The sequence below is a fragment of the Peptococcus niger genome, assembly GCF_900101835.1.
GTDB classification, from domain to species: Bacteria; Bacillota; Peptococcia; order Peptococcales; family Peptococcaceae; genus Peptococcus; species Peptococcus niger.
This window is the reverse complement of sequence record NZ_FNAF01000006.1, coordinates 1-57671: the sequence shown is the minus strand read 5'-3', so window position 1 is coordinate 57671 and position 57671 is coordinate 1. Positions and strand designations below refer to the sequence as shown.

Annotated in this window: 49 protein-coding genes, 6 tRNA genes, 1 rRNA gene and 1 riboswitch (1 of these 57 running past the window's edge); of the genes, 48 read left to right on the top strand and 8 right to left on the bottom strand. The window is 49.6% G+C overall.

The features are described from left to right. The 3 genes in view from speB to BLQ16_RS05985 are tightly spaced (at most 37 nt apart) and all read left to right on the top strand, a layout consistent with a single transcriptional unit that may run on beyond the window. Nucleotides 1–337: the 3' end of an agmatinase gene (speB, locus tag BLQ16_RS05995; protein ID WP_091791840.1), read on the top strand. 605 nt of this gene lie to the left of the window's left edge; only the last 337 of its 942 coding nucleotides appear in the window; its start codon lies off the left edge, out of view; the stop codon is at nucleotides 335–337. 13 nt (nucleotides 338–350) lie between these two features. Beyond that, a complete protein-coding gene (locus BLQ16_RS05990; RefSeq protein ID WP_091791839.1) occupies nucleotides 351–1742 on the top strand; it encodes a sodium:solute symporter family transporter in 1392 nt (463 codons plus the stop codon). A gap of 37 nt (nucleotides 1743–1779) precedes the next feature. Beyond that, nucleotides 1780–2685 carry a LysR family transcriptional regulator gene (locus BLQ16_RS05985; RefSeq protein ID WP_091791838.1) on the top strand — a complete coding sequence of 302 codons (906 nt, stop codon included), beginning with the start codon at nucleotides 1780–1782 and terminating at the stop codon, nucleotides 2683–2685. 76 nt (nucleotides 2686–2761) lie between these two features. On the opposite strand, the gene BLQ16_RS05980 is transcribed toward BLQ16_RS05985, so the two are convergent. Then, entirely contained in the window at nucleotides 2762–3103 is a 342-nt protein-coding gene (locus BLQ16_RS05980; protein ID WP_091791837.1) for a phage holin family protein, read from the bottom strand. A gap of 27 nt (nucleotides 3104–3130) precedes the next feature. Next, complete coding sequence (uvrC, locus tag BLQ16_RS05975) at nucleotides 3131–5005, bottom strand: excinuclease ABC subunit UvrC (protein WP_159428009.1); 1875 nt, start codon at nucleotides 5003–5005, stop codon at nucleotides 3131–3133. A gap of 318 nt (nucleotides 5006–5323) precedes the next feature. Here uvrC and BLQ16_RS05970 point away from each other — a divergent pair, with 318 nt between their 5' ends. The 17 genes from BLQ16_RS05970 (at nucleotide 5324) to BLQ16_RS05890 (ending at nucleotide 24584) form a co-directional block, all read left to right on the top strand. Further along, complete coding sequence (locus BLQ16_RS05970) at nucleotides 5324–5812, top strand: CtsR family transcriptional regulator (protein ID WP_159428008.1); 489 nt, start codon at nucleotides 5324–5326, stop codon at nucleotides 5810–5812. A 5-nt stretch (nucleotides 5813–5817) separates the two neighbouring features. Further along, entirely contained in the window at nucleotides 5818–6423 is a 606-nt protein-coding gene (locus BLQ16_RS05965) for a UvrB/UvrC motif-containing protein (protein WP_091791834.1), read from the top strand. Then, a complete protein-coding gene (locus BLQ16_RS05960; protein ID WP_159428007.1) occupies nucleotides 6359–7489 on the top strand; it encodes a protein arginine kinase in 1131 nt (376 codons plus the stop codon). The genes BLQ16_RS05965 and BLQ16_RS05960 overlap by 65 nt, the downstream gene beginning before the upstream one ends. Before the next feature lie 4 nt (nucleotides 7490–7493). Then, nucleotides 7494–9944: an ATP-dependent Clp protease ATP-binding subunit gene (locus BLQ16_RS05955; RefSeq protein ID WP_091791832.1), complete on the top strand. Its 2451-nt coding sequence runs from the start codon at nucleotides 7494–7496 to the stop codon at nucleotides 9942–9944. Between the two features lie 291 nt (nucleotides 9945–10235). Beyond that, entirely contained in the window at nucleotides 10236–10712 is a 477-nt protein-coding gene (gene greA / locus BLQ16_RS05950; RefSeq protein WP_091791831.1) for a transcription elongation factor GreA, read from the top strand. Between the two features lie 8 nt (nucleotides 10713–10720). Next, a complete protein-coding gene (lysS, locus tag BLQ16_RS05945) occupies nucleotides 10721–12634 on the top strand; it encodes a lysine--tRNA ligase (RefSeq protein ID WP_091791830.1) in 1914 nt (637 codons plus the stop codon). A gap of 431 nt (nucleotides 12635–13065) precedes the next feature. After that, nucleotides 13066–13566 (top strand): Csac_0668 family 2Fe-2S cluster-binding (seleno)protein, encoded by a 501-nt coding sequence (locus BLQ16_RS05940; protein WP_200781890.1) that lies wholly within the window; start codon nucleotides 13066–13068, stop codon nucleotides 13564–13566. Nucleotides 13567–13706: 140 nt separating this feature from the next. After that, the gene (locus BLQ16_RS05935; protein ID WP_091791829.1) at nucleotides 13707–14084 is read left to right on the top strand and encodes a DUF3801 domain-containing protein; all 378 of its coding nucleotides are present in this window, start codon (nucleotides 13707–13709) and stop codon (nucleotides 14082–14084) included. An 11-nt stretch (nucleotides 14085–14095) separates the two neighbouring features. Further along, nucleotides 14096–15016, top strand: coding sequence for a toll/interleukin-1 receptor domain-containing protein (locus BLQ16_RS05930; protein WP_091791828.1), 921 nt, complete (start codon nucleotides 14096–14098; stop codon nucleotides 15014–15016). A gap of 65 nt (nucleotides 15017–15081) precedes the next feature. Beyond that, a complete protein-coding gene (locus BLQ16_RS05925) occupies nucleotides 15082–15372 on the top strand; it encodes a DUF3847 domain-containing protein (protein ID WP_091791827.1) in 291 nt (96 codons plus the stop codon). Between the two features lie 460 nt (nucleotides 15373–15832). After that, nucleotides 15833–16282 carry a methionine--tRNA ligase gene (locus tag BLQ16_RS05920; RefSeq protein WP_091791826.1) on the top strand — a complete coding sequence of 150 codons (450 nt, stop codon included), beginning with the start codon at nucleotides 15833–15835 and terminating at the stop codon, nucleotides 16280–16282. Between the two features lie 208 nt (nucleotides 16283–16490). After that, a complete protein-coding gene (locus BLQ16_RS05915) occupies nucleotides 16491–17216 on the top strand; it encodes a MerR family transcriptional regulator (protein ID WP_091791825.1) in 726 nt (241 codons plus the stop codon). Between the two features lie 370 nt (nucleotides 17217–17586). Beyond that, nucleotides 17587–19458, top strand: a complete 1872-nt coding sequence (locus BLQ16_RS05910; RefSeq protein WP_091791824.1) for an aryl-sulfate sulfotransferase — start codon at nucleotides 17587–17589, stop codon at nucleotides 19456–19458. 395 nt (nucleotides 19459–19853) lie between these two features. Further along, a complete protein-coding gene (pheS, locus tag BLQ16_RS05905) occupies nucleotides 19854–20891 on the top strand; it encodes a phenylalanine--tRNA ligase subunit alpha (RefSeq protein WP_091791823.1) in 1038 nt (345 codons plus the stop codon). Further along, nucleotides 20885–23314, top strand: a complete 2430-nt coding sequence (pheT, locus tag BLQ16_RS05900; RefSeq protein WP_091791822.1) for a phenylalanine--tRNA ligase subunit beta — start codon at nucleotides 20885–20887, stop codon at nucleotides 23312–23314. The genes pheS and pheT overlap by 7 nt, the downstream gene beginning before the upstream one ends. A 102-nt stretch (nucleotides 23315–23416) precedes the next feature. Next, nucleotides 23417–24208, top strand: coding sequence for a prolipoprotein diacylglyceryl transferase (lgt, locus tag BLQ16_RS05895; RefSeq protein WP_091791821.1), 792 nt, complete (start codon nucleotides 23417–23419; stop codon nucleotides 24206–24208). After that, a complete protein-coding gene (locus BLQ16_RS05890; protein WP_091791820.1) occupies nucleotides 24192–24584 on the top strand; it encodes a metal-dependent transcriptional regulator in 393 nt (130 codons plus the stop codon). The genes lgt and BLQ16_RS05890 overlap by 17 nt, the downstream gene beginning before the upstream one ends. Nucleotides 24585–24705: 121 nt before the next feature. Here the strand turns inward: BLQ16_RS05890 and BLQ16_RS05885 are convergent, their stop codons facing one another. Further along, nucleotides 24706–26925, bottom strand: a complete 2220-nt coding sequence (locus tag BLQ16_RS05885; protein ID WP_091791819.1) for a YhgE/Pip domain-containing protein — start codon at nucleotides 26923–26925, stop codon at nucleotides 24706–24708. A gap of 411 nt (nucleotides 26926–27336) precedes the next feature. Between BLQ16_RS05885 and BLQ16_RS05880 the strand changes: the two genes are divergently transcribed. From BLQ16_RS05880 to phaC, 16 genes are all read left to right on the top strand, one after another. Continuing rightward, nucleotides 27337–28482, top strand: coding sequence for a cytochrome c biogenesis ResB family protein (locus BLQ16_RS05880; RefSeq protein ID WP_091791818.1), 1146 nt, complete (start codon nucleotides 27337–27339; stop codon nucleotides 28480–28482). Then, nucleotides 28475–29248, top strand: coding sequence for a cytochrome c biogenesis protein CcsA (gene ccsA / locus BLQ16_RS05875; RefSeq protein WP_091791817.1), 774 nt, complete (start codon nucleotides 28475–28477; stop codon nucleotides 29246–29248). The genes BLQ16_RS05880 and ccsA overlap by 8 nt, the downstream gene beginning before the upstream one ends. 15 nt (nucleotides 29249–29263) lie before the next feature. After that, on the top strand, nucleotides 29264–29890 hold the full coding sequence (locus BLQ16_RS05870; RefSeq protein ID WP_091791816.1) for an RsbRD N-terminal domain-containing protein: 627 nt from the start codon (nucleotides 29264–29266) through the stop codon (nucleotides 29888–29890). A gap of 4 nt (nucleotides 29891–29894) precedes the next feature. Next, nucleotides 29895–31520 carry a sulfate reduction electron transfer complex DsrMKJOP subunit DsrK gene (gene dsrK / locus BLQ16_RS05865; RefSeq protein WP_091791815.1) on the top strand — a complete coding sequence of 542 codons (1626 nt, stop codon included), beginning with the start codon at nucleotides 29895–29897 and terminating at the stop codon, nucleotides 31518–31520. Beyond that, nucleotides 31513–31956 (top strand): sulfate reduction electron transfer complex DsrMKJOP subunit DsrJ, encoded by a 444-nt coding sequence (gene dsrJ / locus BLQ16_RS05860; RefSeq protein WP_091791814.1) that lies wholly within the window; start codon nucleotides 31513–31515, stop codon nucleotides 31954–31956. The genes dsrK and dsrJ overlap by 8 nt, the downstream gene beginning before the upstream one ends. Next, nucleotides 31956–32750: a sulfate reduction electron transfer complex DsrMKJOP subunit DsrO gene (dsrO, locus tag BLQ16_RS05855; RefSeq protein WP_091791813.1), complete on the top strand. Its 795-nt coding sequence runs from the start codon at nucleotides 31956–31958 to the stop codon at nucleotides 32748–32750. The genes dsrJ and dsrO overlap by 1 nt, the downstream gene beginning before the upstream one ends. Further along, nucleotides 32747–34057 carry a sulfate reduction electron transfer complex DsrMKJOP subunit DsrP gene (dsrP, locus tag BLQ16_RS05850; protein WP_091791812.1) on the top strand — a complete coding sequence of 437 codons (1311 nt, stop codon included), beginning with the start codon at nucleotides 32747–32749 and terminating at the stop codon, nucleotides 34055–34057. Before dsrO ends, dsrP begins: the two co-directional genes overlap by 4 nt. Continuing rightward, entirely contained in the window at nucleotides 34057–35121 is a 1065-nt protein-coding gene (gene dsrM / locus BLQ16_RS05845) for a sulfate reduction electron transfer complex DsrMKJOP subunit DsrM (protein WP_091791811.1), read from the top strand. The genes dsrP and dsrM overlap by 1 nt, the downstream gene beginning before the upstream one ends. Nucleotides 35122–35402: 281 nt before the next feature. After that, nucleotides 35403–35476, top strand: a tRNA-Glu gene (locus BLQ16_RS05840). A gap of 6 nt (nucleotides 35477–35482) precedes the next feature. Further along, nucleotides 35483–35555: transfer RNA gene (locus BLQ16_RS05835), tRNA-Val, on the top strand. A 4-nt stretch (nucleotides 35556–35559) separates the two neighbouring features. Continuing rightward, nucleotides 35560–35633: transfer RNA gene (locus BLQ16_RS05830), tRNA-Asp, on the top strand. Between the two features lie 3 nt (nucleotides 35634–35636). After that, nucleotides 35637–35709, top strand: a tRNA-Phe gene (locus BLQ16_RS05825). 339 nt (nucleotides 35710–36048) lie between these two features. Continuing rightward, a tRNA-Ser gene (locus BLQ16_RS05820) sits at nucleotides 36049–36137 on the top strand. A gap of 515 nt (nucleotides 36138–36652) precedes the next feature. After that, complete coding sequence (locus BLQ16_RS05815) at nucleotides 36653–37075, top strand: MaoC family dehydratase (protein ID WP_200781889.1); 423 nt, start codon at nucleotides 36653–36655, stop codon at nucleotides 37073–37075. 12 nt (nucleotides 37076–37087) lie between these two features. Then, nucleotides 37088–38152: a poly(R)-hydroxyalkanoic acid synthase subunit PhaE gene (locus BLQ16_RS05810; protein WP_091791809.1), complete on the top strand. Its 1065-nt coding sequence runs from the start codon at nucleotides 37088–37090 to the stop codon at nucleotides 38150–38152. Between the two features lie 25 nt (nucleotides 38153–38177). Continuing rightward, nucleotides 38178–39248: a class III poly(R)-hydroxyalkanoic acid synthase subunit PhaC gene (phaC, locus tag BLQ16_RS05805; protein WP_242868962.1), complete on the top strand. Its 1071-nt coding sequence runs from the start codon at nucleotides 38178–38180 to the stop codon at nucleotides 39246–39248. A gap of 165 nt (nucleotides 39249–39413) precedes the next feature. Here phaC and BLQ16_RS05800 read toward each other — a convergent pair whose 3' ends face one another. Together BLQ16_RS05800 and BLQ16_RS05795 are read right to left on the bottom strand one after the other, a co-directional pair. Further along, on the bottom strand, nucleotides 39414–40001 hold the full coding sequence (locus tag BLQ16_RS05800) for a flavin reductase family protein (protein WP_091791808.1): 588 nt from the start codon (nucleotides 39999–40001) through the stop codon (nucleotides 39414–39416). A gap of 63 nt (nucleotides 40002–40064) precedes the next feature. Continuing rightward, nucleotides 40065–40502, bottom strand: coding sequence for a MaoC/PaaZ C-terminal domain-containing protein (locus BLQ16_RS05795; RefSeq protein ID WP_159428006.1), 438 nt, complete (start codon nucleotides 40500–40502; stop codon nucleotides 40065–40067). A 99-nt stretch (nucleotides 40503–40601) separates the two neighbouring features. Then, nucleotides 40602–40707, top strand: a riboswitch (TPP riboswitch). 45 nt (nucleotides 40708–40752) lie between these two features. Between BLQ16_RS05795 and thiM the strand changes: the two genes are divergently transcribed. The 3 genes from thiM to BLQ16_RS05780 all read left to right on the top strand — a co-directional run bounded on the left by thiM (nucleotide 40753) and on the right by BLQ16_RS05780 (nucleotide 43779). Continuing rightward, nucleotides 40753–41580, top strand: coding sequence for a hydroxyethylthiazole kinase (thiM, locus tag BLQ16_RS05790; protein ID WP_091791806.1), 828 nt, complete (start codon nucleotides 40753–40755; stop codon nucleotides 41578–41580). A gap of 46 nt (nucleotides 41581–41626) precedes the next feature. After that, a complete protein-coding gene (gene thiD / locus BLQ16_RS05785; protein WP_091791805.1) occupies nucleotides 41627–42421 on the top strand; it encodes a bifunctional hydroxymethylpyrimidine kinase/phosphomethylpyrimidine kinase in 795 nt (264 codons plus the stop codon). Nucleotides 42422–42570: 149 nt separating this feature from the next. After that, nucleotides 42571–43779 carry a cobalamin-independent methionine synthase II family protein gene (locus BLQ16_RS05780; RefSeq protein WP_091791804.1) on the top strand — a complete coding sequence of 403 codons (1209 nt, stop codon included), beginning with the start codon at nucleotides 42571–42573 and terminating at the stop codon, nucleotides 43777–43779. 136 nt (nucleotides 43780–43915) lie between these two features. On the opposite strand, the gene BLQ16_RS05775 is transcribed toward BLQ16_RS05780, so the two are convergent. Then, complete coding sequence (locus BLQ16_RS05775; protein WP_159428005.1) at nucleotides 43916–48001, bottom strand: FtsX-like permease family protein; 4086 nt, start codon at nucleotides 47999–48001, stop codon at nucleotides 43916–43918. 4 nt (nucleotides 48002–48005) lie between these two features. Next, nucleotides 48006–48707 (bottom strand): ABC transporter ATP-binding protein, encoded by a 702-nt coding sequence (locus tag BLQ16_RS05770; RefSeq protein WP_091791802.1) that lies wholly within the window; start codon nucleotides 48705–48707, stop codon nucleotides 48006–48008. Nucleotides 48708–48814: 107 nt separating this feature from the next. Here BLQ16_RS05770 and BLQ16_RS05765 point away from each other — a divergent pair, with 107 nt between their 5' ends. Then, the gene (locus tag BLQ16_RS05765; protein ID WP_091791801.1) at nucleotides 48815–49375 is read left to right on the top strand and encodes a GNAT family N-acetyltransferase; all 561 of its coding nucleotides are present in this window, start codon (nucleotides 48815–48817) and stop codon (nucleotides 49373–49375) included. A gap of 86 nt (nucleotides 49376–49461) precedes the next feature. Here BLQ16_RS05765 and pepV read toward each other — a convergent pair whose 3' ends face one another. Continuing rightward, on the bottom strand, nucleotides 49462–50886 hold the full coding sequence (pepV, locus tag BLQ16_RS05760; RefSeq protein WP_159428004.1) for a dipeptidase PepV: 1425 nt from the start codon (nucleotides 50884–50886) through the stop codon (nucleotides 49462–49464). 270 nt (nucleotides 50887–51156) lie between these two features. Between pepV and BLQ16_RS05755 the strand changes: the two genes are divergently transcribed. From BLQ16_RS05755 to BLQ16_RS05715, 8 genes are all read left to right on the top strand, one after another. Then, nucleotides 51157–52212 (top strand): inorganic phosphate transporter, encoded by a 1056-nt coding sequence (locus tag BLQ16_RS05755; RefSeq protein ID WP_091791799.1) that lies wholly within the window; start codon nucleotides 51157–51159, stop codon nucleotides 52210–52212. A gap of 30 nt (nucleotides 52213–52242) precedes the next feature. Beyond that, nucleotides 52243–52914, top strand: a complete 672-nt coding sequence (locus BLQ16_RS05750; RefSeq protein WP_091791798.1) for a DUF47 domain-containing protein — start codon at nucleotides 52243–52245, stop codon at nucleotides 52912–52914. Between the two features lie 24 nt (nucleotides 52915–52938). Then, nucleotides 52939–54177 carry an AI-2E family transporter gene (locus BLQ16_RS05745; protein ID WP_091791797.1) on the top strand — a complete coding sequence of 413 codons (1239 nt, stop codon included), beginning with the start codon at nucleotides 52939–52941 and terminating at the stop codon, nucleotides 54175–54177. Between the two features lie 135 nt (nucleotides 54178–54312). Then, nucleotides 54313–54867, top strand: a complete 555-nt coding sequence (locus BLQ16_RS05740; RefSeq protein ID WP_091791796.1) for a hypothetical protein — start codon at nucleotides 54313–54315, stop codon at nucleotides 54865–54867. A gap of 101 nt (nucleotides 54868–54968) precedes the next feature. Continuing rightward, on the top strand, nucleotides 54969–55889 hold the full coding sequence (locus BLQ16_RS05735; RefSeq protein ID WP_091791795.1) for a DUF1002 domain-containing protein: 921 nt from the start codon (nucleotides 54969–54971) through the stop codon (nucleotides 55887–55889). Between the two features lie 200 nt (nucleotides 55890–56089). After that, entirely contained in the window at nucleotides 56090–56770 is a 681-nt protein-coding gene (locus BLQ16_RS05730) for a phosphoribosylaminoimidazolesuccinocarboxamide synthase (RefSeq protein WP_091791794.1), read from the top strand. Nucleotides 56771–57308: 538 nt separating this feature from the next. Then, nucleotides 57309–57381, top strand: a tRNA-Ala gene (locus BLQ16_RS05720). A gap of 152 nt (nucleotides 57382–57533) precedes the next feature. Then, nucleotides 57534–57671 (top strand): 23S ribosomal RNA (locus tag BLQ16_RS05715); the annotation flags it as partial.

Genomic DNA, 57671 nt, shown 5'->3' with positions numbered 1-57671 from the left:
AGAGCAATGGTCTAACTGGCGTATTCGCTTAGAGGGATTTGAAAATCTTATTGATTCTCTTCAGAGAAAATTAAAAGATACACCAATATTTATTTCTTTTGATATCGATTTCTTGGATGCGGCATATGCACCTGGAACAGGAACACCGGAAATTTGTGGATTTAATACATTTGAAGCACAACGATTGATGCTTGAGGGGTTACGTGGATTGAATATTGTTGGAGCAGATTTGGTTGAAGTTTTGCCCGCATATGACTCGCCGGGACAGATTACTGCCTATGCCGCTTGTGGAATCATTTTTGATATGATTTCATTAATAGCCTTTTCAAAATCTTAAGAAGGTGAGTGGTATGAGAATTGTAGGTATTGATTATATTATCATTATTGCTTATTTGCTTGTGATTGTGGCTTCTGGTATTTTGGGTTCAATACGTGCGGGAAATCAAGAAGATTATCTAGTTGCAGGTCGCCATTTACCGTTGCCAATATATGTAGCCTGTATTACGACTGTAGTCATAGGCGGTGGTGCCACTTTCGGAGCCGCTACTCAAGCATTTAATAATGGTATCTCAGCGGTGTGGATGGTTACGATGTTTGGTGTAGGAATACTGTCGCTGGGGTTTCTTTTATCAACTAAGCTGTCGAATTTACGGATATTGACAATCAGTGATATGCTCACGTTGCGCTATAAAAGAGAAGCTGGTATGATTAGTGCTATCATTTCGGCATTTTATACGATGATGGTGGCCGTTACCAATGCGATTGCGCTTGGTGTAACATTTAGCGCTATGATGGGCTGGCCGCTTAAACTTGCTATTTTTATTGCTGCAGGTATTGCTTTGGCCTATACATTGCTAGGTGGAATGACTTCTATCGCGCTAACTGATACGATACAATTTACCATTATGACGATAGCGATATTTTTTATTTTGTTGCCACAAGGTTTTTCTAAAGTTGGAGGGATAGCGGGGCTTAAAGATACTTTGCCAGAATCATATTTCGATATTGGAGCGGTTGGTGTCCATAAGATATTTTCATGGTTTATTTTATTTGCCTTGGGGTTAGCTATTGGACAAGATATTTGGCAGCGGGTATTTGGCGCAAAAAATTCATCTGTCGCAAAACGTGGGACTGTTATAGGGGGTATTTATACAATCCTGTGGGCTATTGCAATGACCTTTGCCGGAATGTTTGCATTTTCTTTGGCACCGGGGATTGATCCGCAAAATGCTTTATCTGAAGCTGTATTATTAATTGTACCAGCAGGCTTTCGCGGGCTGGTCTTTGCTGGTATTATGAGTGCCTTTTTATCGACGATTTCGGGTTGTATGCTTGCATCGTCCACGTTGATACTTAACGATATATTGCGCTTAGATAATGGGAAAATAGCGAGAACGAGAGTCATGGTTATTGCGGTCGGTGGAACTGTTATTGCTCTTTCTGTTGCAATTCAAAGTGTCTTAACCGCTTTAGATATCGCATATGCGATTCTTTCGGGTTGTATATTTGTGCCGGTTATCGCGGGATTTTTTTGGAAGCGTGCCAATTGGAAAGGAGCTTGCGGCTCTATGGTCATGAGCTTTTTTGCAGTGGTTTGTTCTATGATAAAATGGGGAACATCTTCTACTGCGCCGATTATGATTGGAATAGTTATCAGTGTAGTCAGTATTATTGTAATCAGTTTGATAACGGAGCCGGAAGACCCTGAAAAATTAACAGAATGGGAGAATAAATTGATATAGAGGAGTATTTATAATTGCCGGTAATGGAGGTGAGCTGATGAATCTCAATCAGCTAAAATATTTTTCCGAAGCGGTGAAATATCGCTCAATCTCAACAGCGGCACGAGAAAATTTTGTAACTCAGTCAACTTTTAGCACGGCAATTACAAATTTAGAAGATGAACTTTCTGTTAAATTGTTAAATAGAGGTGTTCAGGGCGTAACACCGACATGTGTTGGTGAGCAGGTGTTTTACAAAGTTCATGATTTGCTGATGCTTTTAGAAGATATCAGAATTTTGACAAGTCAATCTTCAAAAGCGGTATCGTTGCGGATTGCTTCTCTTCCGTCATTAATTGATACTCTTTTAGCAGATACGATTTTATATTTGGAAGCAAAAAATCATGATTTAATGCTGGATATCATATCAGATGATTCAGAAGGAGTTCAGGCTAAGATTCAAGGTGGACATTCGGATATTGGCGTTATTTTTACGGATGGGTTTCCAATTTTTCCGGGACTAGCTTATGAGCCGTTATTTGCAAGCCGGTATGTTTTGTTTGTTGGAAAACATCATCCTATGTATTGTAAAGAAGAACTTACAATAGAAGAGGCATTATCTTTAAAACACGTTACTTACAAAAATGAATATGTAAAAGAATATGATTTATTAACTCATTTGACTCGTTCTTATGGGAAACCGAAAATATCACTATGTGTTGATAATAATGAATCAATGCATCGCATTATTTCTCGGAGTGATTATGTTGCTTTCTTTCCGGAATTTGTGACTCGCCATGATGCCTATATTGAATCGGGGAATATATCAATGTTGAATGTATCTAATGCTGATTTGAATTTACAAATTGGTGTTGTGTACAGTAAAAAATATGGTTCGAAAGAAAAGATATCATCGTTTATTGAAATTCTCAAATGTGTGTTGATTGAAGAAGAATATCTATAAGTGGAAAATTGAATATAAAGGGTAAAAAGACAGCGAACACGCTTTTAGGCGTGTTCGCTGTCTTTTCATGTATTGACTATTCCGAGACGACCCAGGTGATGATGCTGGAGATGACGGTGAGGATTAGGGCGCCTAGGGTGGCGGTCCAGAAGCCGCTGACGGCCATGTCCGGGACGAGGAATGAGGTTATTTTCAGCATGAGTCCGTTGACGACAAAGGTAAATAGCCCCAGGGTGAGGATGTTGACGGGGAGGGTGAGTAGGATAAGGATGGGGCGTAAGATGGCGTTTAATATGGACAGGACGACGGCGGCCATGATGACGGCGGCGATGGAGTCAAAGTATATGCCATCCACTAAGGTTGCGGTGAGGTAAAGGGCCAGGGCAAAGGCGCCCAGGCGTACGATAAATGATTTCATGCGTGTGACATCCTTTCGTAAAGGTGCTTAGGGACGGGCGTTTTTTAAACGCAGGCGTGCCTGTAAATCTTGGTGGGTGCGAAGGTAGTCGTGAATGCCTTGGGCCAATTCCCGGCTGATGCCGGGCACCTTGGCCAATTCACCGACTTCTGCACTTTGAATTTTACTAAAAGAGCCAAAGTAGGTCAATAGGGATTGCCGGCGTTTCGGGCCGATGCCGGGGATATCGTCTAAAATGCTGGCGAGCTGGCGTTTGCCGCGCAGGGACCGGTGGTAGGTGATGGCAAAGCGGTGGCTTTCATCCCGGATGCGTTGGATGAGGTAGAGGGCGGCGGTATCGTGGGGGATGCGGGTTTCGCTGCCATCTGTGTGGACGAGGATTTCTTCCTGCTTGGCTAGGCCGAAGGTGGGGATGGCCTCGTAGCCTTCCTGGGTCATGGCGCGGCGGGCGTAGCCGAGCTGGCCCTTGCCGCCGTCGATGATGACGAGGTCGGGGAGGTTTGAAAAGCGGCCCTGGTCCTTGTCGGACTGGCGTTCTTTGCTGGCGTGGGCAAAGCGACGGCTGATGACTTCAAACATGCTTTCAAAGTCATTGGGGCCTTGGACGGTTTTAATTTTAAAGCGGCGGTACTGGTCTTTGCGGGGACGGCCGTTTTCAAAGACGACCATTGAGGCGACGGAATCGCTGCCTTGAATGTTGGAAATATCGTAGCATTCAATGCGGGCAGGCGGGGCAGGTAAATTTAGGTAGGCGGCCAGGTCGGCAAGGGCGCCTTCTGTCCGCGCTTTTTTCTCATCTTGGGAAAGCCGCCACTTGGTCAGGGCTTCCTTGGCGTTGTCCCGGACCAGGTCCAGCAGGGCCTTGTTATCGCCGCGGACGGGGACGTGAAAGATGGTGCGGTGGCCGTGTTTCTCGCTTAAATGGGCGGCTAGGGTGTCGGTATCGGCGGCCTCCCGGTCAATGTAAATGGTGGGGGGGACGCGTTCTTGGGTTAAATAGAATTGTTTGAGAAAACTGGAGAAAATTTCATCGTCGCTGCTGTCGCCGATTTGGCGGAGGGGGTAGGATTCGCGGCCCAGGATTTTCCCGCCACGAACAAAAAAGACTTGGACGACGGCGCCCCAATCGTTCCGGGCCATGGCGACGATGTCGCGGTCATCATCTGTGGAGAGGGCAGCTTTTTGCCGGGCGTTTAAGCGGGCAATGGCTTGGAGACGATCGCGGTATCGGGCAGCTTCTTCAAATTCATAAACGTCGCTGGCGGCCTGCATTTTATTGCGGAGCTCGGCTTCCAGGCCTTCTGTTTTACCGCTGAAAAAGCGGGCGACTTCTTCAATCATGGCGGTATAGGTGCGCTCGGTGATGGCACCTTCGCAAGGGGCGTCGCACAAGTTAATGTGGGCGTTGAGGCAGGCTTCGCCGCGGTTGAACCGGGTTTTGCCGCAGGTGCGCCAGCGGTAGTTGTGCCGGAGGATGTCGAGGATTTCACGGAGTTCGTAGACGTTGGGATAGGGGCCGAAATAGCGGGAACCGTCACGAATGACGTTGCGGGTAACGAAAATCCGGGGCCATTTTTCCTTGGTGATGCGGACGTAAGGGTAGGTTTTGCCGTCCTTCAGGCTGATGTTGTAGCGGGGGTTGTATTTTTTAATGAGGTTCATTTCCAGGAGGAGGGCTTCCGTTTCGCTGGTGACGACGATGTATTCAAAATCGGCAATGTGACGGACCAAGGCCTTGGTCTTAACCGCTTCACGGGGCTGGGCGCGAAAATAAGAGCGGACGCGGTTGCGCAGGTTGACGGCCTTGCCGACGTAGATCACTTGATGGTCAGCATCTTTCATCAGGTAAACGCCCGGAGAGGTGGGCAGTTGAGCAAGTTTTTCTTCAATAAGATCGTTCACTGTCGGCATTTCCTTTCGTTAAAATCCATAAAAAGTGAGGAAACAAAAAAATATGTATGTCTGTGGCCCCCGATGGGGGTCTCTTATTTTTGCTTGCTGAGATTAGAGGGGCTGTCTTTATTGTAGCATAAGGGCATTTTTTCTGAAATCCTGTTTAAAAGGGGGCTTGGCGGGTTATTCAATCATCAGAAATAAATTTGATCTTTTTTGACCTTACCCCTTTACATGAAAGGTCAAAGATGGTAAAATATAATCAACGTCAGGAAAGATCAAACTCTTTTACAGCACTTTATCCATCAAATGACAGGAGGTGAGCCCATGGCGAGTTTATCGAAAGAAATTGAGCTTTACCTAAAAAGGCGTTTAGCGGAGCAGGAGGCAGGTATGCTGGAAATTCAGCGCAGCCTGCTTTCTGAACTCTTTGAATGTGTGCCATCGCAGATCAATTACGTTTTGGCAACGCGGTTTTCTTTACTGGACGGATATCTGGTGGAAACCCGGCGCGGTGGCGGCGGTTATGTCCGCATTGTGGCGATTCCGCTGGAGAGTCGGGATGACATGCAAGAACTTCTTGACGCGGTGGGCGGCGCCATTGGTGAACGGGAAGGGGAACGCCTTCTCAAACGGTTGGCCAAGGCAGGGATTCTGTCACCTGAAACGGCAGGGCTTTTTACAGCCCTGTTTAAGGACCGGGTGATGCGGGTCACGCCTGAAATAGATGCCGCAGCCTTGCGAGCGCATTTGCTGCATCATTTAATTGCCAATTGTACCGTTGACGATCATCACACAAATAAGAAGAAAGGGTGATAGAGATGCTTTGTCAACACTGTCATAAAAATCAAGCCAATTATCATACGGTATCGGTGATCAATGGGCAAAAAACGGAAGAACATCTTTGCGGAGACTGTGCTGCGGCGCTGGGAAAAGCAGGGATGGCCACTTCTTCTCTTGGCGGGTTCGGTTCTTTCTTTAATGAAAACGTGGAACCCTTGAACCTGGCCAAGATGATGAACAGCTTTTTCACCGGGGCCCCGGAAGGTGTCGGGACGCCGGCGCAGACGGCGCAAGAGCCCTTGCCTTGCCCGTCCTGCGGGATGACCTGGCGGGCCTTTCAGCAAGAAGGCTTGCTGGGCTGCGCCGATTGTTACCAGCATTTTGCAGACCTGATTCCACCGCTTCTGCGCCGCTTGCACGGGCATACTGAGCACGTGGGCAAGGTACCGGAAGGGGTCAGCACCGACTACAGTGAAAAACGCGCAGTTGACCACTTGCGCGATCAATTAAATGAAGCGGTTCGTGCGGAAAATTACGAACGGGCTGCAGAATTGCGCGATGAAATTCGCGCGAAGGAAAATGAAGCAAAAGCGCCGGAACCGGGAACAGCAGATGGCGATGAAGCGGGTGATGGGCATGCCTGATTTGGCCGCTCGTCTCAAGGCGGAAGCAAGCCCTTGGACCACCGGTGAAGGGCCTGAAAAAGACGTGGTCTTATCCTCCCGCATCCGCTTGGCCCGTAATTTTAAGGCAGAGCCCTTTCCCAATCGGCAAGACCGGGAGAGTGCCCTGCGCGTTTGGAAAACCGTCAGCGATTTTTGCAATGACAATAAGACCTACCAGTTTATAGATCTCAGCCGCGAGTCGGCTCTGGTGCGGAAGGTCTTGGTTGAAAAACACCTGATCAGTCCGGACCATGCGCAGGATGACGACCGGTACCGGGCCCTGGTGCTGTCGGACGATGAGGCGGCAGCCGTGATGGTCAATGAAGAAGACCACTTGCGCCTGCAGACCTTTGCGCCGGGCTTGGATTTGGCCAAGGCTTGGCAAAGGGCAGACGCCTTAGACGATGCCCTGGGCCGGCAAAGCGCTTACGCCTTTGATGCCAAGCTCGGCTACCTGACCGCCTGCCCGACGAACATCGGCACCGGGTTACGGGCATCCGTCTTGGTACACGTGCCGGGGCTGCGGCTAACCGGCGGTTTGGGCATCATCCAGCAATTCACCCAAATGGGCATGGCTGTGCGCGGCCTCTTCGGTGAAGGCAGCGAAGCGGTGGGGGACTTTTACCAGATCTCCAACCAGCAGAGCCTGGGCCGCACGGAAGAGGATATTATCAAAACCTTGGAAGGGGCGGCACGGCGGCTGATTGCCGCTGAACGTAATGCCCGCGACCACTTGTACAAGCAGCGCGGCCAGGCCTTGGAAGATGAAATCTGGCGCAATTACGGCATCTGCGCTTATGCGCGGCGCTTGAGCTCGGCAGAAGCTTACAAGCTGCTGTCCCCCCTGCGGATGGGCGCTGCCGTCGGCATCTTGGCGCCCTTGACGGTGGCCCAGGTTGATAAGGCCTATCTTCTGGCCCAGCCCGGCTACCTCATGCTTTGTGCCGACCAGGAAGCGGATGACGCGACCCGTGATGCCATCCGCGCTAAAAAAATAAGACATCAACTATACTTGCCTGCTTCCGAGCAGGTAGAGGAGGCATGATCCTATGTTGGATAATTTTACAGAAAGAGCCATGCAAGTGCTTGCATTGGCACAACAGGAAGCCATCGCCATGCATCAGCCGGCGGTGGGCACCGAGCACCTCTTGCTCGGCATTATAGATGAAGGACAAGGCGTTGCCGCCAAAGCGCTGGAATCCCTCGGCCTTGATGCGGACCGCATTAAGACCGACGTCAACCGGATGGTCCAGCCCGGTCAAGCACCGGTGACCCCCAACCAGCTGCGGATTACGCCCCGGGTAAAACGGGTTTTTGACTTGGCCAAGGATGAGGCCGTTCGCTGGGGCGTCAATTATGTTGCCACGGAGCACTTGCTCTTGGGCATTATTCGCGAGGGCGAAGGCGTTGCCTTCCAAGTGCTCGTCAACCAAGGCATTACCGCCGATAAGGTTCGGGCCCAGATCATCGCCCTCTTGGGAGGCGGTCAAAACGGGGCTGCCGGTCAGGTGCCCGGTGGAGACGGGCAGGCCTCAGAAGGGGGCAACGGTGGCGGCTTGGAAGAATTTGGCACCAACTTGAACAAGGCCGCCAAAGACGGGAAAATTGACCCGGTTATCGGTCGGCAAAAAGAAATTGACCGGGTGATTCAGATCCTGGTCCGCCGGACGAAAAATAACCCGGCCCTTATCGGGGAGCCCGGTGTCGGGAAAACCGCCATTGCCGAGGGCCTGGCCCAGCGCATTATTTCCGGTGATGTGCCGGAACTCCTGCGGGATAAAGAAATCATTACCTTGAACTTGAGCAACTTGGTGGCCGGCAGCAAGTACCGGGGCGACTTTGAAGAACGGCTGAAAAAAGTCGTGGAAGAGGTTAAGCAGCGTAAAAACGTCATTCTCTTTATTGACGAGCTGCACACCATCGTCGGTGCCGGTGCGGCAGAAGGCGCCTTAGACGCCGCCAATATCCTGAAACCGGAATTGGCCCGTGGCGACCTGCAGTTGATCGGTGCCACCACCCTGGACGAATACCGCAAGTACATTGAAAAAGATGCTGCCTTGGAACGGCGTTTTCAGCCGATTATTGTCGGTGCCCCGACAACCGATGAAGCCATCGATATTTTAAAAGGCGTGCGGGATAAGTACGAGGCCCACCATAAGGTGACCATCACCGACGCCGCCATTGAAGCCGCCGTCCAATTGTCCGACCGCTACATTGCCGACCGTCAGTTGCCGGATAAGGCCATCGACTTAATTGACGAAGCCTGCTCAAAAGTCCGCCTGAAGGCCTACACAGCGCCGCCGGAAGTCAAGCAGTTGGAAAATGATATTCGCACCTACGCCAAAGAGAAAGAAAGCGCCGTTGCCGCTCAGGACTACGAAAAAGCAGCCGAATACCGCGACAAGGAAAAGGCTGCCAATGAAAAATTGAGCGCCATGCAGGGCGAATGGAAGAAAGACCAAAGCGGTAAGGCGGAAGAAGTGACGGCTGAAGACGTCGCTGAAGTGGTCTCCAATTGGAGCGGGGTCCCGGTCACCAAACTGACCGAAACAGAAAGCGACCGCCTGCTCAATATGGAAAGCATTCTGCACCAGCGGGTTATCGGCCAGGATGAAGCCGTCACCGCTGTTTCCAAGGCCGTTCGCCGGGCCCATTCAGGCTTGAAAGACCCGAAACGGCCCATCGGCAGCTTCCTCTTCCTGGGGCCCACCGGGGTTGGTAAAACCGAGCTGGCGAAAGCCCTGGCGGAAGCCCTCTTTGATGATGAGGACAACATCGTCCGCATCGATATGAGCGAGTACATGGAAAAATTTGCCGTCAGCCGGCTCACCGGGGCGCCTCCGGGATACGTTGGCTATGAAGAAGGCGGTCAATTGACCGAAGCGGTACGGCGCAAACCCTACAGCGTTATCCTGCTGGACGAAATTGAGAAAGCCCATCCGGACGTCTTTAACCTGCTCCTGCAAGTTTTGGACGACGGCCGCCTGACCGACAGTCAAGGCCGGGTGGTGGACTTTAAAAACACCGTCATCATCATGACCTCAAACATTGGCGCAAAAGAAATCAAAGGCGCCGGCGGTCTCGGCTTTGCCACCCTGGGCGAGGGCGAAGATAAGTCTAAAAAAGACTACGACAGCATGAAGCAAAAAGTCCTCGATGCCGTTAAAAAAGTCTTCCGTCCGGAATTCTTAAACCGCATTGACGATACCGTCGTCTTCCACGCCTTGGACAAGAAAGAATTGACGGAAATCGTTGGCTTAATGCTCTCCGATTTGCGCAAACGCCTGTCTGGTATGGGCTTGACCCTGACCTTGACAGAGGCTGCGCAAGAGCACATCAGCGATGTCGGCTACGATCCCGATTACGGCGCACGTCCCCTGCGCCGCGCCATCCAAAACGAAATCGAAGACCCCCTCTCCGATGCCATCTTGGCCAAACGTTTTGACGACGGCGCCACCATTACCGTGGATTACGTTGACAAGCAGATCGTTTTAAAATAAGCATTTCAGTAAAACAGAGCTGAAAAACAAGAGGCTATCAGAAAACGCCCGCACCAACCCTGGTGCGGGCGTTTTTGTATCCAGCGGCCTGCCCTCGCGAGCCCGGCCCCACCTGGCGAAAGCCGTTTAACCGGCGGGCTCCAAACGGGTCTCTTGTTTCGTTCGAAATGTGCCCCACTTCTTGACAAAAAGCCGGGAGACATATATACTTATAAAATTGATGACTGGTCGTGACAAGGTCACGGCCCTTTTTATGAGATAAAACCTTAACTGTAGGAGGCAAGGACACAGATGGCAGATAAAACCTTACTTACTCAAGAAGGCTTAGATGATTTACAGGCAGAACTGGAACATTTGAAAACCGTTCGCCGGAAAGAGGTATCCGATCGTCTGAAAGTGGCAATTGATTTCGGGGACCTCAGCGAAAACTCCGAATACGATGACGCTAAAAATGAGCAGGCCTTTATCGAAGGACGGATCAAAAAAGTTGAAAGTCTATTGCGCAATTACGAACTTATCAGTAAGAGCGAGGACAATAAAGATAAAATTAACGTGGGCTCCAAGGTCCGGGTGATCGACATTGAGTTAGATGAAGAAGAAGATTACCGCATTGTCGGCACCATTGAAGCGGACCCAATGCACAACCGTATTTCCAACGAATCCCCCCTGGGCGCAGCGCTTTTAGGGCATGTGGTTGGCGATGAAGTGACGGTGGCGGCCCCGGTCGGCGATGTGCTTTATCGGGTCATTGCAGTACAAAATGAATAGGAGGACTCATGGCAACTGAAAACCTGGGCGGTTTAAAGCAAATCATCAACGTCCGTCTGAACAAAATGGACGCCTTGCGCGAGCGGGGCATTGATCCCTTTGGGCATCGCTTTAATGTGACCCATCATGTGGCGGATGTCCTGGACAATCAAGAAGCATTTTTAGAAAGCGGCGAAAACGTTAAAATTGCCGGCCGCATTATGGCCAAGCGCGGCCAAGGGAAAGCCGGCTTTGCCAATGTGGCAGACCTTACCGGCAACATCCAAATCTATTGCCGCCAGGATGTCCTGGGGGAAGAAAACCATTGGATTTTTAAAAAGGCTGACGTGGGCGACATCATCGGCGTGGAAGGGCCCCTCTTTATTACCGACCGCGGCGAATTGTCCATCCGCGTGGTCAAGCTGACCCACCTCTCCAAGGCCATGCGCCCCCTGCCGGAAAAATTTCACGGCCTGACCGATGTAGAATTGCGCTATCGTCAACGCTACGTCGACCTGATCATGAACCCGGATGTGCGTGAAACCTTCGTCAAACGCACCAAAATTATCCAGGCCGTTCGTCATTACCTGGACGGACTCGGCTTTTTGGAAGTGGAAACCCCAATCCTGCACCAGATTGCCGGTGGCGCCAACGCCCGTCCCTTCATTACCCACCACAACGCCTTGGACATTGACCTCTACCTGCGGATTGCCTTAGAATTGCACCTTAAACGGTTGATTGTCGGCGGTTTGGAACGGGTGTATGAAATCGGCCGTGTCTTCCGCAATGAAGGGATTGACACCAGCCACAACCCGGAATTCACCTTAATGGAACTCTACCAGGCCTTTGGCGATGTCAACACCATGATGGACATTACAGAAGGGCTCTTTATCCATGTGGCCAAAGAAGTGCTCGGCACCACAGACATTACCTGCGCCGGACACGACCTGCATTTGGCCGGGCCCTGGCCGCGCCTGCCCATGGCCCAAGCGGTTAAAGACGCCTGCGGCTTGGATTACCATGCGGATATGGATGATGCAGCCTTTATTGCCGCTGCCATTGAAAAAGGCGCTGAAAAAGAAAAATGCACCGACCGTGGCCATGCCTTGGAAGAACTCTTTGATTTATTCGTTGAAAAAACCCTGATTCAGCCGACCTTCATCACGGAATACCCGGTTGAAATCAGCCCCCTGGCCCGGCGCAACCCGGATAATCCGCGCATGACCGACCGGTTTGAGCTCTTTATCGTCGGCAGAGAACACGCCAACGCCTTCTCTGAAACCAACGACCCGGTTGACCAGCGTCACCGGTTTGAAGAACAAGTCAAAGCCAAAAGCGCCGGCGATGATGAAGCCCACCCCATGGATGAAGACTTTATCAACGCCTTAGAATACGGCATGCCCCCCACCGGCGGCCTCGGCGTCGGCATTGACCGGATGGTCATGCTCCTGACCGACAGCGATTCCATTCGTGACGTCCTTCTCTTCCCAACCATGAAACCCCTGGCCGATGGCAAGGGGAAAAAAGAAACACAAGCCCCCGCCGCCCCGTCAGCGCCTGACAAAATTGACTTTTCAAAAGTAAAAGTAGAGCCATTATTTGAAGATATGGTTGATTTTGATACATTCTCAAAATCTGATTTTAGAGTTGTAAAAGTTAAGAACTGCGAAGAAGTTCCAAAATCAAAAAAACTTTTGAAATTTACATTAGATGATGGTTCTGAAAAAGAAAGAGTTATTTTATCTGGTATTAAGGAGTATTACAGCGCAGAGAGCTTAATTGGAAAGACACTACTTGCGATTTGTAATCTTCCTCCTCGTAAGATGATGGGAATCAACTCAGAAGGTATGATTATATCTGCAATTTGCGAGTACGACGGAGAAGAAAAACTAAACTTAATAATGTTGGATGATAATATTCCAGCAGGATCAAAATTATATTAAAGAACACGCTAATTATGAAATAACCTGAACCCCAAAATCCAGAATACGGATGGAGGGGTTTTTGTATGCCAAAATACACAAAAGAATTTAAAGTAAAACTAGTAAATGAATATTTGTCTTGCGATTTGGAGCAGTTCCAAGTGGGACAAATAAAAAAACAGGACTATCTCAATAAATACTAACGAAAGCACAAGTATAAAATAGGCTAAAGTGACTTATAAGCCTATTTATGATATAATATATCTTAACAATAAAACGGATAAGGGGTAATAATATAGTAATTTCTTATATCCATTATGGCACTTATTGGTAGAAAGAAAAATGAACAAAGAAGACTAAAAAAGAGCTGCAACCTGTAGATCCATTGAAAGAGGTATTAGATATCCTGATTAACTATAGAAATAATATTTATTTAGACAGGAGGAAATAAAGTGAGTCAAGAAAATAAGATAAATCAATCTTGCTTAGGTTCAATACAAAAAACCACTGGTACAGTGGAAGAAAAAGCAAATTGCCCCAAATGTCACAAAATAGGAGAAAAGGTTAAGAATATAACTGTAAAGCATATGATATCAGAAAACCTTATGGGAAAGGTTGTAGATGAAGAAACTTACTATTTATGTATGAATGAAGATTGTGATGTCGTGTATTATAACTTAAACAATGAAAGAGTTTTTTATAAGGAAGATGTAAAAGTTCCTATATGGTTTAAAAAGGATGCAAATCCCAAATATATATGCTATTGCAACCAAGTTACAGAGCAACAAATTATAAACGCTGTTTTAGATGATGGTGCAAAGAATATTAAAGATATTATTAGACTTACAGGGGCAATGAAAAATGGAAAGTGCGAAATTAACAATCCTTTGGGAAAATGCTGTAGTCCTTTTATTCAAGAAACCATCAATAAGGCATTAAAAAGCAAACAATAGTTTGCGAAACATAATTTATAAAGTACGTCACAACAGTAATAAAATTAAAAATAATAAAAACTATAGAATTAAAATTTTAACGGTTCAGATGTAAAAGTCTGGGCCGCTTTTTTATTTTTCCCGGAAAGGAGGTCACCTATATGGTAAATGATGAAGTTAATAATAAGGCTATAAATATTGAGATAAAAGTGGCTCAGTATTCAGCAAAGGCTATTTTAAAAGCTATGAAAAAGATTATAAAAGATGCCGATGAAAAAAGCCAACCACTTGCAGATTATATTAGTGAAAAAAGAAAAACTAATTCAAGGAAACTTAAGGATATGGTAAAGAAAGGTCAGCTGGAAAATATTGATGAGCAAATCGAAAATAAATTCTATGCTTTTAAGGATTACGCATATAGGCGTAAAATAACTTGGGGGTTTGTTAGAGATAAAGATACAAGACTTTATATTAACAATACAAACTACACAAAAGAAATGAATAATGAAAACTGGAAAAGGCTAGAAGATTTATTTTAATGAGGTGTTAAATGATAGAAAACAATATTCCAAAAGTATTTATATTATATTCGTGGGAAAGCAAAGAACACTCTGATTGGGTTAAATCTCTAGCAGATAAATTGTTAGCAGATGGTATTGAAGCCATAATAGATAGCTATGATGTAAGTCCAGGGGATAGACTTCCAAAATTTATGGAAAGCTCGATAAGAGATAGTGATTATGTAATTATAATTTGCACTGAAGAGTATAAAAGGAAAGCTGATAATAGAGAAAAAGGTGTAGGTTATGAAAGTCATATAATATCTGCGGAACTCTACAATAATCACAATGATAGGAAGTTTATTCCAGTCATTAGACAAGGAGATTTTAATTCAGCTTTGCCTACTTACCTAGATGGAAAACTTGCAATAGATTTAAGAGGTAATCCATTTAATGAAGATTCATATAAGGATCTTATTGCATCAATATTTAAAGTTAAAAAGAAACCTAAAGTAGGTATAAGACCATATTATGTTGATGAATATGAACCAATAACAATTGAGGGAGAGGATATAAAAATAGTGGGCATTATAACAAATGAAGTTACCTTGCCAAAAAATGATGGAACAAGAGGTTCTGCTTTGTATAGAATCCATTTTAGATTATCTAGCAAACCAACTAGCACATGGTCTGAATTGTTTTTAAGAAATTGGAATTACCCACCAAGTTTTACATCAATGCATAGACCTGGAATAGCTAGAGTTGAATCTGATAAAATCATTTTAGATGGAACAACAATCGAAGAGGTAAAACAATATCATAGAGATACCTTAATCTTGTGTGTAGAAAAAACAAATGAAGAAGAAAAACAATATAGAAGAAGAGAAGAACAATTAAAAAGAAAGAAGCAAGAAGAAATAGAAAATCATTATAGAAATATAGAAGATATTTCAAAAGACTTAAAATTTTAATTGTGACACTTTGAAAGGGATAGCAGAAATGTTATCTCTTTTTTATTACAAGAAAGGAGATTAGTATGAAAAAATTAGATCAGATAAGACAAGAATCAAAAGAAATAAAAGAAAAAATAAACGATACAGAAGAAAGACTAAGGCAACTAAAAAATCAAGAACAAAAGATATTAAAACAAGACATAGTGAAAAAAAGAAAAGAAAGAACTCATAGGCTAATAACAAGAGGAGCAATCTTAGAAAGCCTTATAGAAAATGCAGAAGAACTAACGGATGAAGAAATAAAAATCCTACTAGAAGAAGCAACAAAGACAAAAGAATTTAAAGAAACACTAAAAATAATGAGAGAAAATTAAGGAAAATAAAATAATCAAATCTCCCTTAGATTTTCTAAGGGCGCAATTATACACCCTAAAGGGTGCTTGCGTCCTGCGGAGCCAAACCCTTGCAGGGAGCAACAATCATTCGCTTTTTAAAAGTCAAGGGTAAATAAACTCGCTAAGGCTCGCCCTTGACTTTTAAAATTTGAAATGAACAAAACAATTAAGCCGACATACTGAAACAACAAAAATTAATTCAGTAGTCGGCTTTTTCTATTCTATAGATTTTAAGGTAGAACAGATGGGGGAATTTGAAAAAGCGATGAAATTTATATTTTAGAATTTACGACAGCTTACGACAAATTTACGACAATTTGCTAGAAATCTATAGGCACTTATAGAGAGTTAGCAAATTGTCGTAAATGTAGAAGTACCAAAAAATAGACTTTTATAGAGATTTAGACAATTATCTAAAGTAAAGGGGATTTTCCCAACCATGAAACCCCTGGCCGATGGCAAGGGGAAAAAAGAAATACAAGCCCCCGCCGCCCCGTCAGCGCCTGACAAAATTGACTTTTCCAAAGTGGAAATTGACCCGCTGTTTAAAGATCAGGTCGACTTTGAAACCTTCAGCCGGTCAGACTTCCGCGCCGTTAAAGTGCTGGACTGCGTCCCGGTGCCCAAATCCAAGAAACTTTTACAATTTACCTTAGATGACGGCAGCGGCACCGACCGCACCATTTTAAGCGGCATTCACCCCTACTATGAGCCGGAAGACCTTATCGGCAAGACCTGCATCGCCATCACCAACCTGCCGCCGCGCGCCATGATGGGCATTGACTCCTGCGGCATGTTAATCAGCGCCGTTCATCAAGAAGAGGGCAAAGAAAAACTCCACCTCCTCATGGTGGATGACCACATCCCCGCAGGCGCTAAACTCTACTAAACCCCACAGGCAGCTTCATTGAAGCTGCCTGTTTTTTATGCCATCAGCAGAAGTTCACCGGCAATCAATGCCGGCTTGCTTAGCGGGTCAATGGGTCTTGTTGCAGATGGTCCCAGGGCGGGTGATTTTTAGATAAATTTTGCTAAAAAGGGTTGACCCTTACGCTACGTGATGGCTTAGTCTATACTTAGCGAGAGGGGGAATGACAATGATGACGGTAAATGATGTTTGCCGGCGAACAGGTGTGAGCATACGCACGCTGCAATACTATGATACGATAGGCCTTTTGCCGCCAACGGCGCATACGGCGGCAGGCTATCGGCTCTATGACGATAGGGCTATTGAACGGCTGCAGCAGATTTTGCTGTTTAAGGAATTGGAATTCTCACTAAAAGACATTAAGGCCATTATGGATGCGCCTGATTTTGATTGGCATCAGGCGCTATCGCAGCAAATTGAGCTCTTATGCATGAAAAAAGAGCATCTTGAGCGCCTTATTGATTTTGCTCGCCAAATAAAATTATCAGGGGTGAACCAAATGGATTTTAGCGTATTTGACAAAACAAAAATGGACAGGTATGCGCAACAAGCTAAAGAAAAGTGGGGCCAGACCTTGGAATATAAGGCCTTTGAAGAAAAGAGTAAAGACCGTTCATCTGAAGACCAAGAGTTGGTATGGCAGCATCTGATGCTTATCTTTGTGGCCATTGGCAAACTGCAGGCCCAAGGACCTGCGGCGCCTGATGTCCAGCTGCAGGTGAAAAAACTGCAAGACTATATTTCGGAGCATTTTTATCCATGCTCATCAGAAGTCCTGAAAGGGCTTGGTCAGATGTATGCCTCCGGTGGTGAATTTGCAGAGAATATTGACCATGCGGCAGGAAAGGGGACGGCGGCTTTTGTTGCTAAAGCAGTGGCCTATTATTGTCGGTGAGTGGTTGTTTAGTCTGGGGAAAGGAGTGAAGATTGATGCTTAAGCCAGTGGTAGCCGGTGGCGGGTTGTTTACCCTTGTGCTGGCCGTATGCTTGTTGCCGGCTTGGATTCTTTACCGTGCTTTTGTTAACGGGAAGCGCTGAGTCGGACGGTTTGCTTCGGGGGAATCCTCTTTTTGAGGGGCCGGTGCTTTTTTGGGAAAGGGTTCTTGTATAGACGGTGTATATAGCGGTATTGTCGTATTTTATGCAAGCTCTATTGTCTTCCATAAATAGGGGAATTATGCTATACTCAATATAAAGGCTGCCAGTCTTGGCAGTGTGTCAGATGAGGGTTTGCTGAAGGCATAATCCATTAAGGAGTGAATGGTTTGAGAACCGAATTACAAGAAACCAAACATTTAATTACTGAGCAATATGAGTCTGAGCAAGCTTTTTTGAAGGCCTTTCGCGAGGGCAATTACACCTTTGATAAGCCTTATGTAAAGGCCAATCCGTACCTGATCAACCCCTTGGCGGCAGTGGTCTGCTTTACCACTGAAACGGAAACTGCAGTAACCTTGACGGTGAAGGGGAAAACCCCGGAAGCGGACATGGGCCATACCTTCCCGGCGGCTAAAGAGCACGTGTTGCCGGTGTACGGTTTGTATGATGACTATGAGAACACCATTGAATTAAAACTGGCTGATGGCCGTGTTTCTGAAGTGAAATTGGCGGTTGAAGAACAAAACATCAACCGGGCTTCTCTCATGGAAACGACACCAGACTACTTCGGTCATGATGTGATGTTTATTTCTGCAACGACGCCCTTGATTGAATCCTGCCGCAGCATTGCAGTGGACTATGCCGGTGATGTGCGCTGGATGAATACGAACCTGCAAAGTTGGGACATTAAAAAAGCAGAGAATGGCCGGCTTTTATACACCTCTCACCGGACGGTGGAGAAGCCCTATTACACCATCGGGATTTGCGAGCTGGACATGAGCGGGAAAATTTATAAAGAGTACCGTCTGCCCGGCGGCTTCCACCATGATGTATTTGAAATGGAAAACGGGCATTTGCTGTGTGCATCGGACCTTGACTTTGAAGACTCGGTGGAAGACTATGTTGTAGAAGTTGACCGGGAGACGGGCAAGATTTTAAAATCCTGGGATCTGAGAGAAATCCTGCCGCGTGAGGGCGGCGATGCCGGGGACTGGAACCACCATGACTGGTTCCACAATAATGCTGTCTGGTATGATAAACCGACCGACTCCATTACCATGAGCGGTCGTCATAAAGACGCTGTCATTAACTTTGACTACGACACCGGCAAGTTGAACTGGATCCTCGGTGACCCGGAAACCTGGCCGGAAGACTATCAAAAATACTTCTTTAAAAATGTGACCAAGGGCGATTTTGATTGGCAGTATGAACAGCACGCCGCCAGCATCTTGCCGAATGGTGATGTCTTCCTCTTTGACAATGGGACTTACCGGGCGAAGAAGGAAGAGAACCGGGTCCAACCGGGCGATAACTTCTCTCGCGGGGTTATTTACCGGATTGATACAGATAAAATGGAAATTGAACAGGTCTGGGAATACGGTAAAGAACGGGGGGCAGAATTCTACTCACCCTACATTTGCAACACCGAATACTACGCCGATGGGCATTACATGGTCCATTCCGGCGGGATTGCCACCTATCGCGGTGAGCATACGGACGTATTGGGGGCTTCCCTTTTGAACTCTTATCCCCACGTTCACCTGAGACTGTGGAGTGAAACGGTTGAGCTTCTGAACGATGAAGTGAAATTCCGGATGATTGTTGAAGGGGGGAACTATTACCGGGCGCGTCGCCTGTCCCTCTATGACGAGCAGACCAATCTGGTGCTTGGCAAGGGGCAATTGTTGGGATCTCTCGGCGTCAGCTCTGAGTTTATGAAGGTCAACTTTAAGGATGCCGGCGAGGTACCGGCGGTTCATGAATTGAAAATGGAATTGGAAGAAGACCGGTTGGCTTTCCGGGCCATGTTCCGTGAAGGCAGCGAGGTCATCGTTGAATTGCGCGGTGACAAGGACCACTTCTACAATGTGCCCACAGAGGTCCACGATGTGACCGCTGCTTGTGTGGCCTTTGAAGAAGAAAACGACAACGATTTCCAATTTTACATTCATCGTGAGGGCCTGGAAGGCGGCCAATACGATGTTTACCTTGATGTGGACGGCAAACGGTACGATACCGGTTATACCGTTCGGATGTAAGCGGTTTAGGAGCACCCGGCATAAGCCGGGTGCTTTTTGAATGGTGCGGTGTCGGTCGGGCGCAGCAAGGGCCATCGGCGGATGGCTTTTTCTCGGCTTGCACGGGCTGGCCATTTGTGCTAAACTACAGGTAAATTTCCGCAGTGATCGGGTGTCGGAGGCATGTGACTGTCACAGAGAGAAAGGGCTGGGTTGAGACCCTTTTGGCAGGAGTGCCCGAGGCTTTCCCCCGGGAGCGGTCGGCGCTGAAATCTTTCAGACGGGTAGGTGCCGACGTGAGGCAGCGTTAATGCCGGCAAGTGATTTCCGACAGTTCGGAAATAATCAGGGTGGTACCGCGAGCGCTTCGTCCCTTTGGACGGGGCGCTTTTTTTATTGACCAAAGGAGGATTACTGTGAAGGAGCAATTACAGGCCATTCGTGAAGAGGCCCTTGCGGATATTGATCGTTGTACGACGGTGGCCGCACTAAATGAGGTGCGGATTGGTTACATGGGCAAAAAGGGAAAGGTGACGTCCATTTTAAAGGGGATGGGCAAGCTTTCCAAGGAAGAACGCCCCATCATCGGTCAGCTGGCCAATGAGGTGCGCGATGCCATCGGTGTGGCATTGGAGGAAAAACAGACCCAATTGGCCTCGGCTGCGCTAGAGGCTCGGTTGACAGCGGAAAAAATTGACATCACCATGCCCGGCCGGGCCTTTCCGGTGGGCTCTGTGCATCCGCTGACCCAGGTCATCCGTGATGCAGAGCGGATTTTTGCCGGCTTGGGCTTTGAAGTGGCCCATGGACCGGAAATTGAAAGCGATTATTATAACTTTGAAGCCTTGAACTTATCAAAAGACCACCCGGCGCGGGACATGCAGGATACCTTTTACATTAACCCGAATGTCCTCTTGCGGACCCAAACATCGCCGGTACAAGTGCGCACCATGGAACACAAGGGCGGCCTGGCACCGGTTAAAATTATCTGCCCGGGCAAGGTTTACCGCCGGGATGATGACGCCACCCATTCGCCGATGTTTCACCAAATTGAAGGCCTGTGTGTGGATGAGGGCATTACCATGGGAGACCTCAAGGGGGTTCTTTTGAGCTTTATTCACCAGATGTTTGATGAAAGCGTCCAAATTCGTCTGAGACCCTCCTATTTCCCCTTTACTGAGCCATCCTGTGAAGTGGATATTTCATGCGTGAATTGCGGCGGCAAGGGCTGTCGGGTATGCAGCCATACCGGCTGGCTGGAAATTTTAGGCAGCGGGATGGTGCATCCGAATGTCCTCCGTTATGGGGGCTATGACCCGTCTAAGGTGAGCGGTTTTGCCTTTGGGATGGGCGTGGAACGCATTGCCATGATTAAGTATGGTATTGATGACTTGCGCCTCTTCTTCGGCGGCGATTTGCGGTTCTTGTCTCAGTTCAAGGAGGGCTTATGTTAGTATCCTATAATTGGTTAAAAGAATATGTGAACATTACAGAAACGCCTGAAGCCTTGGCGGAAATCATCACCCGGGCCGGTGTGGAAATCGGCGGCTTGGCTTATCCGGCCAAGGGCATCAGCGGGGTTGTGGTGGCTGAAGTGTTGACCTGTGAACCGCTGCCGGATTCGGATCATTTGCACCTGTGCCAGGTTTCCCTTGGTAGCGGAGAACCTGTTCAAGTGGTGTGCGGGGCCCCGAATGTGGCCGCCGGTCAAAAGGTTTGCTTTGCCCAAGTGGGCGCTGTCTTGCCGGGCGATTTTAAAATTAAAAAGGCCAAACTGCGCGGCGTTTTGTCCAATGGGATGATTTGCTCCATGCAGGAGCTGGGCGTGGACGATGCCCTGGTGGCGCCGGCGGATAAAGACGGGATCCGGGTCTTGCCGGCGGATGCCCCCTTGGGCGAGAACGCGGTGACCTATCTGGGCTTAGATGATGTGATTTATGACTTGGATTTGACGCCGAACCGGTCTGACTGCCTATCGGTGTATAATGTGGCCCGGGAAGTGGGCGCCTTGCTGGGTCGCCCGGTGCGGCCCCTGGACATCGCTTTCAATGGGCAGCCGGCAGCGGATGAGGGCATCGACGTCCGGGTTGAAGCGCCGGAACTTTGCCATCGCTACATCGGGACCCGGCTGCTCAATGTCCAGGCTGGCCGGTCGCCCATTTGGATGGAACAGCGGTTGCAAGCGGCCGGTATGCGGCCCCTGGGCCTCTTGGTCGACATTACCAACTATGTCATGCTGGAAACCGGCCAGCCCTTGCACGCTTTTGATGAAGAAGACATTGCCGGTCGTGAGATTATCGTCCGCCGGGCAAAGGATGGGGAAACCATCGTGACCCTGGATGGGGTGAGCCGGGCCTTGACCGAGGAGATGCTCTTAATTTGCGACCAGGATCGCGCCGTGGGCATTGCCGGCGTTATGGGCGGCGAAAATACGGAAGTCAAAGACCAGACCCGCAATATTTTCCTGGAAAGCGCCTACTTTGAACCGCGAAACCTGCGCCGGACCGCCCAGCACTTGGGCCTGCGGACGGAAGCGTCTATTCGCAATGAAAAAGGCGTGTCGATTAAGGGCGTACAAACGGCGGCTTGCCGGGCGGCGGCTTTATTTGAACGCTTGGCCGGTGCCACTGTGGTGACCCCGGCGGTGGACAAGTACCCGGCCGAGAAAGCCGCAACCGTGGTCCCCCTGCGATTTGCACGCGCCAATGCCATTTTAGGCACGGACCTGCCGGCCGATGAAATGGTCAATTATCTGGACCGCCTGCAATTTAAACTCCTTTCCCGGGATGCTGAAGGCCTTACCGTTCAAGTGCCCGATTGGCGGATGGACGTCAGCCTTGAAGAAGATTTGATTGAAGAAATTGCCCGTTTCTACGGGTATGACAATATCCCTGAAACCCTGCCGTTCGGCAGCACCAATCCGGGCGGCTTGACCGAGCAGCAGCGGCTTCGGGAAACGGTTACCCGTCATTTGGCATCGGCAGGCCTGCATGAGGTGCTGACCTACAGCTTTGTTCAAGAGGATTTTGCCGATCAATTGGCGCTTAGCCCTGATGACCCCCGTCGCCAGGTCATTGCCATCGGTAACCCCTTGTCTGCTCAATTGGCTGTGATGCGCACCACCCTATTGCACAGCATCTTGGAAACGATCCGGGTCAACCGGAGCCACCAAGTGGCGGATGTGGCCATTTTTGAACTGGCCAATACCTACTGCGCAGACGGCGAACTGGTTGCCCACCACCTGGCCACTGAAGAAGACCACCTGGTCATTGCCTTAGAAGGGGGCAGCGCCAAAGATTGGCTCGGCAGCCGCAAAAACTACGACTTTTATTACTTGAAAGGGCTCATTGAACAGTTCTTTGCCCGCTTAGACCTTGACGGTTTACGCTGGGAAGTGCGTGATGATGACCCCAGCTGGCATCCCGGCCGCACGGCAACGGTCTACTGGCATGACCTTCCCTTGGGTGTCGCCGGTCAAATTCATCCGACGGTTTGTCAGAATTACGGTTTGAGCGAGGACATCTATGCCTGCGAATTAAACCTGATGCCCCTTTACGCCCAAAAATTACAGGCGCCGGCCGCTGTTACCCCCAGCCGGTATCCGGCCATCATGCGGGACCTGGCCCTGGTGGTGCCGACGGCCATCAGCCATGAGGCCATCGTTCATGCCATTCAAGCAGCCGCCTCGGAAGACCTAAAGTCTGTGACCCTTTTTGACCGTTATGACGGGGAACAAGTGGCCCAGGGCATGGCCTCTATGGCCTACAGCCTGGCCTTTCAAAATAATGCACAAACCTTAACCGATGAAATGGTGGAAAAAGACATGGCTGCCATCATTGCCGCCTGTCGTGATTTGGGGGCCACCGTTCGTGAATAGCCCCAGGTGACTGGCGGTTTTTGGTCTGTCATTTTCGGGTAAGTGAAACATGTTACCGCCTTGCGAGCAGATGAGGCGACAGGGTGGCTGAAAGGAGATACAGTGGATCCCATTGCATTTGAAATAGGGCCCTTAGCGGTGCGCTGGTACGGCCTTTTGATTGCCGCCGCCTTTATCATCGGGCTGACCATGACCGGGCGCAGCGTGAAAAAGGCTGGCTTGAATGAAGACCACTACTATAATATTGTCATGGCGATGATTTTATTCGCCATCTTGGGGGCCCGCTTGTATTATGTCCTCTTTAACTGGTCCTACTATGCGGCCCATATGGCAGAGATTCCGGCCATTTGGCACGGTGGATTGGCCATTCACGGCGGGATTTTAGCCGGCACAGCGGTGCTCTTTTTAGGGGCCCGCCACTACCGTTTCCGCTTTTGGCAACTGGCGGATATCATTGCGCCATGGATGATTTTGGGGCAAGCCATCGGCCGCTGGGGAAACTTCTTTAACCATGAGGCCTATGGCTACGCAGTGGATAAGGCAAAAGTGCCCTGGGCGATTAACATCAACGGCCAATGGCACCACCCGACCTTTTTGTACGAATCCATCTGGAATGTGGTTGGATTTGGGATTTTGATGGCAATTTCCCGCAGCCAGCGTCATCGTGAAGGGGAAGTGGCCCTCATCTATTTGATGTATTATTCCGCAGGACGTTTTGTCATTGAAGGTTTCCGAACGGACAGCTTAATGCTTGGCCCCTTGCGCATGGCACAAGTCATCAGCCTGGTGATTCTGGTCGGTGCAGGGACCTTGTTGGTCATACGGCGCCGCCGCGAAAAGCCATTGGCGGCTTCTACTCATGAAAGGAAGGAAAAACATGAGCACGAACGATGAAATTTACGAATCCGGTGAAGATTATTTGGAATGTATCTTACGCTTGCAAAATCGCCAGGGCGACGTTAAGAGCATTGATGTGGCCAATGCGATGAATTACTCTAAGCCTTCCATTAGCCGTGCCATGAAAATTTTAGCGGAAAAGGGCTTCATTCAGATGGATAAGAAAAAATACATCCATCTGACAGAGGAAGGCTTGAAAAAAGCAGAGGCTGTTTACAAGCGCCACCTTTTGATTAAAGAAGCCCTCATCACCCTTTTGGATGTTAGTCCGGAAACGGCTGAACAGGATGCCTGCCGCATTGAACACATTGTCAGTCAAGAAACGGTAGATAAATTATCCGGCAAACTGGAAGCCCATTTACTGGAAAAGTAAAGCTCTTTATAAAAAAAGATGGCGTTATCGCTTGAGTTTAAAGCGATAACGCCATCTTTTTGATTGCTATGGGTCAGGTTGGCAGCTTAGCGGTAGCATCCGCTCCAGCAAGGCCAGCGGATTATTCCAGGCCGCCGTTTTTGATGGCCTTCTCCAGCCGGTGGACAATATGGCGGAGGGAGGGGCCAAATATCAGCACCATGAGAAAGGAGAAAATAGGAACGGTGGCCAGGGCTAAAATATCCGTTCGCACCGCTGGTGGATTGATGCCGGCCGAGAGCTCACGCAAGAGGCTGATGGCATAGGTGAAGGGAAGGATGGGGTGGATGACCCGGAAAAAGCGCGGCATCATTTCCACCGGGAAGGTGCCACCGCCGGCAGAAATTTGCAAGACCAGGAAAATAATGGCAATGGCCTTGCCCAAATTCCCAAAGGTAAAAATCAAGGAAAAAACAAAGCAACCGAATATGGCGGAAATGGCCAATGACGCAAGAACATATAACCATGGATGCATCACTGTAATGCCTAGGAGGAATAAATTCCCCAAGCTAACAATAGCCCCTTGGAAAATTGCAATCAAGACAAAGAGCAACATTCGTGACACGTACATATCCGCAAATTGTGCATGGGGTAAAAGCTCCAGGCCCTTTATATTAACAGGGCTTACCATGGACATGGTAAGCATGGCGCCGACCCATAGGGCGAGAATCGTGTAAAAGGGTGCCATTGCAGACCCGTAATTGCCCAGATGGTAAAGTTCCTTTTTTTGGACATCTACCGGATTAGCGATAAAATTGGCGCGTGAGGCAATGTCTTGTTTAATGATTTCTGTGGCCCGGTTAAATTGCGAGTCATTTTTAAGCTTGTCTGCTTTTGTGCGGGCAGCCTCAATACCTGTTTCAGTAGCGTCCAAGATGGGGCGAAGTTCCATAATGGCTGCCTGGCCGTTCGCATTTAAGATAATGCTGTCTCCCAGCAGGTCGCTTGACTTGATCATAAAATCAGATAAATTATTTAGACTAAGGTAGGTCTGGTCTAGGGCGCTAACCATTAGGTCAATGCCTGTGGTAATATTCGGACGGATTTGCTCCTTGTAAAGATCGCGAGTTTCTTCAGCCGTTTCTTCTAATATGTCACTTAAGTTAATGAGCCGGTTTGTTGCATCGTTAAGGTTGAGGTTTCCGCAATGGAGGGCCTCCTTAAACCCATGTACGTCTTGAGAAAATTCTTCCGCCTTTTTTGATAGGATATCCAGGCGGTCAATCAATTGATCCAAATGCGCCAGCTTGACCGGTAGAATATTTTGTAGACGGATCAGGTCGCGCCGATTATCGTCTGCCCGCTTGGAAAGGGCATCGGCACGGTCGCTTAAGCGGTTCAGGTATTTTTCCGCCACCTGTGATTGGTCATCTGCCAACCGTGATAAAGCGCGGATATCATTGTTTAAACTACCTACTTCTGTCGGTAAACTGGACAATTGTTCGTTTAATAAATTTTCGATGGTGTAAAGATCATTTTTGCCGGCTAAAAGGGTATTTTGGGCATTTAAAGTAAGGGCTTGCAAGTCCCTTGTTCTTTGTATGTTTTCGGGTATTTTGTCTTTGGCCTCCTGCGTAAAATTATTGAGATTTTGGAGGGCTTTTTCATAATCGCTTAAACGGAGCTCGAAGTTACTCATCTGATTATTTATCAGGTCTAAGGTATCGATCATGCGAATTAATGTCGGCTTGATTTGGATATACCGGTCATCAAAATCCGCCAAGCCATTTAAAACCACCTCAGAAATGGAGGCGGTAAAAGATTTATCAATCTCGGATTGGAGGGTATTCATGCCCGTTTCCGTAACTTTAGGGCTGATGGCATTGATCTTTTCATTGACATAAAAATGAATTTTACCCCGTGTCGGTTGTTCTTTGGTAAAACTCGTTAAATTTTTACTAAAATCCTTGCTGATTACAATAGCCGCATAGTAACGGCCGTCTTTAACGCCCTTCATGGCTTTTTCTCGAGAAACAAACTGCCAGTCAAATTTACGGTTTTTATTTAACTCCACGACCAGCATATCTCCGGCATTAATCGACACGGATCGCGGTATTTGATCGTTATCGTCATGGAAGGTATAGCCGGCATCGTCATTGACCACAGCCACTTTTAAATTTTCCGTTTTGCTATAGGGATCCCATACCGAGTAAATGTTGAACCAGGCATAAAAACTGGGCAGGATGATCAAGCCTGCCAGAATAAATAAGGTCCCTTTAGAATGGGCAATGGCTCGCATTTGTGCAGAAAATAAGGTATGGATTTCTTTTGGACTAATATATAAATCTTTATAGTAACGCATAGGTTCCCTTCTTTTATCACCTTGAGCAGGTGATTTTTTTAAAAGATTTTATCTATCGGTTAGGAAGACAAATAACAGTATCAGTATACACGCTGTATATTGATTGGACAAGAGACCAGCCCTATAGGAATGGATTTCTGTTGCAGGGATTGCCAAAACGCGCCCCTTGTCCATCGGAGGAAGCGAGGGGCTGCACCATAATTCACAATAGCTGGTTGAATTTAATAGAAAAGCTATAATCGACTATAATTTAACTAATGGATGACATAAGAAATAATTTTAGGAATATCTGTTTAGAAGGGACGAAACCTTGTTAAAGCCTTTCGGTACATGATATAATGACCAAAGTACGCTTTTCGTCATGAATTCTTAAAAAGCGTCGATGCTTTTGAAATATGCATCGGAGGAAACATGTTAAAGTTTATTTCATCAATACGGCTGGCCGTCATTTTGATTGCGACTTTAGCGGGCATGGCGGTCTCGGCAACGATTTTTGACCAGCCGGATGTCTTTACATCTCGACCCTTTTTAGCCGTTGTTGCCATTTTTTTTGTGAACCTTTTAACTTGCACGGTTCAATTGTGGCCGGCGCTGATTAGGCGTCTGCGACGGCAGGTGTCAGATATAGCTGCAAAAAAAAGTGGCTTTGTTTCAGTCGATATGACGTCCGAAGACTTGCATGCTCTTTTGAAGCAGGAGCGTTTCTCTCTTCACGAAACAAAAGATGGCGAGGATACGGTGCTTTATGCGGTGCGGGGGCGTCTGGCACTGATGGCGCCGCATGTGCTGCATGTGGCCATCTTGATCATCATTGCCGGGGCGGTCTTGTCCTCTTTCGGGGTCAAGGCAACGATGCAGGTTGCGGCTGGCGATGTGCAGGCCCTTCCGGAAAAGATTGCTGAGGCCAGCGGTATCAGTGACTTGGCCGTTAAATCTTTTGCCACAGAGTATGATGACAAGGGACAGGTGGCCAATTGGCGAACGGATTTTGAACTTTTTGCCAAGGGGAAAACAGTTGACGTCGGCACGACGCAGGTTAACCATCCTTATAAAAAGAGCGGCTTGTCCGTCTATCAAATGGGCTACGGCAAACGCTTTCAAATGCAGTTGGATGGCCCTAGGGCAGAGCTTAGCGGGACCTATGCTTTTCCGGAAGAGCAAAAAATTCCCCTGCCGGATGGGCATTTTATGGTGCAAACCATGGGCGACCGGGCCCTTTTATTTATGCAATTTGACCGGGCCGGTAAGATGATTCGTCAAGAAGCGCTGCGGCCGAAAGCCGGTTTAAACCTGGCAGACGGTACCCGGTTGACTTATCTGCGGCCCTTGGAGTATACGGTTTTAGAATTAAAATACGGGCATGGCGTTATTGCTGTCTTTAGCGGCTTTGTCCTGGCGGCGCTGGCCTCTTTGATGATGCTGATGGGACGCTATGCGGCCCTGGGCGCGCGGATTGACGCGACCGGTGCAGTGTCTATTTGGTTGGACGCCAAGGGCCATACGCGGCGAAGATTGTCGCAGGCTTTGACCTTGAAGGATGTGACAAGTAATGATTAATTGGCAACATTTACTTATGGCGGCGCCATTGGTCCTGGCCATTTGCACGGCCCTGGGCGGTGCCTTATCAAAACGAAGTGTCGGTACAAATTTGGCAACCATTGCGGCTGCCTTAGGCTTTGTGGCCACTGCGGGCATTATCGTTGTGCGTGGTATACAGGTGGGGCACTTGCCTTTGGGCAGCGGGTTGGATTTTTGCCTCTGGCTCTGTGCGGTACTCTTTCTATTTAATATACTTCTGTTACGTCGCTTACAGTTGCCGGCCGTATCAGTCCTGCTCAGCTTGATGGTGGGCATCCTGGGGGCTTGGCTTTTATCTCAGAATCAGACGGTGACGCCCATGGCGCCGGCACTCCGGTCGCCCTGGCTGTCGGTCCATGTGCTGTCAGCCATGTTTTCTTACAGTGTGCTTACCGTGTCCTTTGTGCTCTCAGCGGTGATTGCCGCACGTCCCATGGACAGCACAACAATTAAACTGGATGAATGGGCCTACCGGCTGGTGCTTTTAGGCCTACCCCTGCTTACTGTGATGCTGGTCACCGGCTCGGTGTGGGCAGAATACGCCTGGGGGAGTTTTTGGAGTTGGGACTGGAAAGAAGTTTGGGCACTGGTGACCTGGTTGGTCTATGCGCTCTATCTACATTTGCGCGTCAGCGGCTGGCGCAATAAGAAAGCGGCCGTTTTAAATATACTCGGCTTTGCTGTGGTGGTGTTTACATTTTTCGGCGTGAGTTATCTCCTGCCGGGCCTCCACAGTTATCTGTAACAAGGAGGAGGTGGCATGATGCAGAGGCTTAAAGAATTCTTGCAGACGCACCAAAAGGCGCTGCGGGATGAATGGTTTAAGCTGGCGCTGTCGGCCTATCCTGAGACGGGCCGGCCGTTTTTTGAAAAGGTGACCGGCGGATTTGATAATCCGGTGGGGCAAACCATTTACGACAGCTTGACGGCCTTATTGGCAGAATTGCTGCAGGATGCCCCTGATGAGGAGGTCATCTTGGCGCAAGTGTCCAACATTATGGCCATTAAAGCTGTGCAGGATGTGGCACCGTCTAAAGCGGCCAGTGTCTTTCCGGCATTTAAGCAGGTGGTCATGCGGGCGGTTTGCCCTAAGGGCAAGTGTCAGGTGGCAACCGAAGAACTTATTGATTTTTTTGATGCTCTGGACACCGTGACCCTGTATGCTTTTGATGTTTATCTTGAGCGGCGCGTTCAAATTTATGAAATGCGTCTGGCTCAAATCAAAGCCAATAACGATATTTTGGTGCGCGCCAACTTATTGGATCAAGCTTTGGACATGGAGGATTTTATGCGTTGTGCAAGTACGATAGGGGAGGATGGCGGTGCTGCTTGCAGCAGTTGTCCGTCAGCGCGCCCTTCCCAATCGGACGAGAGTAAAGGGGTGTAATGATATGGCAAAACTTCCAAAGCCGGAAGACCTGCTGAACATCAGTTTTAACCCGCCGAGAACCTCGTGGATGAAGACAAAAACCGAGATTAGAGAAGGTTTTTTCTGCCATGCCGGTAAGACTGAAAGTGTGGAGAAAATCAGTCTGCCGAATGCACGAGACTGGCGTGTGCCTGATGACGACTGGAAGCTTCCGGCAGATTGGCAAACCATTATTCTGAATGGTTTACGCGATCGACTGGATCGCTTCCGCTCACTGAAAGTATTTATGGATTGCTGTGTGCGCTGCGGCGCTTGCTCTGACAAGTGTCACTATTTCTTGGGCACCGGGGATCCGAAAAACATGCCGGTGCTGCGGGCCGAACTGCTGCGCAGTGTCTATCGAAAAGAGTTTACCCTGGCCGGAAAACTCATGGCCAAAATGGTCGGGGCCCGTGAATTGACGGAAGACGTTTTAAAAGAGTGGTTCTATTATTTCTTCCAGTGCTCAGAATGTCGTCGTTGCTCAGTTTTCTGCCCTTATGGTATTGATACCGCAGAAATCACCATGCTGGGCCGCGAGCTTCTGAACCTGGTCGGGCTCAACATCGACTGGGTTATCACCCCGGTATCCAACTGCTTTGAAAAAGGCAACCACTTAGGTATCCAGCCTCACGGTATTGTTGACAGCTACGACATGATGCTGGAGGACATTGAAGATATCACCGGTGTTAAATTGGAATTATCTTATAACCGGAAAGGGGCGGAAATTTTATACGTACCGCCCAGTGGGGACATTTTTGCGGCACCAGGGAACTATACCCTCATGGGTCAATTGATGCTCTTCCACGAACTGGGACTTGACTATACGGTCAGCACCTTTACCTCTGAAGGTGGGAACTTTGGCCTTTTCACGTCCAATGAAATGGCCAAGCGGCTTAATCAAAAAATTTACGCAGAAGCTAAACGCCTGGGCGTGAAGTTCATCATTGGTGGTGAGTGCGGCCATATGTGGCGGGTCGTTCACCAGTACATGAACACCATGAATGGCCCGGCAGACTTCTTGGAAGTGCCGAAAAATCCGATTACGGGGACTGTCTTTGAAAACGCTGCTTCTACGAAGATGATTCACGTTACAGAATTTACCGCCGACTGCTTACGGCACAATAAAATTAAACTGGACCCGTCTCGCAACAAGGGCATTATTGCCACTTACCATGATTCCTGTAACCCGGCACGGGCCATGGGACTTTTGGAAGAACCCCGTTACATTATGGACCATGTGTGCGAATGGCATGAAATGCCGGAAGATACCATTCGTGAAAAAACCTTCTGCTGCGGCTCCGGGGCCGGTTTGAATGCGGAAGAAAATATGGAACTGCGTATGCGGGGCGGTTTCCCACGTGCCAATGCAGTCCGTCATGTGCGTGAAAAATACGGGGTCAATATGTTGGCCTGCGTTTGCGCCATTGACCGGGCAGCCCTGCCCCCATTGATGGATTATTGGGTTCCCGGCGTTGATGTGTGCGGCGTCCATGAATTGCTCGGCAATGCCTTGATCATGAAGGGGGAAAAAGAGCGGGAAGAAAACCTGCGCTTTGAACCCTTGCAGAATCAGGATCCGGTGATGGAGGAGGTTGGCCATGAATAAGCGCAATATCGTTATCGGTATCGTGGTGTTTATCCTGGTGGTAACCACCCCGCTCTGGCTCAACATCGGTCGCGGCGCTGACGCTGCTGCGCCTGAAATGAGCTATGACACGCCGGCCATTAAAGCCATGGGCGATGATGCGCATTGCATTTATGATGCAGAGTACATGCGCACCCATCACATGGAAATCCTGGCTCAATGGAAAGAACAAGCCATCCGCGATGGTAATCGTGAATTTGTGGCACCGGACGGGACCAAATATGAGGTGTCCCTGCAGAACACCTGCCTGGAATGTCACAGCAACTATGAGGACTTTTGCAAGAAGTGCCACGATTACAATGACGTTACGCCTAATTGCTGGACTTGCCATGTGGAGCCTACAGCTAAGAATGGCGGCGCCTTAAAAGCGGGCGTCACATCCGGAGGTGACCAATAATGGCTAAAATTTCCAGAAGACAATTTCTAAAATTATCTGCTGCCACAGCCGGCATGGGCTTACTCGCCGGTTGCGGGGTCAAGACAAAAGGCATCGGCGGTGGCGACTTTGTTGCCCCTGCAAACGCTGCCAAAAGCAAAAATTGGGGCATGCTAATCGATTCGGATAAACTTTCCGAAGGCGATATTAACCGTATGCGTGCCGCTTGCCATAAGGCCCATAACGTGCCGGATATCCCCGATAAAAAGCACGAGATCAAATGGATTTGGGAAGAGCCCTTTGAAGCCCTTTTCCACAGTGAAGTCAGCCCTGCCTTGAGCGATAAATGGCGTAACCTGCCAATGGCCTCCCTGTGCAACCAGTGCCGCAAACCGATTTGCGTCAAAGTTTGCCCGACCCAGGCCACTTTTACCAATAAAGAAGGCATTGTCATTCAGGACATGCACCGGTGCATCGGCTGCCGTAACTGTATGGCTGCCTGCCCCTACGGAAGCCGGAGCTTCAACTTCGTCGATCCGCGTCCGTACATCAAAGAAATCAACCCGGAATACCCGACGCGCAGCAAGGGCGTCGTTGAAAAATGCGATTTTTGCGTAGAACGTTTGGCCAAGGGGCAACTGCCCATTTGTGTGGAAGAAGCCCATGGCGCCATCCTGTTTGGTGATTTAGACGATCCCAACTCGGAAATCGCCAAGGCGGTGGCCAGTGAAATGGTCATTGCGCGGGAACCGGGTTATGGTACGGAACCGAAGGTCTTTTATCGGGTTAACCTGAAAGGAGGGGAAGAAGCATGATTGAAAAAACCTTTGTTAAGCGTTCCGGAAAACGCTACTGGGCGTGGATCTGTTTCTTACTCGTCATCATTGCCGTCGGCTGTGCCGCTTACGGCTACCAGATGACCCAAGGCTTTCAGGTGACCGGGCTGTCTCGAGATATTTCTTGGGGGCTCTACATCAGCCATCTGGCCTTTTTCGTCGGTATCGGAGCCGGTAGTGCCATGGTGATCCTGCCCTACTATTTCCACAATGTAAAAGAATACGGTCGCATTACCGTGCTTGCTCAGTTTTTGGCGGTGACAACCGCTCTGATGGGCCTCCTCTTTGTCGTTGTTGACGTAGGGGTACCGCAAAAAATGTTGAACGTGTGGCTGTATTGGCTGCCCTCTTCCATGCTTTGCTGGGATGCGGTGGTTATTCCCCTCTACCTGGTGATCAGCTTTATTGTGGGTTATCAAGTTTTACAGGCGGAGAATAAAGGCCTTCCAATTAAGAAATGGGTCAAAGGCCTGGCTATCTTATCCGTGCCGTCGGCCTTTGCCGTCAGCATCGTATCGGCCTTTCTTTATGCCGGCCTGCCGAGCCGCCACTACTTTTTATCTGCTGTATTACCGGTTAAATTTTTAGCAGGGGCCTTTGCCGGCGGTCCGGCCCTGATCATTTTAATCTGCCTCTTGCTCAAACGCCTGACCGATTTTCATGTCAGTGAAAAAGCCCTGAGAATGTTGGCCACGACAGCAACCTATGCCTTTGTCGCCATTCTCATTATGGTTGCCGGTGAGTTTTTCACCGCCTACTATTCCAATGTGCCGGCCCACAAGGTGACCTTGACCTATCTTTTCTTCGGCTTGGACGGGAAAAGCCAATGGGTTCCCTTTTTGACGGTATTCTGGATTACGGCAGCCCTTGCGCTGGTGCTGATGCTGCCTAAGAAGTTCCGTTACAATTACGCCACCATGGGCGTTGGCGCTGCCAGCATGTTTATTGCCCTCTACCTTGAAAAAGGTCTGACCTTTATTGTTGGCGGACTATCTGAAAATCCGTTTGGTGAAATCGTTAGCTATATTCCCGGATTGGCGGAAATTCTCATCATCATCGGGATTTTTGCCATCGGCATTCTCGTTTTCAGCTTATTGGTGAAGATGGTCTTGGTCGTTAAATATGAACAAGATGAAGAAGCCTTTCCGCATAAATACGACCGTGGCCAACTGGCCTACGATTTGAATCGTCGTGGCGGCACCTATGTGGATACCCGCCCGCGTTATGTGCCGGAACCGGAAGCGTCTGATGATGCGGAAGATACGGATGAAAAGGAGGCTGAATAATGGGATTCATTACTGCTTGTGTGATTGTCCTTGTCTTGGCCCTGATCGCCGCTGTCGGCGCCGGTCTTATGGGTCTGACCGGCCTTTTTGCAGTTGTGCTGCCGTATTTGGCATTTGCAATTTTTGTGATTGGCGTGGCCTATCGCATTGCCAACTGGGGCAAATCACCGGTACCGTTTAATATTGCCACCACCTGCGGTCAATCAAAAAGTTTGGACTTTATCAAATGGAATCCGATTGAATGTCCGCGGTCAAGACCGGCTTTGTACTTCCGGATGTTCCTGGAAGTGGTCTTTTTCCGGTCCCTTTTCCGCAACAGCAAAGCGACCCTGGAAAAAGATGGGAACTTGACCTATCAATGGGAAAAATGGCTTTGGATTTTTGCCATTTTATTTCACTGGGGCTTTTTCTTCACCCTGCTGCGCCACCTGCGGTTCTTTACCGCTAAAGTGCCGGGGCTTATCACTGCCTTGGATAAAATCGACGGTTTCATTTTGATTGACTTGCACCATTATTATATTACCGGCTTTATGTTCTTTGCCGGCGTCGGCTTGTTATTGCTGCGTCGTCTGTGCTTGCATAAGGTGCGCTATATCAGCATGCTCAATGACTATTTCCCGCTGGTCCTTTTGCTTGGCATCGGTTGCAGCGGCATGGCCATGCGCTATGCAGGAGCGACGCGCGTAGATGTCACCGGCATTCGGGAAGTGATGGTCGGGTTGATGACCTTCCACCCAGTGGTACCGGCTGCAGGAACGCTTAACGTATTTTTCTACATTCACCTGACTCTGGTCTGCACCCTCCTCATCTATTTCCCCTGGGGTAAATTGATGCATGCCGTTGGCGTATTCATGAGCCCGACACGCAATATGTGCACCAACAGCCGTGAAGTGCGCCACGTGAATCCGTGGAACCCGGTTGTTGAATTCCACAGCTATGCAGACTATGAAGATGAATTCCGCGATCGTATGGTGAAATTCGGCGTACCCGTTGAAAAAACCATTGAAGAAGCGGAAGCTGAAAAAGAAGCAGAACGCAAGGCCTTGGAAGAGTCCCTTGGTTGACGCCTAGCCTTGCTCAATAAGACACCGCCATTCCCTGACAGAGGGCTGGCGGTGTTTTTTCTTTACCAGCATGATTTGAGGGCATTGAGAAGGGGGGCCGGCGGCCAGTGGTCCCGGCAAAATGTCGGAGCTGGGAGAGGGGAGGAAAAAGGGGCTGTGTTTTTTACAAAACCAACTAATAGTAGACAGAATTGACGGTAAATAAGTAATTGGATAAAATCCCTTGACAGAAAGGCAAACATCGTGTAATATTAGTATCTGTCGGGGCTACCCTGTCACACGGCCTGTTGGAGAAGTGGCTTAACTCACCAGCCTTTCACGCTGGCATTCAGGGGTTCGAATCCCCTACAGGTCAGACCCTGGATGATTAGCTCAGTTGGGAGAGCATCTGCATCACACGCAGGGGGTCGGCGGTTCGAGCCCGTCATCGTCCATATTGGCGCAGTAGTTCAGTTGGTTAGAATGCCAGCCTGTCACGCTGGAGGTCGTGGGTTCGAGTCCCATCTGCGTCGTTTGCCTCGATAGCTCAGTCGGTAGAGCAAGGGACTGAAAATCCCTGTGTCGCTGGTTCGATTCCGGCTCGAGGCACTAAAAAACGGTTTTTGAGTTTTTCCTCGGAAGCCGTTTTTTGTATTTCTCATACTTCTGTTACCGGCTAAAATATCGGCACTTGTAGTGGCGGTTTCTTCCCGTATCCGTATGGTAGAGGGCTAGGGGGACGGCTCTGGGCTTTTGCCCCAAAAAGGCCGTTGCTCGCGGCAAGACCCTCTGTCGTCTAAGCGGGCAGCGCCCTAGGGCCTATCAGCGGATATAGGCCTATGATGGTCTTTGACAAATTGCCCACAGATTTTTCAAATGATTTTTTAGGACCTTTTTATCTTGACAATTGTGTTTTCGTGAGCTATACTTATTATCGGTCTTTCACTTGGAGAGATGTCCGAGTTTGGCTGAAGGAGCACGACTGGAAATCGTGTATACGGGAAACCGTATCGAGGGTTCGAATCCCTCTCTCTCCGTACGCAAGCCCTTGCATTTATTGCAAGGGCTTTTTTGTTGTTCGCTTTAGCATGAATAAACCACCAGCTATGCTGGTGGTAGGAATTTTGGGGTTATGGGCATTTCACTATAAGAGCTGAAAAAATAGACAAGTTGACTTGTGATAGATAAAGCCTGTTTTCCGGAGACGACAGGTGTAGGCTTAGGATTTTTTTGCTTTTCCAGCCTTTTCCGGTGGGATCATCTGCCAAAATGGAGAATATTATTAAAATAAAAAATATTAATAATGCGGAGGAGTTATTTATCCACATAATATTATAAAGTTTAAAAAGGCAGAATTGTGTTAGAATTTATTGATATGCATATATAGTAAAGTATGACCGGTGAAGTCACACTAGTAAATTCTAAAAATAATTAAAAATAATTTAAAAAAGGCTGTTATAATACTGAAAAACGATGGTAAGTTAACAATAGAAAGAGGAAGTCAAAATTTAGAGGATTTAATTTTATGTAAGACGATGAAAGGAGACCGATGATGGCAACGTTAAAAGATGTACCCTATGACGAACTTACCATTGGATCTACTGCTAAATTATCAAAAGTCATTACAGATGAAGATGTGCGCCGTTTTGCGGAAATTTCCATGGACAGAAACCCCATCCACTTGGATGAAGAAGCGGCCGAAGCCTCTATTTTTGGACGGCGTGTGGCTCACGGTATTTTAGCTGCCGGATTGATTTCCGCGGTAATCGGCACACAATTGCCCGGTAAGGATACCATTTATCTGGGGCAAAACTTAAAATTTACAGCGCCGGTTTATTTAGGAGATGAGATTACTGCACAAGTTACTGTTGTCGATAAACGAGATGATAAGCACATCATTACCCTGAAAACGGAAATTGAAAATCAGGATGGCAAGATTGTTGTAGACGGAACTGCTACAGTACTCAAAAAGTAAGGAAGGGTTTATATGTCTGATAAAAATAATAATTTTTTTACCCAGTGGATGCAGGCGCAGAAAGATATGATGGAATTTTGGCAAAAGAATATCATGCCGGCCGGCTCTGCCATGGGCGTCCCGGGGATGGAATGGATGCAAAATTGGTGGAATAATATGGCCACGGCCTATATGCCCAATGGCGGTCAATTCCCCTTTTTCAAAGCGCCACAGGATTTTGGCCAACCTCTAAAAAACAGCATGAATTGGAGTTACCAGCTCTATGACTTGTGGCAGAAACTTTATATGGAAAAATTGGAGCCGGGGCAGGAAGCCTGGAAAGACCTTTTGGAACAATACCAAAATAAGAGCATGACTTTTGTACAAAATAATATGATGGATTTTTTGCCAAAAGAAATGCAGGAAACCATTACCCATGCCCAATCCTTGTTTGATGCTTCCACCAAAGCTTTGAGTGACTTTTTCGGGCCTTGGGTGGATGCCTTTGTACCGATGGGCAAGGGCATTATGCAGGGGTCTATGAAGGATCCGGAAGCTTTTTTGAAGGCCTTTAATGTGTGGAAGACGACCTATCGGGAAACCTTTGGCAAGCTTCTGAACATGCCCATGATGGGGATATCTCAGGAAACCCAGGAAATGCAACTGCAATATTTGGATCGGATGATTACCTTTATCACTTACTACGTTGAATTGATGGTGCAGATTAGCGATGTGGCCAAAGAGTCCATGACGCAGGTTTTTGAAGAAACTGCTGAAAGTATCAAGACCGGCAAGGGACCAAAAACGTATGAAGAATTCTATGATTTTTGGAAAAACACCCTGTCGTCTGTTTTTGACAACTTGTTCTATTCTGATGAATTCAGTAAACTGCTGGCAGAAACCGTAAATGCCGGTATGGATATGAAAATTTTGCGCAACAAAAATGTAGAGGCCTATCTGAAAGAGTGGCCCATTCCGGTGAAAAGCGATATGGACAGCTTGTATAAAAAAGTTCACGATTTGCAAAAAGATGTTCGGGACCTGCAAAAAATGCTGGCCGATTCAGAAAAAACCGCTGCAAAAGACGACAGCAAATAAATTTTGCCGATAGGGAGGATTTTCCGTGGAAAATTTAGAAACGAGAACCGTAGAAGATATTTGGCAACGCAGCATGTATATGAGAAGCAAAATGCTGAATGGCCTGGAAGTGCTGATGAATGTGGACATTTCCGGATCAAATGCAACGGAAAAAGAGCTTATCTATGAAAGAGATAAGATGAAACTTTATCACTACACGCCGCGTGCCGAAAAAACCAATAAATACCCGGTACTGATTGTTTACGCGCTGGTGAATAAGCAGTATATGATGGACCTGCAGGAAGACAAAAGCTTGATCCGCAATATGCTTGATGGCGGTCAGGATGTTTACATCATTGATTGGGGCTACCCGACGGCAGACGATCGCTACATGACCATGGGAGATTATATCAATGGCTACATCGACCGTTGTGTGGATATTGTGGCCAAGCGGCATAATGTGCCGAAGATTAACTTGCTGGGGGTTTGCCAAGGCGGAACCTTCAGTCTGATTTATACAGCCCTCCACCAGAGTAAGATCAAAAACTTAGTCACCCTGGTTACGCCGGTGGATTTCTCCACCAATGACGGTTTGCTTTTCAAGTGGGGCAAGTATTTGGACATGGATAAAATCGTTGAAGCCAACGGCAATGTGAGCGGCGATTTTATGAACTCCGGTTTTCTCTTGCTGAAACCGTATGAGCTCATGGTGGACAAGTATGTGAACTTGATTGATGACTTGGACGATCCGGCCAAGATTACCAACTTCCTGCGCATGGAAAAATGGATTTTCGACTCCCCGGACCAAGTGGGGGCAACCATTCAGGAATTCATCAAAGATATGTACCATGAGAATAAACTGGCAAAAGGGACCTATACCTTGGAGGATGAGCCGGTGGATTTGAAGAAAATCACCTGCCCGACCTTGGTCATCCTAGGCAAAAAAGACAACCAGGTCCCGCCAGCCGCCACCCGACCGATCATCGATTTAATCGGCTCTAAGGATAAAGAGTTGGCTGAGTTTGACACCGGACACATTGGCATTTTTGTCAGCCGACGCAGTCAAAACGAAGTGGCGCCGAAAATCAATGAATTTCTCAACAAACGGGCCCGGTAAGTCCTGCCATGGAGCTGTGTCATTATAAGACAATCATTTGGCACAGCTCTTTTTGTGGGCTTTAGCCAGCCATTGAATTTCTAGGCTGGTGGATAGGAGAAAGTAGACGGGTAAACGGCGGCAGCCCCCTGAAAAGCTTATAAGCTCTTCAGGGGGCTGCATTTTTTAGGATTTTTTTAGGCCAAGGCCTGCATTCCAGGCGCCGGCGATGGGGGCGGCAATGGCGTTATACGTTCTATCGGCTTGGTTAAAGGCGAAGGGGGCAATTTTAGCAAAATCGATTGTTTCTTGGCCGTTTTCTGTTGGTTTCAGGCAGGTCTTGTCGACGGCCAGGTTGATGATTTCGCCGATGAGGACCATGCCGGGGCCGATTTGCAGGCGGCTGTAAACGCGACACTCCATGACAATGGGAAACTCGTTGATTATCGGGGCGTGGACGTGGGTTGCAGGGCTAATGGTATGCCCGGCACTTGCAATTTTATCTTCCGTTTTGCCACTGGCAATCCCATAGTAATCGGTGGCGGCAACCTGGTCGCTGCCGGGGACATGAACAGTGAATTCATTGCTGTGGCGAATATTGGCTGCGGTTTGGTGATTTTCGTTGATGCAAACCATGATGCAGGGTGGGAAAGAGGCGCAGATGCCTGCCCAGGCAGCGGTCATGGCGTTGGGACGGTCCTTGTCATCGTAACTCCCGATGACGACGATGGGGGTTGGCAGGCCGGTGGTTTTTGGCCCGAAATCAGTTTTCATAGGGATCACCTCATAAAATTAAGTAGGGTCAGTGAAGCAGCTTGTGTTCTGCCGAATGATTTTCTAACAAGGGCGGCAGGCGACGAGTACCAGGCCTTCAAAAGAAAGCACTTTTTCATGGTGCTGGTTTTGTGTTTCGTATAAGCAGGTAATGGTCCCCGAATGGCCGGAGGCAGAGGCCTTTTTAGCGATGATGGTGAGCTGGGATTGAAGGGTATCGCCGGCGTAAACGGGGGCCGTCCAGCGCAGATGATCAATGCCGATGCCGCAAATGGTGCCGTCTTTATTGATATCGGACTTAACCCAAGCGCTCCAAGCGGCGGTTAAGGTGTGAAAACCTGAAGCGATGAGCCCCTTAAAGCGCGTCTTTTGGGCGGCTTCTTCCGACAGGTGAAAGGGCCTGGGGTCATAGGGCTCGGCAAAGGCGATGATTTCTTCGGCAGATAGGCTTATGGGCTTGACCGAAAAAGTCTGGCCGATGTGGTAGTCTTCAAAGTACAAGGTCATCAGCTCCTTAGGCGGGATTGGTGCGTTCAGCGCCAGTGTAACATATATTGGCAGACCTTGTCTTGACCTGGTTGGCTTTACGTGGTAAATTTGAGACAAGAGCCGGGGAGCTTGCGGTGCAGGCTGAGAGTGGGCGACGCCCAGACCCGATAGACCTGATTTGGATAATGCCAACGGAGGGAGATCTTAAGGTCCTGGCCTCACGTTGGCCTAGGGCGTTTTTTTATGCCCGGAAAGGATTACTATGTTTGGACAATATTTAACCAAGGTTCGCAGCAAAAACCCGATGGTGCACAGCATTACCAATTTTGTAACGGTTAACGATGTGGCAAATGTGCAGCTGGCTTGTGGTGCCAGCCCTTGTATGGCGAATCACCCGGCTGAAACGGCGGATATGACGGCCATTGCACAGGCGCTGAACATCAATATGGGCAACCCGACGGATACGGTTTTGGCCGGGATGGTTGCGGCCGGTCAGCGGTCTAACGACCTGGGCCATCCGGTGGTTTTAGACCCGGTGGCGGTCGGGACGACGCCCTACCGGACCTTTGTGGTGGAGACGCTTTTGCGGGAAATCCGTTTTACAGCCATTAAGGGCAATGCCTCTGAAATGCGGGCGCTCATGGGCATGGGCGGCCATCAAGGCGGGGTCGATGCGGTAGAGGCGGATAAACCGACGGAGGCGAACCTGACGGACTTTATTCAGGCGCTGGGGGCCTTTGCCAAGGCAGAGGGGTGCCTGGCGGCGGTCAGCGGTCCCCTGGACCTGGTAACAGATGGCCAAACGGCATACGTCCTGCGCAACGGCCATCCGAAAATGGAAGAGGTGACCGGTACCGGCTGCATGCTTTCCGGCTTGATTGCCGCCTTTTTAGGAGCGGCCCCGGAGGCACCTTTAGAAGCAACGGTGGCGGCCATGGCGATGATGGGCGTGGCCGGTGAAATGGCTTGGGAACGGATGCAGGCCGATGAGGGCAACGTCACTTACCGCAATCGCTTGATTGATGCGGTGAACCTTATGCGGGCGGAAGACCTGGACGCGCGGATTCGTGTTGAAAAATGTAAGGCATGAGCCTTTGTTATCTTAACGCAGGTATAGGATTTATAAGGAGGTTGTTATGAAAAAAGTATTGACCATTGCCGGGAGCGATTCCAGCGGCGGTGCCGGCATTCAGGCGGATTTAAAAACCTTTGCCGCTTACGGGGTTTACGGCATGAGCGTCATCACGGCCTTAACGGCGCAAAATACCACCGGCGTGCAAGCGGTGCTGGATGTGCCGCCTGATTTTGTGGCCGAACAGCTGGCATCGGTCTTTGAGGACATTCGTCCGGATGCGGTGAAAATTGGCATGCTGTCATCAGCGGTCATTGTCGAGGAACTGGCCAAGGCCCTAAAGGCCTACCAGGTGGATAATATTGTTTTAGACCCGGTGATGGGTGCCACCAGTGGCAGCAGCTTAATCAAGGGGGAAGCGGTTGAAGCGATGGAGACGGCCCTCTTCCCGATGGCAGCCGTCATCACACCCAACCTGCGTGAGGCGGAAGTGTTGGCCAAACGCCCCTTGCCCAGCAAGGCGGCCATGGCAGAAGCGGCTCAGGAAATTGCCCAGGAATATGGCTGTGCCGTCTTGATTAAGCGTGCTGAAGGCGCCCCTGATGCAGATGACTACCTCTACGCCGATGGGCGCGGTTTGTGGATTGAAGGCGCTCACATTGACAATCCCAATACCCACGGCACCGGCTGTACCCTGTCCAGCGCCATTGCTGCCGGTTTGGCGCAAGGGTTGGCCTTGGAAGCAGCGGTGCAAAAAGCCAAGGCATACATCGACGGCGCCATCCGGGTTGGCTTGGACCTAGGCAAGGGACGGGGCCCGCTGCACCACGGCTACCGCCAGTTCCCGGAAATCAATTGAAGCATAGATACGTCGCCCGTCTGGGCGGCGTATTTTTTATGGCTATGAATGGGCAGGTTATTGATGAAAAATATGGCCATCGGCGTAAATACCGGTTGCGAAAAGAAGCGAGCGTGTTATAATGGGCGATAAATTAAGGAGGGAGACAAATGACCAATAAAATTTTGACGACCCATGTTGGGTCCCTGCCGAGAACGCCGGACCTGTTAGAAGCCAATAAGGCACGCTACAAGAACGCCATCTCCGCAGAAGAATTTGATAAAATTATTGCTGCTTCTGTAGACAAGGTGGTTGCCAAGCAACACGAAATAGGCATCGATCAAGTGAATGACGGTGAATATGGGCATATTACTTCAGGTGCCATTGATTACGGTGCCTGGTGGAATTATTCTTTTTACAGACTGGGCGGCCTGGAAATGACCGATGAAGACCGGTGGGCACGCACAGAAAAAATCCGGTCTACGCCGGGCAATATTAAATTGACAACCTTCCCGGACCGTCGGGACCGGGAAAAATTCAGAGCTGCTTATGAAGATCCGGACAGCGGCGTCCTGGGCAAACGGAATAAGGTCGTTAACCCGGTTTTTGCCGGTCCGGTGACCTATGTTGGCGAAGACCAGGTCAAGCGTGATGTGCGGCTTTTGACCGAAGCCATGAACCGGTATGGCATTGAGCAAGGTTTTATGCCCGCCATTTCTCCGGGGGCCGCAGCACGCTTGGAGGACCGGTATTACCACGATGAAAAAGCCTTGCTTGACGCAGTGGCCGATGCCATGCATGAAGAGTACAAGGTCATTACAGACGCCGGTTTGATTGTCCAATTGGATGCGCCGGATTTGGCGGAGGCCTGGGACCAAATCAACCCGGAACCGACGGTAGAAGATTTCCAAGCCTGGCTCCAATTGCGCGTCGATGCAGCCAACCGGGCCTTGAAAGGCATTGACCCGTCGCTGGTGCGCTTGCACATTTGCTGGGGGTCCTGGCACGGACCGCACACCACCGATATTCCTTTTGAGTACATTGTGGACCAATGCCTGCAAATCAATGCCGGCAGCTTCTCTTTCGAAGCCTCCAGCCCACGCCATGCACACGAATGGAAGGTTTGGCAAAAAGAAGGCCGCTTAGGGGCCAACCGCCAGATTGTCCCCGGCCTGGTTTCCCATTCCACCAACGCTGTGGAACATCCGGAGCTTATCGCCGACCGCCTTGTACGCTTTGCAGAATTGGTCGGTCCGGACCACGTTATTGCTTCAACAGACTGTGGCTTAGGTGGCCGCTTGCACGAACAAATCGCCTGGGCAAAACTGGAAGCCCTGGTAGAAGGGGCGGCCCTTGCCTCTAAACGCCTGTTTGGCTAAAAAGTAATGGCTGTCCATTAAAATAAAATACCCCTAAAAAAATTGGCCCCCAGCGGCTGGATGTTTAATGCCAGCCGCTGGGGGCCTTTCGTGTAGGGTGTGTTTATAGGGTAAGGGACCTGGCGGTCGTCGATAGCTATTCGACGCCTTTTAGAGCCTCGACCATATCGACCTTGCGCAATTTTCGGTGCATGAGGAGCATGACCAGGAGGCTGACGATAATGGTAAAGACGACGGCCAAGAGGTAGGTAAGAACCAGGATTTTAGGGTCCATCATCACATGGGCCGGGGCCAAAACGGTGATGATCTTAAAGTGCATGAATTTGCCCAAGGGCAGTCCGATGAGGATGCCCAAGGCAGTGAGAAAGCCCGTCTCCCGGTAAATATAGGCGGTGACTTCGCCGGCGTAGAAACCGAGCACCTTGATGGTGGACAATTCTCGCATGCGTTCTTCTACATTGATGTTGGTGAGGTTGTAAAGGACCACCAGGGCCAAACTCATGCTCACGGCGACAATGATGAAAATCATCACGCCCAAGGAATCCAGCAGGGTATCCATGCCGGCAGTGGTGTCAGCGGTGCGGCTGGTGGCCAGGACGATGTCATTTTTCAGCAGCTGGCGCACAAGGGCGCCCTCATCGGTGCCGGCGGAAAAGGTCAGCATGTCTGCGTTTGCTTTTGGCAGATAGCCACGCAAGTGGGCGTAGGTGGATTGGTCCATAAAGAGGGTGTTGCCCACGTAATTTTCACACAGGGCGGTGATGGGGACCTTGCGGGTGATGCCGTAGGCGTCCTCATAGACCAAGTCATCCCCGACGCCAATCTTCATATGGCGGGCGGTTTGCTCCGTTAAGATGGCGCCTTGGTGCAGGTCCAGAGGCCGGTGGCTATGGCGGTCGCGCAAGGTCACCTGCCGGGTGAAGGAGCTGGTGTTTTCAGGCACCATGACCGCCAGGGCGATTTTAATTCCCTTGTCGGTCACCAAGTTCCCCTGGTCAACCCGGAGACGGTTACGCATTTTAAGCCGGTCGCCGGCGCTGTCTGCCAGGTCGTTCTCATACCGGGTCCGGTCGGCCTCTAAAGCGTTGGCGTCGTAAGTCACGAGCAAGTCATAATGGCTCAACTCGTCAAACTGCATGGGAAAAATATTGGATACGGCGTGGTGGAGGCTGAAGCCCATGGTTAAGAGGGCGGTACAGCCGGCAACGCCGATGATGGTCAGCAGGCCTCGCTTTTTGTAGCGGAATAAGTTGCGAATGGTCATTTTCTGCTGAAAACCCAGTCGGCGCCACAGGCCCTGCCAGCGTTCCAGCAGAATCCGGTTGCCGACGGCCGGTGCCTTGGGACGTAAGAGGCTGGCGGCGTTGTCCGACAAAATCCGGCGGGTGGCCCAATAGGCGGCCAAGGCCGTGCAAGAGAGGTTGAGCACAAAAGCCAGGGCGATGGCCACCGGGCTGACGGCCATGTGCGGTTCGGTGAAGATGAAGGAACTGCCGTAGGTCCGCCAAATTTGCGGGACCAAAATCAAGGCACCGCCCAGCGCGCCGAAAAAGGCGGCAGGCACAGCGGCGGCCACGCCGTAGAGCACGTAGACAGAGGTGATTTGCCGGTTGTCATAGCCGAGGGCCTTTAGGGTGCCAATCTGTCCCCGGGCTTCGTCAATCATGCGGACCATGGTTGAGAGGGTAATGAGCAGGGCGATGAGGTAGAAGAAGATCGGGAAAATCCGCGCCATTAAGCGGATGCCGGTGGCATAGTTGTAATAGACGTTGTAGTCGTTGTTTTCTAGCCGGGTTTCAATGGTGTAGGCGGGCATAGACAGGCGGCGGGTCGCCAATTTGCTGTCGATTAAGTCGGCCCGGGCCTTTTGCAAGCTGGCGTCACCGCGCAGCATATCCGCCAGGGAGGCGGCGCGGAAGGCATCAAAGGCGGTGCGGCCATCGGCCAGCAGCAAGGATTGTTGGGAGAGGGCCTGGCGCCCCTGGCTCAAATCAACCTTGGCCTGCTGACTTTTTACAGCCAGCTGCAATTGACCGGCGGCCAGTTGCCGGTCTGCAGCAAGCAGGTTGGCGCGGGTGTTGGCCAGGGCCTCCCCTTTTTGGCTTAAGCTGATGGCGGCTTGGGACAATTGCCGGTCGCCGTCATCCAACTTGGCCCGCTCTTGGGTCAGCTGGTTATCGGCTTGTGACACGGCGGCCTTGCCGGCTTGCAGGGCTGATTTACCGCGGGTCAAGTCTCGGGCGGCGCGGTCCAAGGGGTCTTTTTGGGCGTAGAGCAGGCTTTCCTTGGCCGCCAAGGCCACTTGGGCAGCGGAGAACGCTAGGCGGCCGGCGGCCAGGCGACGGCCTTCAGCGGCCAGTTGGTCCCGCCCGCGGGCCAGCTTTTGTTCGCCGTTGACCAAGTCCTCTTGCTTGGCGTTCAGGCGGGCCTGGCCGGTTTGCAAGGCGGTGCGCGCCTGCCGGATTTTTTCGTCTAAGGCTTGGATGGCATTGGTGAGGGCAGTCAGTTGACTTTCTAAGGTTTGTTGGCGGCCGGCGAATTCGGCTTCCAGTGCGGCCAAGGCTTGGTCACGGGCCGCTTCAATGCTGGCGATGTCTGCCTGTACCTTGCTTAATTCAGATTTTTTGGTATTTAACTGGGTGGTCCAGAGAACCCTTTCAGCCGGATCCGGTGGCGGGTTGGCGGCCAGTTTTCTCTTAAGCTGGTCGATGTCGGCGGTGAGTTGTGCTTCCCTTGTTTTAAGCGGCGCCAAGTCAGCAGCAGCTTTTTCAGAAATGGGGGCTGCCTTGGCGGCGTGGACCGTTTGTAGTTGGGCAAGGCCTGTCCGGACCTGGTTGGCTTGCTCTTGCAGCGTTTGCAACTGTTGCTCGGCCGGCGCCAATGAGCTCCGCTGACGGTCCAATTCACGCTGGGCGGCGGCCAGCTGGCGGCGACCCTCCTCTAAACGGGCGGTTTCAGCCGCCAGTTCACGGCGACCCGCATTGAGGCGGTTTTCGCCATCTTGCAAGGTGAGGCCTTTTTCCGCCAGGGCATTTTTCCCATCGAGAAGCTGGCGGCGACCCTTCTCCCACTTGTCCAGGGTACCGTCTAAGGCCCTTGAACGATCGGCCAATAGGGCGGCCTGGGTATCGAGCGCCCGACCTTTTTCGCTTAGGGTGCGGGCTGATGCCGCCAGTTGCCGACGGCCATCCTGGAGGGCCCTGTCCTTTTGCGATAAATCGGCCCGGGCCTCGTCATAGGCGGCTAGGCCTTGGGTTAATTGACGCATCCCCTCTTGCAGTTCAGCCTCACGTGCGGTCATGGCGGCGTCCTGGTTACGCAGGTCATTGCGCCCTTGGCTTTCTTTCATAAGAAAAGAGGCTTGCATTTCATCTAAGGTTACTTGATTGGCGGTCAATTGCCGGTCCTGTTGGCCGAGGGCAGCCTGCCCTTGGTTGAGCCGAGCGTATTCCCCTTCAAGAGACCTGTCACCGGCGGCCAGGCCTTCCCGTGCCTGGCGCAAAAGATTGTCCTGGCGGTCTCTTGCGCGCCGGGCAAAGCGGAGCTGGAGGTCTTTCTTGGCCGCCGGCAAATCGGTTCCGGGTGCAAAAAAGAGACGGATTATTTGGACATTTGTATCTTTAAAATGGCTCGGTAAGATCCAGCCGAAGGCATCAACCAGGCCATCGCCCATGGGAACGCTGATTTGACTGAAGGCGTCCTGTAAATGCTCCGGCGAATTGACATAGCCGACGACGGTGTAGCTTGCCGTGTCCGGTGATTGAGGGGGTTGACCGTCACCATCGGAAAAATGAATGCGGCTACCGAGGGGGTAACGGTCGGCCATTTTTGCTTCCAGGACCATTTCGCCACGTTTCCTTGGCAGGTGACCGCGGATGAGGTCCAGTTTCGGAAAATCGGCCAGGCCCTCCAGCATGATGACGTCGCGCCGGTTGGTCGTCTGCAGGGGAATCTGCGCAGCCCGGATGGCCCGGATGACGCCGGGCGTTTCAGCCGCCACGCGAACATCCTCTTTGCTCAGGCCCATGGGATGGGTAATGGTGATATCCGCCATATCGGTGGCGGCCGTATAGTCCACCAAGGTTTTTTCCATGGTCGGTCCAATAGAAATAAGCCCCACGAAGACGAAGGCGCTCAACAGCAACATGGTGAATATTGCCGCATAGCGAAGTGGCGCACCGCTAATCTGTCGCAGGGCATAGGCGCGGAGATTTTTATTCATAAGATCACCAGGCCACTTCATCAATCGAGAGGGGCGTCGGATTTAAGTCAACGCTGCGGACTTTTGCGTCAACAATGCTGATGACCCGGTCTGCCAACGGGGTTAGGGCTTGGTTGTGAGTAATGACCAAAACGGTGGTGCCGGTCAGCCGGCAGGCATCGTGTAAGAGGGCCAAGACCTCCCGGCCGGTTTGGTAGTCCAGGGCGCCGGTCGGTTCATCGGCCAAGAGAAGTCGCGGGTTTTTCACCAGGGCGCGGGCAATGGCTACCCGTTGCTGCTCGCCGCCGGAAAGCTGGGCCGGGAAATTGCCGGCCCGGTCGCTCAAGCCTACGGCAGCCAGGGTTTCAGCGGCATCTTTGGCCTTGTCAACCAATTGGGCGGCCAGCTCAACATTTTCCAAGCCGGTCAGGTTAGGGACCAGGTTGTAAAATTGGAAGACAAAGCCGATGACTTCTCGCCGGTAACGGGTCAGTTCCCGCTCGCTGTAGGTCTCCAAATGGGCGCCGTCAACGATGATTTCGCCAAAAGTCGGCCGATCCATCCCCCCTAATAAGTTCAGGGTGGTGGATTTGCCGGCACCGGAAGGCCCTACGATGATCACAAATTCGCCTTTTTCCACGCTAAAGGTAATGTGGTCATTGGCAATAATCTGGGTTTCGCCACTTTGGTAAATTTTGCTGCAGTCGATTAAATCAATGAACGGCATAGGGTCCCTCCTTTCAGCCTTGGTCTTATTGAAGGTCTTGTGGTATGATATATTTGTTCTCAGTATTATAGCAGGATAAAGTATTATTGACCATGGGAGGCGGTAGGATGTTGCCAGAGTGGCGTAAGCTTATCTTACCTGAAGAAACATTTGAAGCCTTGTACCGGAACCATATGCAGGTGGACTTTCCGCCGGCGGAATTAAAACCGCTGTCACGGATGTTGGCCTTACAGGCTTCCGGTCATTATGGTGTCTGCACCTATGGTGCAGTAGACGATATGCAGGCCTATGCTTGCTTTTATGCCGATGAACGGGCGGCGCTCTTGGATTATTTTGCAGTGGTGCGCGGCCGTCGGGCACAAGGATGGGGGTCGCAGGCTTTGGAGGCCCTTCTCCAGCACCATTCGCTAAAAACAGGGCTTATTTTAGAATGTGAAGACCCGGACTTGTCTGCCAATGTGGCGGAAGCCCGTCTACGCCGCCGTCGCATTCACTTTTATGAACGTCTGGGCTTCACCGACAGCGGCATTCGCGCGACCATTTTCGGAACGCCTTACTGGGTTTTGGAGCGGGGCCGGGTGGATGATGTGCGCGACGCCTTGGCCTATGTTTACGGGCAATTTGTTCCGGACCGGGTCCACTATGAGGCGAATGTTTTTATTCACTAAATGAGAGATTAATAGAAAGGACCAGCCATGCCGGCGTGATGTGCGGCATGGCTGGTCCTTTCTGTTTTGTGGCGTGGAGCGGGCGGTTATAGGCTGTCTGGCTCTGCCGTCAATCGGCGGATGGCATCGGCATAAATGGTCACGGCGCGGTACAGGGAACTCAAGGCAATGTGTTCGTCGGGCTGGTGGAGGTGGCCGTCTTCACCGGGGAAAAGCGGTCCGTAGGCAACGGCCCGGGGCATCATACGGGCATAGGTGCCCCCGCCGATGGATAGGGGCTGCGCCGTTTCATCACCTGACTCTTGGCGGTAAACAGCCAAGAGGGTGGCAACCAAGGGATCATCTTCCGGAATATAGTGTACCGGCTTGTCCTTTTCGCAGGGGCTTGTTTGCAGGCCGTAGTCTGCGGCAAGGGCGCTGACCTGGGCCAAAATCCGGTCCCGGTCGACCCCGCGGGGGTAGCGGATATTGATGACGAGGCGGTTACTGTCCGGCATAAAGTTGACAATGCCGGCATTCACTGTTACAGCCCCCATCACCGGGTCCTCCGCATCAATGCCTAAGCCGCTGCCATCGGTCTGTTGGTGGAGGCAGGCACTGATAAAGGCCAGCCATTGCTTGATCGGTCCGCTGGCAACATCGGCTTCCGTTAGAAACCGGGCCAAAGCCGTTGCGGCATTGATGCCTGCTTCCGGCTCTGCGCCGTGGGCGGACTTGCCTTGTAGGGTTAATACCAGGCCTTCCTCCTTGATGGCCGCCTGGCCGGTTAAGCCGCTTTTTTGCAGCCAAGTGATGTAATGATTTTTCAGGCTGGCTGCCGCATCAGGGGCAAGGGACAAGCTGGCGCGGGCCTCATCGGGGACCATATTGCTGCGTTCGCCAGCGGCAAAGGTCAAGGGTGCCGCATCGGCCGCAGGCGTCGGTGCCGTCAGGCAGAGGGTTAACATGCCCTTTTCACCGTTGATGAGGGGGAAGTCAGCGTCCGGTGAGAAGCCTAGGTCGGGCATGGGCTCGGTTTCAAAATATCGGTTCAAACAGCCCCAGTCCCGCTCCTCGTCTGTGCCCAGAATTAAGTGGATTTGCTTTTGTGGTACAAAACCGGTCTCTTTTAAGGCTAAGAGGGCATAATATGCCGCCATGGCAGGGCCCTTGTCGTCAGCGGCGCCGCGGGCATAGAGATAGCCGTCCCGGACGGTTGCCTGAAAGGGCGGCGTGGTCCAGTGACCGGTGGCGGGCACCACGTCCAGGTGGACCAAAATGCCTAAAATTTCATCGCCGCTGCCCCAAGCGATGCGCCCGGCATAGCCGTCAATATTTGCCGTATCAAATCCATCACGGTCTGCCAGGTCCAGCATATAGGCAAGGGCTGCCGCAGGTCCCGGGCCAAAGGGTGCCCCGGGGGCGGTCAAGGCGTCATCGCGCACGCTTTCAATGGCCAAGAGGCCGCTTAAATCGGCCAGGAAACGGTCTTTATCAATTGTAAATGAGGGGGAGAGTAGTGGATTTGTCATAAGGGACCTCCTTCTTGTCGTTGCCCTTATCCTATCACCTTGCTTGAACGGAAACAAATCAAAAATCGTGAAATTTTTGTAGGGCTGCTGTGACCAAAGGTTTTTCACCGGGCCCCTCCCCCAAGCAGCGATTTGCCCTAGGGATGGGTCATCCTTGCGGGGAAATTTTACCGGGCCCATACTTTTTAAAAAAACTTGACAGAACGCCTGACATAATCGACAATAAGGTGTGTATGAATGGAGTGCTGTGTGTAAAATTAGGAGGGTGATATGGCAGGTTCATTTGTGCTGTTTTTGCAGGATTTGACATCCAATCCGGCGTATGCCATTACGGTCTTCTTGGTCTTGGCAGTTATTTTTGTAAACGGCTGGACCGATGCCCCGAATGCCATTGCCACTTGCGTATCAACTCGGGCCATGCGCGCCAGACCCGCCATTTTGATGGCTGCGGTTTTTAATTTTTTCGGCGTCTTGATTATGACCCTTGTCAGCGCCGGTGTCGCCGAAACCATTTTCAATATGGTGGATTTTCAAGGTGAATCGCATTCTGCATTAATAGCCCTTTGTGCGGCATTGTTTGCCATTGTTATCTGGGCAGTTGCCAGCTGGTATTACGGCATCCCCACCAGTGAAAGCCATGCACTGATTGCCGGTATTTCCGGTGCTGCCATTGCCTTGCAAGGTGGCATCAGCGGCATTAACGGCAATGAATGGATTAAGGTTATTTATGGGCTTATCCTGTCGGTAACCTTAGGCTTCCTTGTCGGTTGGTTGGTGGTTAAACTTGTGGCCCATATTTTTAGGGATATTGATCGTCGTAAAACGGCGGGCTTGTTCCGAGGTGGACAAATTGTCAGTGCTGCAGCCATGGCCTTTATGCATGGTGCCCAAGACGGGCAAAAGTTCATGGGAGTTTTTATGTTGGGCATGTTCTTAGCCCGCGGCGAAAATCCCAGTGGCGCTTTTGACATTCCCTTATGGCTGATGGTTTTATGCTCTGCGGTCATGGGGATTGGCACGTCTATCGGCGGCTATCGGATTATTAAAAGTGTGGGCATGGACATGGTCAAAATTAAACAGTGGCAAGGATTTTCCGCTGATGTGGCTGGCTCTATCGTCCTTTTAATTGCGACCCTGGTCGGTTTCCCGGTGTCCACTACCCAAACCAAAACAACCGCTATCATGGGGGTTGGGGCAGGTAAGAGTATTTCCAGTGTTCGCTGGGACTTGGTGCGCAACATGGCTTTAACATGGCTGATTACATTCCCAGGCTGTGGGTTGATTGGCTTTTTGGCCGTCAAGGTATTCGAATTATTGTTCGTTTAAGGGTAACTTGAACAAGTATTGGAGGAAAAAATGGGCGAAGATACGAAGGAAACCAAGAAAAAAAAGAAAAATCGGAAACCGAAGAAAAACTTCAACTATTTTAAAGCCTTTGAAAAAATGGCGCGGTACAGCGTACAGGCCGCAGCCCTCTTAGAAGAAGCCACAACCAACTATAATCTGGAAATTGTCTTTGAAGACAGACTGGAAGACATTCGTCACGTGGAGCATAAAAGCGATGAAGTTGTTTATGCGATTATGGACCAAATTGTGGCAGAGTTCCTGCCGCCGATTGACCAGGATGACCTGATCAGTTTGACTTATGCCATGGATGATGTGACCGATGCCATTGAAGATGTTTTTATCTGTATCTACATGTACCACGTTGACCACCTTCGGGCACATGCGGTTGAATTCACGCATATTTTGTTAAAGTGCACCGAAGGATTGGAAGAAGCGACCAAGGAATTTGCTCACTTCAGAAAGAGCAAGCGACTTAAAGAAAAAGTCATGGCGGTGTCAAATCTTGAAAAAGAGGCGGATAAATTATTTGTTCGCGCCACCCATGATTTATTTGGAGATAAGGAAACAGACCTGAGAGAAGTTATCATTTGGAAGGACTTGTACCAGCGCTTGGAAGACTGCTGTGATGCGGCAGAAATGGTAACTAAGCTGATGGAAAAAATTCAACTTAAAAATCTCTAATAATTATTGAAACGGAGTATCTATATGCAGTTTAACCGTTACACCTTACGGCGGACCATGTTTGCAATCATTGGCTTGATTGTCATCGCATATGCTGTTTTTCATGTGGGTGATGTGGGCGTTTCAGTTGCTAAGCTGATGAACCTGCTGACTCCCTTTATCGCCGGTGCGGTGATGGCCTTTATCTTAAATGTGCCGATGCGTTTTTTGGAAAAACGGGTATTTGTAAAAATTAAAAATAAGCGGTTCAAGAAATTTCAACGGCCTTTAGCGGTGCTTTTATCGCTCATTATTGTCATTTCTTTGATTACCGTGGTGTCCGTTATTGTCATTCCTCAGTTGATTGACTCAATCACCTTATTTGCCGGAAATATGCCGGAGTATATCACGGCCTTTAATCGGTTTTTGGACCAATTGGTTGAGCGTTTCCCGGATACCGCAGAACAAGTGGACCAAATTCGCCAGACCATGCAGGACTTTTCGCCGAATAACTTGCAGGAGGCTATTTTGGATTTCCTGCGCTCTTCTCCGGATGGGGGGAGCGGTGATGAGGGTCACCTGATTACCAGTGCGGTCTTTTCAACCTTTGGCATTGTTACCAGCGTTTTCGGATTTTTAATCAATGCGGTCATTGGCTTTGCCTTTGCGATTTACGTCTTGTTTTCGAAAGAACAACTGGCCATTCAGGGGCGTCGTCTTATTTTTGCTATCTTTTCTCACGAAACGGCAAAATACGTCATTCACGTTTTCCAGGTCGGGTTTGCTAAATTTTATAACTTCCTGACCGGACAATTGTTGGAAGCCGTGATCCTGGGCAGCTTAATGTGTACCGGAATGCTGATTTTACGGTTGCCCTATGCAATAATGATTGGTGTTTTAATCGGCTTTACTGCTTTGATACCGATTGCCGGTGCAATAATTGGCGGTTTGATTGGATTTTTATTGGTGTTCAGTGTGAGCGCGACCAAGGCGATGATTTTTCTCGTCTTTATGCTGTGCCTGCAGCAATTTGAATCTAATGTGATCTACCCGCGGGTGGTGGGCGGTTCTGTCGGCCTGCCGTCGATGTGGACGCTTTTTGCCATTACCATTGGGGGATCTCTGATGGGGCTGATGGGGATGTTGCTTTTCGTTCCCCTGGTCAGTACCATCTATAGCTTGATCTCAGAAATTATTCACGGGCGCCTGGAGATGAAAGGCATTTCCAAAACGGATCCCAACATTATCTACGGTGTTCCGGACAGTAAGCGCTTAAAAAGCTGATGTGACAATTAAATAAAAAGTGGCATTTTTGCCGACTGGTTGGAAACTTCCCAGGATAACACTAAGACCGGCCCCTACGGGGGAGACAGCCTGTCTTCGTGCAGGCTGTCTTTTTTATTAAGAAAGGATTTTAAAATGCGTCGTAATTCAATAACTTACCCCTTAGCCCTGACCGCTGTTTGTGTGGGGATTAACCTTGCTCTCTGCTTTGTTAACATGCAGCTCAAACTGCCCATTTACTTGGATACGGTTGGCACCATGCTTGTTGCTGCCCTCTTGGGGGCGCCGTGGGCGGTGGCATGTGCCCTCTTGAGTGCGCTGGCCAACTCGGGGCTGGATCCGTTCGCCCTGCCTTTTGTTCCGCAGAGCATCACTTCGGCATTGATGGCAACACTGGTTTTCCGTCATCCGCGGGTTAAGCAGTTGGCGGTGCCGATTAAGGGGTTGATTGTCGGCCTTCCGGCCGCAATTATCGGTGCGGTGATTGCAGCCTATATTTTTGGTGGTGTAACGTCAGCCGGTTCCAGCTACATCTTGCAGTTTATGACCCACGCCATGGGGTTGCCCCTGGTGGCATCGGCCTTTGCCGTCCAACTGGTGACAGACTATATTGATAAAACACTGATCATCTTGTTTGTGACCCTTGTCGTTCGACGGCTGCCGGGGCGCATTTTAGAGCGGCTGAAATGAATTGACAGCCTTGCTACGAATTGGTAAGAAATGCTTGACATCTTTTTTACAAAACTATGCTATACTGGCCTTGACCTGAAAAAGGGAAAAGGAGGCAGTTTATGAAAAAATCCATTATCGCAACCGTATTGATGGCAGCCCTGGCCTTTCAACCGCTGGCAGCCTTAGCCGATGCGGCCGTAGGTGACAGCATTGTCACCATCGGCGATAATTTAAATGCGCAACAACGCAATGACGTTTTACGGTATTTCAATGCGCCGGAGGGCGTTCAGAAAATTACCGTAAGCATTGATGAAGAACGGTACTACTTAGGCAATTCGGTACCGGCGGCACAAATCGGCAATAGCACCAATTCCTGCGCCATGGTGACCTATACGGCCAAGGGGTCGGGCATTCACGTAACTACCAATAACATTAATTACGTGACGCCGTCTGCCTATGAAAGTGCGCTTTTGACCGCCGGCGTTACCGATGCTGATGTTAAAGTGACGGCTCCCTTTGAAGTGAGCGGTACCGGGGCCTTAACCGGGATCATTAAAGCCTATGAGGTTTCCAGTGGCCAGCAAATTTCCGATGACGTCAAAAAAGCGGCCACTCAAGAACTGGTGACCAATGCCAATTTATCCAAGACCCTAGGTGAAGAAAAATCCACAGCAGTGATCAACGACATCAAAAAACGGATTGCCACAGAAAAACCGCAGAATGCCAACGACATTAAGGCGATTGTGGACAAAATCTTGGCAGACTACAACATTCAGTTAACAGAAGCCCAGTACAAGCAATTGTTGGACACCATCAACCAACTTGCGACCCTTAACATTGACTGGAATGCCTTGTCCAACAATCTGAACAAATGGGCCCATCAAGCCAATGACTATTTGAATACAGAAGAAGGGCAAAACTTTCTGAGCAAACTGGGCGGCTGGTTTGAAAACTTTGTCAGCTGGTTCACCAATTTAGTCAGCGGCTCATCCAACGACCCGGCGAATGACACCGGAAATGATGGGAACCAGGGTCAATAATCATGTCCCGCCACAGACGCTCCGCAGGGGCGTCTGTTTTTCATTGCCTTGTTCCTCGGAGTTATTATAGATATTGCCAGCTGGGCTTGGAGAAGAAAAGATACAATACGTCAATGGCTTTAGACAAGGCCCTTTTCAACGGAGGCTTTTAGACGTATAATTTATCTGATGTCGTTCGTTGTAAGTATTAGGAGGAAATCATGGAAAAAATTAAATCAGGCAAGACAAAAAACGTCTTTCGCTTAGAATCCGGTCATATTCTTTTAAAATTTAAGGATGATGTTACCGGTAAGGATGGGGTTTTTGATCCTGGTGCCAATGAAGTGGGCCTAAGCATTGAAGGCAGTGGGGATGCAGCGCTTAGAATGACAGGTTATTTCTTTGAATTGTTCAAAGAAAAAGGAATTCCCACCCACTATGTGGCCAGCAACATTGAAGAAAAAACCATGGAAGTTCTCCCGGCAAAGGTCTTTGGCCAAGGCTTGGAATGCATTTGTCGTTATCGGGCAGTGGGAAGCTTTTTCCGCCGTTATCACTCCTGTGTGGAAGAAGGCACAAATCTGGACGGCCTCGTTGAATTTACGCTGAAGGATGACGCTGCCGGAGATCCGCTCATCAACCAGGATGCCATGATTATGCTGGGGATTGCCAGCGCTGAAGAATATGATCTCCTGCACAAGTGGACCCGGGAAATTTCTGACTTGATTAAAGAAGTCCTGGCGAAAAAAGGCCTGGAACTTTATGATATTAAATTAGAATTTGGGAAAGATGAGCATGGCAAGGTCATGCTTATTGACGAAGTATCCGGCGGGAATATGCGGGTTTATAAAGGGGACGAATACATCGAACCCTTGAGACTGCCGGGCCTTATCCTCGACTAAAGGTCTGCAAGTTGCCTAAAAAAGACTTGTGGGATTTTTATACAGCAGCCCCTATAGGTTAAGCGCTTAACCTATAGGGGCTGCTCTGGTTTTCGAGATCAGAAGTAAGGGGGGCATTCATAGGGTATCGGTACATGGCTTGGTGAGAAGCGGCCATGGTCAACGGTTTATTCGCAAAGTTTCTTGTAGTCACAGTCAACAAGAAAAATAATAAAACTGATAACAGTTGTTCGGGTAAAAAGTTGAAGAAAATCAGATGGCTGGAGGAAGGGCGCTGGAAATATATTTTTGAGGTGGCCCTTGGGCTGCTTTGGGCAATCCGAAAGGAAGAGAGACTTTTTTCACCCGAGGCTTGTTTTTCAATATATAGAAAGGCGCATCTTTTGGGATTTAGGCTTGCATTACAAACTTGAATCTGCTATTATAAATATCCAGTCAATAAGACGGTGTGCTGATGTTGACCAAATAAAAATATAATCTTGACAAGCACGACAAATATTGGTACTATTATTTATGCCTTTTTTGATTAAGCCATAATGGGGGTATAGCTCAGCTGGGAGAGCACCTGCCTTGCAAGCAGGGGGTCAAGAGTTCGAATCTCTTTATCTCCATGAACCGAGAGGTTCAAGTTCTTTGAAAACTACACAGCAACGCATACGAAAGATATGCAGATGAGTTTTTCTGTTTATATAGAAAAGGTCATCAATTTCATCGAGAGTGAAAACTCAAGCGAAATAAGTAAGCAAACTTATACTAAACCAAAGGTTAAGTAACTAAGGGCATGCGGTGAATGCCTAGGCGCCGGGAGCCGAAGAAGGACGCGGTAAGCTGCGAAAAGCTACGTTGAGTCGCAAGCAGACCTTGACACGTAGATATCCGAATAGGACAACCCTGCCGGAGT

Excerpts from the sequence above, each read along its gene's own strand:
- BLQ16_RS05930 (WP_091791828.1), top strand. The coding sequence starts at position 14,096 with ATGATAGAAAACAATATTCCAAAAGTATTTATATTATATTCGTGGGAA.
- greA (WP_091791831.1), top strand. The coding sequence starts at position 10,236 with ATGGCAGATAAAACCTTACTTACTCAAGAAGGCTTAGATGATTTACAG.
- BLQ16_RS05780 (WP_091791804.1), top strand. The coding sequence starts at position 42,571 with ATGACCAATAAAATTTTGACGACCCATGTTGGGTCCCTGCCGAGAACG.
- dsrO (WP_091791813.1), top strand. The coding sequence starts at position 31,956 with ATGGCTAAAATTTCCAGAAGACAATTTCTAAAATTATCTGCTGCCACA.
- BLQ16_RS05750 (WP_091791798.1), top strand. The coding sequence starts at position 52,243 with ATGGGCGAAGATACGAAGGAAACCAAGAAAAAAAAGAAAAATCGGAAA.
- BLQ16_RS05775 (WP_159428005.1), bottom strand. The coding sequence starts at position 48,001 with ATGAATAAAAATCTCCGCGCCTATGCCCTGCGACAGATTAGCGGTGCG.
- lysS (WP_091791830.1), top strand. The coding sequence starts at position 10,721 with ATGGCAACTGAAAACCTGGGCGGTTTAAAGCAAATCATCAACGTCCGT.
- BLQ16_RS05765 (WP_091791801.1), top strand. The coding sequence starts at position 48,815 with ATGTTGCCAGAGTGGCGTAAGCTTATCTTACCTGAAGAAACATTTGAA.
- BLQ16_RS05935 (WP_091791829.1), top strand. The coding sequence starts at position 13,707 with ATGGTAAATGATGAAGTTAATAATAAGGCTATAAATATTGAGATAAAA.
- BLQ16_RS05980 (WP_091791837.1), bottom strand. The coding sequence starts at position 3,103 with ATGAAATCATTTATCGTACGCCTGGGCGCCTTTGCCCTGGCCCTTTAC.
- dsrM (WP_091791811.1), top strand. The coding sequence starts at position 34,057 with ATGGGATTCATTACTGCTTGTGTGATTGTCCTTGTCTTGGCCCTGATC.
- BLQ16_RS05735 (WP_091791795.1), top strand. The coding sequence starts at position 54,969 with ATGAAAAAATCCATTATCGCAACCGTATTGATGGCAGCCCTGGCCTTT.
- BLQ16_RS05810 (WP_091791809.1), top strand. The coding sequence starts at position 37,088 with ATGTCTGATAAAAATAATAATTTTTTTACCCAGTGGATGCAGGCGCAG.
- thiD (WP_091791805.1), top strand. The coding sequence starts at position 41,627 with ATGAAAAAAGTATTGACCATTGCCGGGAGCGATTCCAGCGGCGGTGCC.
- BLQ16_RS05815 (WP_200781889.1), top strand. The coding sequence starts at position 36,653 with ATGGCAACGTTAAAAGATGTACCCTATGACGAACTTACCATTGGATCT.
- BLQ16_RS05960 (WP_159428007.1), top strand. The coding sequence starts at position 6,359 with ATGAAGCAAAAGCGCCGGAACCGGGAACAGCAGATGGCGATGAAGCGG.
- dsrJ (WP_091791814.1), top strand. The coding sequence starts at position 31,513 with ATGAATAAGCGCAATATCGTTATCGGTATCGTGGTGTTTATCCTGGTG.
- ccsA (WP_091791817.1), top strand. The coding sequence starts at position 28,475 with ATGATTAATTGGCAACATTTACTTATGGCGGCGCCATTGGTCCTGGCC.
- BLQ16_RS05755 (WP_091791799.1), top strand. The coding sequence starts at position 51,157 with ATGGCAGGTTCATTTGTGCTGTTTTTGCAGGATTTGACATCCAATCCG.
- BLQ16_RS05955 (WP_091791832.1), top strand. The coding sequence starts at position 7,494 with ATGTTGGATAATTTTACAGAAAGAGCCATGCAAGTGCTTGCATTGGCA.
- BLQ16_RS05985 (WP_091791838.1), top strand. The coding sequence starts at position 1,780 with ATGAATCTCAATCAGCTAAAATATTTTTCCGAAGCGGTGAAATATCGC.
- BLQ16_RS05745 (WP_091791797.1), top strand. The coding sequence starts at position 52,939 with ATGCAGTTTAACCGTTACACCTTACGGCGGACCATGTTTGCAATCATT.
- BLQ16_RS05730 (WP_091791794.1), top strand. The coding sequence starts at position 56,090 with ATGGAAAAAATTAAATCAGGCAAGACAAAAAACGTCTTTCGCTTAGAA.
- BLQ16_RS05965 (WP_091791834.1), top strand. The coding sequence starts at position 5,818 with ATGCTTTGTCAACACTGTCATAAAAATCAAGCCAATTATCATACGGTA.
- BLQ16_RS05990 (WP_091791839.1), top strand. The coding sequence starts at position 351 with ATGAGAATTGTAGGTATTGATTATATTATCATTATTGCTTATTTGCTT.
- BLQ16_RS05970 (WP_159428008.1), top strand. The coding sequence starts at position 5,324 with ATGGCGAGTTTATCGAAAGAAATTGAGCTTTACCTAAAAAGGCGTTTA.
- BLQ16_RS05920 (WP_091791826.1), top strand. The coding sequence starts at position 15,833 with ATGAAACCCCTGGCCGATGGCAAGGGGAAAAAAGAAATACAAGCCCCC.
- BLQ16_RS05740 (WP_091791796.1), top strand. The coding sequence starts at position 54,313 with ATGCGTCGTAATTCAATAACTTACCCCTTAGCCCTGACCGCTGTTTGT.
- BLQ16_RS05885 (WP_091791819.1), bottom strand. The coding sequence starts at position 26,925 with ATGCGTTACTATAAAGATTTATATATTAGTCCAAAAGAAATCCATACC.
- BLQ16_RS05770 (WP_091791802.1), bottom strand. The coding sequence starts at position 48,707 with ATGCCGTTCATTGATTTAATCGACTGCAGCAAAATTTACCAAAGTGGC.
- pheT (WP_091791822.1), top strand. The coding sequence starts at position 20,885 with ATGTTAGTATCCTATAATTGGTTAAAAGAATATGTGAACATTACAGAA.
- BLQ16_RS05890 (WP_091791820.1), top strand. The coding sequence starts at position 24,192 with ATGAGCACGAACGATGAAATTTACGAATCCGGTGAAGATTATTTGGAA.
- BLQ16_RS05870 (WP_091791816.1), top strand. The coding sequence starts at position 29,264 with ATGATGCAGAGGCTTAAAGAATTCTTGCAGACGCACCAAAAGGCGCTG.
- BLQ16_RS05880 (WP_091791818.1), top strand. The coding sequence starts at position 27,337 with ATGTTAAAGTTTATTTCATCAATACGGCTGGCCGTCATTTTGATTGCG.
- BLQ16_RS05925 (WP_091791827.1), top strand. The coding sequence starts at position 15,082 with ATGAAAAAATTAGATCAGATAAGACAAGAATCAAAAGAAATAAAAGAA.
- pepV (WP_159428004.1), bottom strand. The coding sequence starts at position 50,886 with ATGACAAATCCACTACTCTCCCCCTCATTTACAATTGATAAAGACCGT.
- dsrP (WP_091791812.1), top strand. The coding sequence starts at position 32,747 with ATGATTGAAAAAACCTTTGTTAAGCGTTCCGGAAAACGCTACTGGGCG.
- dsrK (WP_091791815.1), top strand. The coding sequence starts at position 29,895 with ATGGCAAAACTTCCAAAGCCGGAAGACCTGCTGAACATCAGTTTTAAC.
- thiM (WP_091791806.1), top strand. The coding sequence starts at position 40,753 with ATGTTTGGACAATATTTAACCAAGGTTCGCAGCAAAAACCCGATGGTG.
- BLQ16_RS05915 (WP_091791825.1), top strand. The coding sequence starts at position 16,491 with ATGATGACGGTAAATGATGTTTGCCGGCGAACAGGTGTGAGCATACGC.
- BLQ16_RS05800 (WP_091791808.1), bottom strand. The coding sequence starts at position 40,001 with ATGAAAACTGATTTCGGGCCAAAAACCACCGGCCTGCCAACCCCCATC.